The 57,671-nt window shown below is 66.5% G+C and carries 51 protein-coding genes and 1 pseudogene (1 of these 52 running past the window's edge); 13 read left to right on the top strand and 39 right to left on the bottom strand.

What is annotated here, in order from left to right:
- Window positions 1-564 carry the 3' portion of an amidohydrolase family protein gene (locus tag AAFP35_RS05230; protein ID WP_419220506.1) on the top strand. 363 nt of this gene lie to the left of the window's left edge, so the window shows 564 of its 927 coding nt (coding positions 364-927); the start codon falls outside the window, past its left edge; its stop codon occupies window positions 562-564.
- Between the two features lie 182 nt (window positions 565-746).
- Here AAFP35_RS05230 and AAFP35_RS05225 read toward each other — a convergent pair whose 3' ends face one another.
- The 4 genes from AAFP35_RS05225 to AAFP35_RS05210 all read right to left on the bottom strand — a co-directional run bounded on the left by AAFP35_RS05225 (window position 747) and on the right by AAFP35_RS05210 (window position 4,842).
- Window positions 747-1,496, bottom strand: coding sequence for an amino acid ABC transporter ATP-binding protein (locus tag AAFP35_RS05225; protein WP_419220505.1), 750 nt, complete (start codon window positions 1,494-1,496; stop codon window positions 747-749).
- 3 nt (window positions 1,497-1,499) lie between these two features.
- Window positions 1,500-3,230 carry an ABC transporter substrate-binding protein/permease gene (locus AAFP35_RS05220; protein ID WP_419220773.1) on the bottom strand — a complete coding sequence of 577 codons (1,731 nt, stop codon included), beginning with the start codon at window positions 3,228-3,230 and terminating at the stop codon, window positions 1,500-1,502.
- 282 nt (window positions 3,231-3,512) lie between these two features.
- Window positions 3,513-3,785 carry a DUF2277 domain-containing protein gene (locus tag AAFP35_RS05215; RefSeq protein ID WP_419220504.1) on the bottom strand — a complete coding sequence of 91 codons (273 nt, stop codon included), beginning with the start codon at window positions 3,783-3,785 and terminating at the stop codon, window positions 3,513-3,515.
- An 88-nt stretch (window positions 3,786-3,873) separates the two neighbouring features.
- Window positions 3,874-4,842 carry an NADPH:quinone oxidoreductase family protein gene (locus tag AAFP35_RS05210; RefSeq protein ID WP_419220503.1) on the bottom strand — a complete coding sequence of 323 codons (969 nt, stop codon included), beginning with the start codon at window positions 4,840-4,842 and terminating at the stop codon, window positions 3,874-3,876.
- Between the two features lie 51 nt (window positions 4,843-4,893).
- Here AAFP35_RS05210 and AAFP35_RS05205 point away from each other — a divergent pair, with 51 nt between their 5' ends.
- A complete protein-coding gene (locus tag AAFP35_RS05205; RefSeq protein ID WP_419220502.1) occupies window positions 4,894-5,589 on the top strand; it encodes a class I SAM-dependent methyltransferase in 696 nt (231 codons plus the stop codon).
- A gap of 79 nt (window positions 5,590-5,668) precedes the next feature.
- On the opposite strand, the gene AAFP35_RS05200 is transcribed toward AAFP35_RS05205, so the two are convergent.
- The 4 genes from AAFP35_RS05200 to AAFP35_RS05185 all read right to left on the bottom strand — a co-directional run bounded on the left by AAFP35_RS05200 (window position 5,669) and on the right by AAFP35_RS05185 (window position 9,861).
- Complete coding sequence (locus AAFP35_RS05200; RefSeq protein WP_419220501.1) at window positions 5,669-6,628, bottom strand: hypothetical protein; 960 nt, start codon at window positions 6,626-6,628, stop codon at window positions 5,669-5,671.
- Window positions 6,629-6,764: 136 nt separating this feature from the next.
- On the bottom strand, window positions 6,765-7,520 hold the full coding sequence (locus tag AAFP35_RS05195; protein ID WP_419220500.1) for an SDR family NAD(P)-dependent oxidoreductase: 756 nt from the start codon (window positions 7,518-7,520) through the stop codon (window positions 6,765-6,767).
- The gene (locus AAFP35_RS05190) at window positions 7,517-8,458 is read right to left on the bottom strand and encodes an alpha/beta hydrolase (protein ID WP_419220499.1); all 942 of its coding nucleotides are present in this window, start codon (window positions 8,456-8,458) and stop codon (window positions 7,517-7,519) included. The genes AAFP35_RS05195 and AAFP35_RS05190 overlap by 4 nt, the downstream gene beginning before the upstream one ends.
- On the bottom strand, window positions 8,458-9,861 hold the full coding sequence (locus AAFP35_RS05185) for a flavin-containing monooxygenase (protein ID WP_419220498.1): 1,404 nt from the start codon (window positions 9,859-9,861) through the stop codon (window positions 8,458-8,460). The genes AAFP35_RS05190 and AAFP35_RS05185 overlap by 1 nt, the downstream gene beginning before the upstream one ends.
- 183 nt (window positions 9,862-10,044) lie before the next feature.
- On the opposite strand from AAFP35_RS05185, the gene AAFP35_RS05180 reads away from it, so the two are divergent.
- Window positions 10,045-10,656 carry a TetR/AcrR family transcriptional regulator gene (locus AAFP35_RS05180; protein WP_419220497.1) on the top strand — a complete coding sequence of 204 codons (612 nt, stop codon included), beginning with the start codon at window positions 10,045-10,047 and terminating at the stop codon, window positions 10,654-10,656.
- 180 nt (window positions 10,657-10,836) lie between these two features.
- Here AAFP35_RS05180 and AAFP35_RS05175 read toward each other — a convergent pair whose 3' ends face one another.
- From AAFP35_RS05175 to AAFP35_RS05155, 5 genes are all read right to left on the bottom strand, one after another.
- Window positions 10,837-11,694: an LLM class F420-dependent oxidoreductase gene (locus AAFP35_RS05175; protein ID WP_419220496.1), complete on the bottom strand. Its 858-nt coding sequence runs from the start codon at window positions 11,692-11,694 to the stop codon at window positions 10,837-10,839.
- A gap of 87 nt (window positions 11,695-11,781) precedes the next feature.
- Entirely contained in the window at window positions 11,782-12,819 is a 1,038-nt protein-coding gene (locus AAFP35_RS05170) for a prenyltransferase (protein ID WP_419220495.1), read from the bottom strand.
- Entirely contained in the window at window positions 12,816-13,556 is a 741-nt protein-coding gene (locus AAFP35_RS05165; protein WP_419220494.1) for a class I SAM-dependent methyltransferase, read from the bottom strand. Before AAFP35_RS05165 ends, AAFP35_RS05170 begins: the two co-directional genes overlap by 4 nt.
- A gap of 34 nt (window positions 13,557-13,590) precedes the next feature.
- Window positions 13,591-14,856, bottom strand: a complete 1,266-nt coding sequence (locus AAFP35_RS05160; protein ID WP_419220493.1) for a glycosyltransferase family 4 protein — start codon at window positions 14,854-14,856, stop codon at window positions 13,591-13,593.
- The gene (locus AAFP35_RS05155) at window positions 14,857-16,536 is read right to left on the bottom strand and encodes an FAD-dependent oxidoreductase (protein ID WP_419220492.1); all 1,680 of its coding nucleotides are present in this window, start codon (window positions 16,534-16,536) and stop codon (window positions 14,857-14,859) included.
- A 169-nt stretch (window positions 16,537-16,705) separates the two neighbouring features.
- Here AAFP35_RS05155 and AAFP35_RS05150 point away from each other — a divergent pair, with 169 nt between their 5' ends.
- A complete protein-coding gene (locus AAFP35_RS05150) occupies window positions 16,706-17,533 on the top strand; it encodes an acyl-[acyl-carrier-protein] thioesterase (protein WP_419220772.1) in 828 nt (275 codons plus the stop codon).
- Window positions 17,534-17,597: 64 nt separating this feature from the next.
- Here AAFP35_RS05150 and AAFP35_RS05145 read toward each other — a convergent pair whose 3' ends face one another.
- From AAFP35_RS05145 to AAFP35_RS05110, 8 genes are all read right to left on the bottom strand, one after another.
- Complete coding sequence (locus AAFP35_RS05145; RefSeq protein WP_419220491.1) at window positions 17,598-18,146, bottom strand: DUF3558 domain-containing protein; 549 nt, start codon at window positions 18,144-18,146, stop codon at window positions 17,598-17,600.
- A complete protein-coding gene (locus tag AAFP35_RS05140) occupies window positions 18,143-19,036 on the bottom strand; it encodes a DUF3558 family protein (RefSeq protein WP_419220490.1) in 894 nt (297 codons plus the stop codon). The genes AAFP35_RS05145 and AAFP35_RS05140 overlap by 4 nt, the downstream gene beginning before the upstream one ends.
- Window positions 19,037-19,047: 11 nt before the next feature.
- The gene (locus AAFP35_RS05135) at window positions 19,048-19,242 is read right to left on the bottom strand and encodes a hypothetical protein (RefSeq protein ID WP_419220489.1); all 195 of its coding nucleotides are present in this window, start codon (window positions 19,240-19,242) and stop codon (window positions 19,048-19,050) included.
- A gap of 187 nt (window positions 19,243-19,429) precedes the next feature.
- A complete protein-coding gene (gene atzF / locus AAFP35_RS05130) occupies window positions 19,430-21,106 on the bottom strand; it encodes an allophanate hydrolase (RefSeq protein ID WP_419220488.1) in 1,677 nt (558 codons plus the stop codon).
- Window positions 21,103-23,136 carry a 5-oxoprolinase/urea amidolyase family protein gene (locus AAFP35_RS05125; RefSeq protein ID WP_419220487.1) on the bottom strand — a complete coding sequence of 678 codons (2,034 nt, stop codon included), beginning with the start codon at window positions 23,134-23,136 and terminating at the stop codon, window positions 21,103-21,105. The genes atzF and AAFP35_RS05125 overlap by 4 nt, the downstream gene beginning before the upstream one ends.
- Window positions 23,137-23,164: 28 nt before the next feature.
- Window positions 23,165-23,833 carry an urea amidolyase associated protein UAAP2 gene (locus AAFP35_RS05120; RefSeq protein ID WP_419220486.1) on the bottom strand — a complete coding sequence of 223 codons (669 nt, stop codon included), beginning with the start codon at window positions 23,831-23,833 and terminating at the stop codon, window positions 23,165-23,167.
- 69 nt (window positions 23,834-23,902) lie between these two features.
- On the bottom strand, window positions 23,903-24,754 hold the full coding sequence (locus AAFP35_RS05115; RefSeq protein WP_419220485.1) for an urea amidolyase associated protein UAAP1: 852 nt from the start codon (window positions 24,752-24,754) through the stop codon (window positions 23,903-23,905).
- A 111-nt stretch (window positions 24,755-24,865) separates the two neighbouring features.
- Window positions 24,866-26,407: an amino acid permease gene (locus AAFP35_RS05110; protein ID WP_419220484.1), complete on the bottom strand. Its 1,542-nt coding sequence runs from the start codon at window positions 26,405-26,407 to the stop codon at window positions 24,866-24,868.
- A 228-nt stretch (window positions 26,408-26,635) separates the two neighbouring features.
- On the opposite strand from AAFP35_RS05110, the gene AAFP35_RS05105 reads away from it, so the two are divergent.
- Window positions 26,636-27,283, top strand: coding sequence for a TetR/AcrR family transcriptional regulator (locus tag AAFP35_RS05105; RefSeq protein ID WP_419220483.1), 648 nt, complete (start codon window positions 26,636-26,638; stop codon window positions 27,281-27,283).
- 29 nt (window positions 27,284-27,312) lie between these two features.
- Here the strand turns inward: AAFP35_RS05105 and AAFP35_RS05100 are convergent, their stop codons facing one another.
- Window positions 27,313-28,035 (bottom strand): hypothetical protein, encoded by a 723-nt coding sequence (locus AAFP35_RS05100; protein WP_419220482.1) that lies wholly within the window; start codon window positions 28,033-28,035, stop codon window positions 27,313-27,315.
- Window positions 28,036-28,344: 309 nt separating this feature from the next.
- Window positions 28,345-28,848: a DUF4188 domain-containing protein gene (locus tag AAFP35_RS05095; protein WP_419220481.1), complete on the bottom strand. Its 504-nt coding sequence runs from the start codon at window positions 28,846-28,848 to the stop codon at window positions 28,345-28,347.
- A 52-nt stretch (window positions 28,849-28,900) separates the two neighbouring features.
- On the opposite strand from AAFP35_RS05095, the gene AAFP35_RS05090 reads away from it, so the two are divergent.
- Both AAFP35_RS05090 and AAFP35_RS05085 read left to right on the top strand, forming a co-directional pair.
- Window positions 28,901-29,494, top strand: coding sequence for a TetR/AcrR family transcriptional regulator (locus AAFP35_RS05090; RefSeq protein WP_419220771.1), 594 nt, complete (start codon window positions 28,901-28,903; stop codon window positions 29,492-29,494).
- Window positions 29,495-29,503: 9 nt separating this feature from the next.
- A complete protein-coding gene (locus AAFP35_RS05085; protein WP_419220480.1) occupies window positions 29,504-30,007 on the top strand; it encodes a MarR family winged helix-turn-helix transcriptional regulator in 504 nt (167 codons plus the stop codon).
- Between the two features lie 38 nt (window positions 30,008-30,045).
- Here AAFP35_RS05085 and mmsB read toward each other — a convergent pair whose 3' ends face one another.
- The 3 genes from mmsB to AAFP35_RS05070 all read right to left on the bottom strand — a co-directional run bounded on the left by mmsB (window position 30,046) and on the right by AAFP35_RS05070 (window position 33,768).
- The gene (gene mmsB, locus AAFP35_RS05080) at window positions 30,046-30,915 is read right to left on the bottom strand and encodes a 3-hydroxyisobutyrate dehydrogenase (protein WP_419220479.1); all 870 of its coding nucleotides are present in this window, start codon (window positions 30,913-30,915) and stop codon (window positions 30,046-30,048) included.
- Window positions 30,916-31,015: 100 nt separating this feature from the next.
- Window positions 31,016-32,182: an acyl-CoA dehydrogenase family protein gene (locus tag AAFP35_RS05075; protein WP_419220478.1), complete on the bottom strand. Its 1,167-nt coding sequence runs from the start codon at window positions 32,180-32,182 to the stop codon at window positions 31,016-31,018.
- Window positions 32,183-32,223: 41 nt separating this feature from the next.
- On the bottom strand, window positions 32,224-33,768 hold the full coding sequence (locus AAFP35_RS05070) for a CoA-acylating methylmalonate-semialdehyde dehydrogenase (RefSeq protein ID WP_419220477.1): 1,545 nt from the start codon (window positions 33,766-33,768) through the stop codon (window positions 32,224-32,226).
- Window positions 33,769-33,961: 193 nt separating this feature from the next.
- Between AAFP35_RS05070 and AAFP35_RS05065 the strand changes: the two genes are divergently transcribed.
- Window positions 33,962-34,423: a flavodoxin domain-containing protein gene (locus tag AAFP35_RS05065; RefSeq protein WP_419220476.1), complete on the top strand. Its 462-nt coding sequence runs from the start codon at window positions 33,962-33,964 to the stop codon at window positions 34,421-34,423.
- On the opposite strand, the gene AAFP35_RS05060 is transcribed toward AAFP35_RS05065, so the two are convergent.
- On the bottom strand, window positions 34,410-35,327 hold the full coding sequence (locus AAFP35_RS05060) for a DMT family transporter (protein ID WP_419220475.1): 918 nt from the start codon (window positions 35,325-35,327) through the stop codon (window positions 34,410-34,412). The two genes, AAFP35_RS05065 and AAFP35_RS05060, sit on opposite strands and share 14 nt — an antisense overlap.
- Before the next feature lie 119 nt (window positions 35,328-35,446).
- Here AAFP35_RS05060 and AAFP35_RS05055 point away from each other — a divergent pair, with 119 nt between their 5' ends.
- The 3 genes from AAFP35_RS05055 to AAFP35_RS05045 all read left to right on the top strand — a co-directional run bounded on the left by AAFP35_RS05055 (window position 35,447) and on the right by AAFP35_RS05045 (window position 37,765).
- Window positions 35,447-35,725: a hypothetical protein gene (locus AAFP35_RS05055; RefSeq protein ID WP_419220474.1), complete on the top strand. Its 279-nt coding sequence runs from the start codon at window positions 35,447-35,449 to the stop codon at window positions 35,723-35,725.
- Entirely contained in the window at window positions 35,722-36,222 is a 501-nt protein-coding gene (locus AAFP35_RS05050; protein WP_419220473.1) for a SixA phosphatase family protein, read from the top strand. The genes AAFP35_RS05055 and AAFP35_RS05050 overlap by 4 nt, the downstream gene beginning before the upstream one ends.
- 244 nt (window positions 36,223-36,466) lie before the next feature.
- Window positions 36,467-37,765 carry a DUF222 domain-containing protein gene (locus AAFP35_RS05045; RefSeq protein ID WP_419220472.1) on the top strand — a complete coding sequence of 433 codons (1,299 nt, stop codon included), beginning with the start codon at window positions 36,467-36,469 and terminating at the stop codon, window positions 37,763-37,765.
- A gap of 9 nt (window positions 37,766-37,774) precedes the next feature.
- Here the strand turns inward: AAFP35_RS05045 and AAFP35_RS05040 are convergent, their stop codons facing one another.
- The 6 genes from AAFP35_RS05040 to AAFP35_RS05015 form a co-directional block, all read right to left on the bottom strand.
- Window positions 37,775-38,725: an esterase/lipase family protein gene (locus AAFP35_RS05040; protein WP_419220770.1), complete on the bottom strand. Its 951-nt coding sequence runs from the start codon at window positions 38,723-38,725 to the stop codon at window positions 37,775-37,777.
- An 11-nt stretch (window positions 38,726-38,736) separates the two neighbouring features.
- On the bottom strand, window positions 38,737-39,873 hold the full coding sequence (locus AAFP35_RS05035) for a DNA polymerase IV (RefSeq protein WP_419220471.1): 1,137 nt from the start codon (window positions 39,871-39,873) through the stop codon (window positions 38,737-38,739).
- Between the two features lie 141 nt (window positions 39,874-40,014).
- Window positions 40,015-41,190, bottom strand: a complete 1,176-nt coding sequence (locus AAFP35_RS05030; protein ID WP_419220470.1) for an esterase/lipase family protein — start codon at window positions 41,188-41,190, stop codon at window positions 40,015-40,017.
- A 178-nt stretch (window positions 41,191-41,368) separates the two neighbouring features.
- The gene (locus AAFP35_RS05025) at window positions 41,369-42,097 is read right to left on the bottom strand and encodes a hypothetical protein (RefSeq protein ID WP_419220469.1); all 729 of its coding nucleotides are present in this window, start codon (window positions 42,095-42,097) and stop codon (window positions 41,369-41,371) included.
- A 304-nt stretch (window positions 42,098-42,401) separates the two neighbouring features.
- Window positions 42,402-43,199 (bottom strand): carbon-nitrogen hydrolase family protein, encoded by a 798-nt coding sequence (locus AAFP35_RS05020; RefSeq protein ID WP_419220468.1) that lies wholly within the window; start codon window positions 43,197-43,199, stop codon window positions 42,402-42,404.
- Window positions 43,200-43,204: 5 nt separating this feature from the next.
- A complete protein-coding gene (locus tag AAFP35_RS05015) occupies window positions 43,205-44,896 on the bottom strand; it encodes a flavin monoamine oxidase family protein (protein WP_419220467.1) in 1,692 nt (563 codons plus the stop codon).
- 144 nt (window positions 44,897-45,040) lie between these two features.
- On the opposite strand from AAFP35_RS05015, the gene AAFP35_RS05010 reads away from it, so the two are divergent.
- Window positions 45,041-45,415: a VOC family protein gene (locus AAFP35_RS05010; protein ID WP_419220466.1), complete on the top strand. Its 375-nt coding sequence runs from the start codon at window positions 45,041-45,043 to the stop codon at window positions 45,413-45,415.
- Between the two features lie 55 nt (window positions 45,416-45,470).
- The gene (locus AAFP35_RS05005; protein WP_419220465.1) at window positions 45,471-46,370 is read left to right on the top strand and encodes a helix-turn-helix domain-containing protein; all 900 of its coding nucleotides are present in this window, start codon (window positions 45,471-45,473) and stop codon (window positions 46,368-46,370) included.
- Window positions 46,371-46,374: 4 nt separating this feature from the next.
- Here AAFP35_RS05005 and AAFP35_RS05000 read toward each other — a convergent pair whose 3' ends face one another.
- From AAFP35_RS05000 to AAFP35_RS04975, 6 genes and pseudogenes are all read right to left on the bottom strand, one after another.
- On the bottom strand, window positions 46,375-47,178 hold the full coding sequence (locus AAFP35_RS05000; protein WP_419220464.1) for a hypothetical protein: 804 nt from the start codon (window positions 47,176-47,178) through the stop codon (window positions 46,375-46,377).
- Between the two features lie 199 nt (window positions 47,179-47,377).
- A complete protein-coding gene (locus tag AAFP35_RS04995) occupies window positions 47,378-51,334 on the bottom strand; it encodes a DNA-directed RNA polymerase subunit beta' (protein WP_419220463.1) in 3,957 nt (1,318 codons plus the stop codon).
- A 73-nt stretch (window positions 51,335-51,407) separates the two neighbouring features.
- Complete coding sequence (locus AAFP35_RS04990; RefSeq protein WP_419220462.1) at window positions 51,408-54,902, bottom strand: DNA-directed RNA polymerase subunit beta; 3,495 nt, start codon at window positions 54,900-54,902, stop codon at window positions 51,408-51,410.
- Window positions 54,903-55,428: 526 nt separating this feature from the next.
- Window positions 55,429-56,472 carry a hypothetical protein gene (locus AAFP35_RS04985; protein ID WP_419220461.1) on the bottom strand — a complete coding sequence of 348 codons (1,044 nt, stop codon included), beginning with the start codon at window positions 56,470-56,472 and terminating at the stop codon, window positions 55,429-55,431.
- Window positions 56,472-57,101 (bottom strand): hypothetical protein, encoded by a 630-nt coding sequence (locus AAFP35_RS04980; protein WP_419220460.1) that lies wholly within the window; start codon window positions 57,099-57,101, stop codon window positions 56,472-56,474. The genes AAFP35_RS04985 and AAFP35_RS04980 overlap by 1 nt, the downstream gene beginning before the upstream one ends.
- A 73-nt stretch (window positions 57,102-57,174) precedes the next feature.
- Window positions 57,175-57,671, bottom strand: a pseudogene (locus tag AAFP35_RS04975) (mammalian cell entry protein); the annotation flags it as partial.

Below are 57,671 nucleotides of genomic sequence, written 5' to 3'. Positions count from 1 at the left end.
ACCGCCACGTTCTATCCGGAGGAGTCAGCGCCCGGCTACGTGTCGCGGGCCATCCAGCGTGGCGTCGCGGTGTTCAAGTGTCACATCCAGGTCGGTGATTTCTCCCCGATCGATTCACTTCTGGACGGGGTGTGGTCGCAGATCGCAGACAGTCAGGTGCCGGTCATCATCCACTGCGGCTCGGGTCCTGCGCCCGGTCGGCACACCGGTCCGGAGCCGATTCGAACTCTGCTGCACCGGTTTCCGTCATTGCCCTTGATCGTGGCCCACATGGGCACCCCCGAGTATCTCGACTTCCTCGACCTCGCCGAGCGCTACCCGAACGTCCGGCTCGACACCACGATGTCGTTCACCGACTTCTCCGAGGCAGACGCTCCGTATCCGAAAGACGCCCGAGCGCGACTGCAGGGAATCGGTGACAAGATCCTGTTCGGCAGCGACTTCCCCAACATCCCGTACTCCTACACTCATGCATTGGACGCCCTCGTGCGGTTGGACCTCGGCGACGAGTGGCTGGGCGGCGTGCTCTACCGCAACGCGGCCGGATTGTTCGGGATCGGTTAGGGTGTGTGTCCCAATTCCACTGCGAGGGATTGGTGGAATCGATTGTGCCCTGGCAAGGCGGAGGAGAGAGCGATAGCGGCGCTATCGTGATCGACGACAACGCAGCCAGGGTGCAATCGAGCCGCCAAGACCCGCAAAGGGAATTGGGAGACACACCCTGAACGGCACGTGGCCGACCGACCTCAGAGGACCTGGGAGAGGAATGCGCGCAAGCGTTCCGACGATGCGTCCTCGAAGAGCTGTTCCGGTTTGCCCGTCTCCACCACCGCACCGTGGTCCATGAACAGCACGTTGTCGGAAACGTTTCGGGCATAGCCCATCTCGTGGGTGACGACCACCATCGTCATCCCCTCCGCGGAGAGCTCCGCCATCAGCGCCAACACGCCCTTGACGAGTTCGGGGTCGAGCGCCGATGTCGCCTCGTCGAAGAACATGACCTGCGGTTCCATCGCCAGGGCTCGCGCGATCGCCACGCGTTGTTGTTGTCCGCCGGACAGGTTGCTCGGACGGACATCGGCCTTGTTCGTCAGCCCGACGATCTCCAGTTGCCGCATCGCGACGGCCTGCGCATCGTCACGGCTCAAACCCCGCAGCTTGCGGGGCCCCAGCGCGATGTTCTGCACGACGGTCTTGTGCGGGAACAGATTGAAGTGCTGGAAGACCATCCCGATGCGTCGGCGCAGCTCGTCGGGGTTGTCCTGCAGCACCGACCTCCCGTCGAGCAGGATGTCGCCCTCGTCGGGCTCGTGGAGCCGGTTGAGCACCCGCAGCAGCGTGGACTTACCGGACCCGGACGGGCCGATGACCGTCGTCGTGGTGCCTGCGTCCACCTGGATGTCGACGCCGCGCAACACATGATTCCTGCCGAACGACAGATGTAGGCCGGTGCCGGTCAGGGACACCGCGTCCCGGGCGGTGATGGTGTCGGACACGACTCATCCCTTCTCGACGGCGGTCGGGGGCAGCGGGTCGGCCTCGGCCTCGGCGGGGCGACCGGTCCGAAGGCGCGCATCGATGTAGTTGACCAGATGGGTCAGCGGGATGGTGAGCACCAGGTAGACGATGCCCGCGGCGACCAGTGGGGACAGGTTCCCAGTCTGCGCGTTGAGGTCGCGCCCCACCGCGAACAACTCACGCTGACTGGCCAGCAGCCCCAGGAAGTAGACGAGCGAGCTGTCCTTGATCAATGCGATGAACTGATTCATCAACGCGGGCAGAACCCGGCGCACGCCCTGGGGGATCACCACCAGTCGCATCGATTGCCGATAACTGAAGCCGATCGCGCGAGATGCCTCGAGTTGTCCGTCGTCGACACTCTGAATGCCGGAACGGAAGATCTCGCCGATGTAGGCGGCGGCCAGCAGAGCCAACGCGACCGCGCCGAGCCAGTACGGGTTGTTGCCGGTGAGACCCTTGACCACCGGCCCGACGCCGAGCCCGACGAGCAGGATCACCACCACCGCGGGCAGGCCGCGGAAGATGTCGGTGTAGATGCGCGCAGGCCACCGCAGCCACCGGGATCGGGAGATCCCGGCCACGGCGAGCAACATGCCGAGAATGGTGCCCAGCACGCCGGACACCAACGACAGGATCAACGTGTTGACCAGGCCGGTCTTGATGAGGTCGGGGAACGACTCCTTGTAGAGACCCCAGTCGAAGAAGGTGGAGCCGAGCTGTTCGAGGGTGCTCTTCGGCGCGGTGTCGGTCTCGTCGGACTCGTTCTTCTCGGCGTTCTCCCGGGCGACCGCGGCGAAGTCGGGCATCTCCGGTGCCGGCGCGGCCTTGCTGCCGGGCTTCCAGCCCTCCGGCAACTCCCGCGGCACCCAGTCTGTGTAGAGCTTCGAGTACGTGCCGTCGGCGATGACGGCGTCGAGACCCGAGTTGAGCGCCGCCACCAGGCGCGGTTTGCCCTTGCCGACCGCCCACGCGACGAAGTTGTTGACGCTGAAGGTGTTCTCCACGATCGCGGTACCGTCGCCGTCCTTGACGGCGCCTTCGGCCTGCTGCGACGGCGCCACCCACACATCGATCTGGCCGGTCTTCAGGTTGGCGTAGGCAGTTGCGTAGTCGGGGAACTTCACCGGGTCGAGGTGCAGGGTGTTGACGACGTAGTCGTCCTGGACGGTGCCCTGGACGACGCCGATGCGGGTGGACGAGTTCAGGTCGTCGAAACTGCGGATCGACCCGCTCTTGGGCGCGACGAGGGAGAAGTAGCCGAAGTCGTAGCCGTTGGTGAAGTCGACGGTCCGACGTCGTTCGTCGGTGGTGGTGATCGACGACGAGCCGACGTCGAAACGGTTGTTCGCCACCTGCGACAGCAGCCCGGCGAACTCGGTGCCTGCGAACGTGATGTCGAGACCGAGTTTGGTCGCGATCGCCTTGAGCAGCTCGTTGTCGAAACCGGTGAACACGCCCTGACCGTTGACACAGATGCTCGGTCCGGCGTCGGACAAGGTGCCGACCGAGATGGTTCCCGGGGTGATCAGCTCCAGAGACTCCGTGTCGATCTGGTCGACCGGCGTCGTCGTGGGTGTGGTGTAGCGGTCCTCCCCGCCGCGGTCGGCCGCAGCGAGGTTCACCGGCGCGGCCGACGCCGAGGCGATGCCGGGCGGGGAACAACTGTCGGCGGGCGCTGCGGACGCCGCGGGCGCCCCCACGATGCTCATGGCACCGACCAACGCCGCGACGACAACCAGGACGGCGCAACGGACTGCGCGGGGTGCGGTCACCTCTGCACAGTAGCGACGGTGCACATCGATTTCCCAAGACTTCGGCCCAGCGTGGCGGGAAATACGACGCCGACAGCCGCGTCCGAGGCAATGCCGCGCAGGTGTCGTCCGACGCCATCGCAGCAGCCCGGGATCCGATCGCGCACGGCGACCGCCTGGTCATCCGCGCACACGGGGGTTCACCTGCGTGAGCGCCCGGTCACCCGTGTTCCCGCAGGTTCAGGCCGAGCTACGCGCCATCCGCGCCCGCACCTCCGGGCGCCGCAGCGGCGGCACCGTCTTGGGTGGTTGCCGACGATCCGGCAGGGCGTCGAGCAGGGTGTGGGTGGCCTCGGTGACCTGCTGCACCGCCGACTCGAAGGCCTCGACGTTGGCCGCAGACGGGTGTCGGATCCCGCTCACCTTGCGGATGTACTGACGAGCGGCGGCCTCGATCTCCTCGTCGGTGGCGGCGGGTTCGAGCCCACGCAATTCGGTGATGTTGCGGCACATGTCGGCCTCCTCGTGGGTGCGTACACGCTCGGGTCCCGACCGTCGGACGGACACGACCCGGGGATCGCGCCGCCCCGAGGCCGCGACCTCAGTCGGCGATCTTGACGACTGCTTTACCCAGGATTCGCCCTTCGGCGAGATCGGTCAACGCCTTGGGCAGCTCCTCGAGCGAATAGGTCACGTTGACCTGCGGGCGCAGACCGTCCGCGATCATCTCGGCGAGCTCGTCGTGGAGCAGTTCGGGGACGCCCGGATGGGTGCGTACATACTCTCCCCAGGCAGCGCCGACGACCGCGATGTTGCGGAACAGCACCCGGTTGAGCTTGACCGACGGGATACCGCCCGCAGCGAACCCGACGACCACATAGCGGCCGTCCGGCGCGACCTGACGCAGGGCTTCGTCGAACACGTCACCGCCGGAGGGGTCGATCATGACGTCGACACCCTCGGGGGCGACCTCGCGCAACTTGGCACCCCAACCGTCCTCGAGTTGGACGACCTCGTCGGCACCGGCGCCGCGCAGCAACTCTTCGGCACCCTTGCGATGCACGATGGCGATCACCTTCGCGCCCATGGCCTTTGCCACCATGATCGACGCCGTTCCGACACCGCCTGCCGCGCCGAGGACACCCACGACCTCGCCCGGCGCCGTCTGCGCGCGGACCTTCAGCGCGAACAGCGCGGTCTGATAGTTGATGCCCATCGCGGCACCCTCGTCGAAGCCCAATCCCTCCGGGAGAGGAAGGAGCTGCTCCGGCGCCACCGCGATCTGTTCGGCGAACCCGCCGACGACCGACGCCACCAGCACCTTGTCGCCCGCCTGGAACGGCGAGCCCTCGGGAGCCTCACGCACCACGCCGGCCACCTCGGTGCCCGGGGTGAACGGCGTGGGCACCTTGAGCTGATACTTGCCCTGGCTCATCAGCAGGTCGGGGAAACAGATGCCACACGACTTGATGTCGACCAGAACCTGCCCGGCGGCGGCTTGCGGGTCCGGAACGTCGGTCAGTTCCAGTCCGGCGGGACCGGTCTCGGCGGTGAGCACTTGAGCTTTCATAGCGCTCACCCTACGCGTGACGCAGATCGCATCGGGGATAGGATCGGCGACATGACTGCATCCTCGGCACGGACGCCGAACGCGCCATCCCCGGATCGTCTCCGCGTGGCCGACGAAGCACCCGGATTCATGCCGGTCGATGAGGCGCTCACCCTGTTCGACATCGCCGGAGACTATCTGGCGCAACCTGATTCGACGCGGGTCGGCGTCGAGATCGGGACGTACTGCGGCAAGTCGACGGTCTTTCTGGGCGCGGCGGCCGAACCCCACGGTGCGACCATCGTGACGATCGATCACCATCGGGGGTCCGAAGAGCACCAGCCGGGCTGGGAGTACCACGACACCTCCCTCGTCGATCCGCACACCGGAACTCTCGACACGTCGGCGCGGTTCCGCCGCACCATGTACGACGCAGGCCTCGAGGACACGGTGATCGGGCTGCTGGCCACGTCGACGACGGCGGCCAAGGTGTGGGGCAAACCGGCCGATTTCGTCTTCATCGACGGTGGCCACAGCATGGAGGCCGCGCAGAACGACCTCGACAGTTGGGCACCGTGGGTCCGCATCGGTGGCGCGCTGCTCATCCACGACGTGTTCCCCAACCCCGAGGACGGCGGCCGACCTCCCTACGAGATCTACCGTCAGGCCCTGGCCACCGGCCAATTCACCGAGGTACGCGCCGAAGGTTCGCTGCGCGTCCTGCGCCGTGACTCCGGCGAGGTGGGCGCGGCGTTGCCGAAGCCGTAGTCGTTGTTCGTTCTTCCCCCTGGTTTGCGTTCCTCCCCCGACTGTTTGCAGGGGACGAACACAAACCAGGGGGAAGAACTCACGCGATGATGCCGGCTGTCGTCAGCACCGCGATCACCTTGGGGTGCAGGACCTTCGGACGCATGGTCTCCGACCACGTCCACCGGACCACCAGCGGACCCGTGGCACGGATCGCATCCTCTCTCAACTTCTCCTGATAGATCACGTCCTCGGGCAACCGGTCACCGAACGGACTGGACCGGTGATACTTGAATCGGCCGTCGAACTCGCCGACGACCCGGAGAACTCCGTCGGCATCACGCCAACCGAAGTCCGCACGCACCTTTCTGCGGCCGTTCATCTCGACACATATCTCGACCTGGCATTCGGGCATCGGGATGAGCGGGTGTTCGGCGAGGACGAGTCTGCTCACGCTCTCCCCGACGCTCTCCGACAATCCGTTCGCCAGCGGCACCGCCGTGCGCAGCAGCACCGACCCGTGGTGGCGTCGCAGTCGTAGCACTTGCTCGTCGAGTTCGTCCACGGTGACGCCAAGGTGCAGCCCCGAATCGAGGACGCAGACCGCTTGGTGGAGGGTGCCGGTCCGCGCCACGTCGCAGACGGTTCGCGCCAAGGAGGTGACCGGGATGTCGTCGATGATCACGACATCCGACTCCGAGAGCCGTGCCTGATGGATCACGCCCCTGGCGACGGTCTTGCCCGTCGTCGCGGAGGTGAAGTGCACCTTCGACAGGTCGGGTTCGAACATCGGGATGCGGTGCATGGCTGCACCGGACACATGACTGGCCACACGGCCCGGCCCACCGCTGCGCGCGGCCGCGATCACGGTGGCCCGATGGCGCTCCACCGTTTCGGCATGGTCGGCCAGACCGTCGGCAGCGGGCAGGTACGCGCCCTGCCAGACACGTTCGACGACGCCGGTCCGGACGTCACGGCGCAGGTCCGCGTCCGAGCGGCCCGCACCGATGACGTCGGCCCGGAAGAGCAGATGATCAGCACCGATCTCGATGTCGCCCACACTCGGTGATCTTGCCCTTGATCGAACACAGCGCACCGATTCCATCCACAGGCGCGACCAGCCACTCTTCTTCCGCCTGGTTTGTGTTCTTCCCCCGGATGCGTCCGGGGGAAGAACACAAACCAGGTGGAAGAACTCAGGTGAGCATGGCGCGGACCTTGGCGAGAACATCCGGGTAGCGCTGCAGGTGTGCGCCGCCGTTGACATCGAAGGCCGCTCCGGTGACCCACGCGGCCTTCGACGACGCGAGGAACGCCACCATGTCGGCGATCTCGTCGGGCTGTCCACCACGTCCGAGCGGGGTGTTCTCCACGTACTCGTCCAGCAGACCCGGCACGAGACCGAGTCCCGCCGTCAGCGGGGTGTCGACGACACCGGGCTGCACGGCGTTGACCCGGACCCCGCGCGGGGCCAATTCGAGTGCGGCCACCTCGACGAGCATGGTCACGCCCGCCTTCGACGCGCAGTAGGCACCCATCGCGGTACCCGGCTGACGAGCGTTGAGCGACGAGATCACCACGATCGACCCGCCGTCGACGATGCGTTGGCCGGCGTGCTTGAGCACCAGGAACGAGCCGGTCAGACACACGTCGATGGTGGTCTGCCAGTGTTCGAGAGCGAGTTCGGTGAGTGCGCCGGGCATGGTGAGCCCCGCGCAACTGACCACCACCTGCAGGTCGTCGAGGTCTGCGAAGCCATTGGCGACCGACTCCTCGTCGGTGACGTCCATGACGATCGCCTGTGTGGCGCCGCCGATCTCGTCGACAGCGACGCGGGCAGCCTCACCGTTCACGTCGGCAATGGTGACGGCGTAGCCCTCGGCCGAGAGCGCACGGGCACTCGCCAACCCGATGCCGGACGCGCCGCCGACGACGACCGCGCTCCCGGTCATCGAGGATCCGCCGCGACGGCCCGCTCCCGGTCCCCGGTGAGATGCCGGGTGAGGAACGAGAGCTGGTGGGCGACCGCCGGTTCGAACCAGTCGCTGCCGGCGAAGATGTCGAAATGATCGCACGGGTAGTGGCGGACCTCGGCGCGCGCGGCGAAAGCGGCCTTGGCCGCGGGATGCGGTGGCGCGGCCCGATCGAAGTCGGCGATCTGGACGAGTGCGGGCACGGTGATGTCGGCGGCGTGTTTGTCGGCACGCATGCGGCCGATCTCCAGCCCCACCGACGCATCGACCTCGTTACGCCACGACGGACCCGCCACCGCGGTGTAGCTCTCCAGGTAGCCCGGCGAGGTGAGAGCGGCCCGCTCCCCCGGGCGTCCGACCACGGGCATCATCGTCGGCCCGCGCCCCATGCGCGCCCCGACCGCGCTGCCGATGCCGCTCAGTGTCGACGACACGATGCCTGCCGCGCCGACCTCGGCGTAGGCGAGTCTGCCTGCCGCAGGACCGTTCACCAGCGGCACCGCGGCGATCACAGCGCAGACGTCGTCGCGTTCGGCGGCGACGATCATCGCGAACCCGGCCGACATGGACACTCCCCAGACGACGACCCGGTTCGGGTCCACCCCGGGCTGACGGCCCGCCGCGGTGATCGCGGCGCGGTAGTCGTCGAGCTGACCCGACAGCGAGATACGTTGTCGCGGTTCACCGTCGGAGAGCCCGAACCCGCGGTAGTCGAAGGCGAGCACGGCCAGCCCGGCGTCGGCGAATCGTTGCGCGAACGGTTCGAGGCCGGAGTCCTTGGTACCGGCGAATCCGTGCGCCATCACCACCACCGGACGTCCGGACGGTCCGTCGAAGCCGGAGATGTCGGGACCGGGGAAGAACCATGCCGCACAGGAGGTTCCGTGCGATTCGAAGGTGATCGTCTGGTAGGTCATCATGCCTCCTGGGCCGATTGCGGAGCTGCCGACGCCACCGCGGGCTCGGTCTCGCCGACCCTCGACCAGGTCGGCGGCCCGAAACGCTGGGCACGCACCGCACCGTCGGGGATCTCCTTGGTGCGCATGTTGTGTTCGTAGAGGTAATGATCGAGCTGCTGGGTGTGGCGCGGACGGTCCAGCATGTGTCCGGTGTAGAACTGCTGGTCGTCGACGATCACCTGATGCATCTCGGATTCCGACGGCAGCCGGTAGCGGCCCACCGCGTAGGCACCGATGAGTCGTGCCTGACATTCGACGAACGGGAACAACGTCGGGGTGGCCTGGGCGAACCCGTGGAACACCAGATCGTCGACACCCGGGTGGAACATCCGTTTGTAGAGGTCGATCCGGTTGTCCGGGGCGCTGATGAACTCGGGGTCGAAGAACGGGAAGGTGATGTTGTAACCCGTTGCGTAGATGATGATGTCGAAGTCGTCGCAGGTGCCGTCCTCGAAGTGGACCGTCGATCCGTCGAGGCGACTGATGTTGGGCTTGGGGATGACGTCGCCCGATCCCAGGCGCAACGGCAGTTCCACGGATTGTGTCGGATGCGCCTCGAAGAACTTGTGATTCGGGGTCGGGAGGCCGAAGTCCTCCGGACGGCCAGCGGTCATCGGCTGCATGATCTGCACGAACTTGCGTTGCCACGCAAAGGGGATGTGCGGCGACGTCCGGTAGTACTTGTCGGCCGGTTTCCCCGCGAAGTACTTGGGCACGATCCACGCGCCCGATCGGGTGGACAGGGTCAGCTTGTTGTCGAGGGCCTTGGACGAGAGTTCGACCGCGATGTCGGCTGCGCTGTTGCCCAGACCCACCACCAGGATTCGCTTGCCGGAGAAGTCATGCGGCGTCTTCGGGTCGATGTAGTGATGCGCGTGCATCTCGACGCCGTCGAACCGGCCGGGGAAGTCCGGGAAGCGCGGATCCCAGTGATGTCCGTTGGCCACGACCAACAGATCGAATCGACGCACCTCACCATGCTGCGTCTCCAGTTCCCAACCGCCACCGTCGAGGCGGCGTGCATGGGTCACGGCGTTGGTGAACTCGATGTTGTCGAGCAGGTCGAACGCCTCGGCATAGGAGTCGAGATACGACTTGATCTGGGTGTGGTGAGGGAAATCCGGGTACTCCGGCGGCATCGGAAAGTCCCGGAACGACAGCTGGTGTTTGGACGTGTCGATGTGCAGCGACCGGTAGGCGCTGCTGTGACCGTTGGGATTCCCGAACGCCCAGTTGCCGCCGATGCGGTCGGACGACTCGAAACAGGTGTACGGGACTCCGTAATCGGTCAGCATCTTGCCCGCGGTGAGCCCGCTGATGCCTGCGCCGATGATCGCGGTCCGCGGTAGGTAAGCGCTCATGGGATCCTCACCCGTGTGGCCCGCCGGTGCACTCCCGTGGCGAGCGAGTAGACAGATTGTTCATTCTGTCTACCGCATTTCGACCCCGGGGTAAACCCTCGATCCGCCCCGACGAGGTGCTCCACCACGCTGGCGGGCCATCGCATTCGGCGACGTGTTCCGCCGATTTGTTAGGTTGGCAGCGTGACCGAGGCATCGACGACACCGCAGGTGGCCCCCACGGCTGCCTCGCGATTGCTCGATGCCACCGAGAAGCTGCTCGCCGACAAGGGCATTCGCGCGACGACGATGCAGGAGGTCGCCGAGACCGCCGGTCTGTCTCGGGCGTGGTTGTATCGGCACTTCCCCGACAAACCGAGCCTCATCGGAGCGGCGATCGTCCGGCTGAACGAGACCTTCTGGTCCGACGCCCAGGCGCAACTCGACCAGATCGAGGATTTCGACCGGCAACTCGCGGTCGGCGTCCGAATCGGGCGTGGCGCTTACGACGACCCCGGCGCGCTGTTGATCCGGTTGCGTACCACCGAGCCCGAGGAGTTCGCCGCATGTGCCGGAGCGGGAGTGGCCGGCCTCGTGCCCGATCTCGCGACGTTCTGGCGCCCCTACGTCGACGCCGCCGCCGCACGCGGTGAGATCCACCCCGGACACGACCTCGCCGAGGTCGCGGAATGGGTTGCGCGCCTGTTGATCAGCCTGGGTACCGTGCCCGGTGACACGGTGAATCCCGACGACCACGATGCCGTGCTCACCCAGATCCGTCGCTACCTGATGCCTGCGCTGCGAACCGAACCTTAACGACCCCCGGTTCGTCGTGGCCGACCGGCGCCTCACTCGCACCGAACAGCACGGCTCCCTCTATCGACCTCAGCGGACGCCGAGGACATGACGTGAACCCACCACCGTCGCCGACGAACCGCGAACGAGCCTCACGAAGGGGCCCTTCGTGAGGCTCGCCGGGCACCGAGCAGTGGCGACTCAGGCGGGAGCCGGGGCGAGATCGAGCTTGCCCGCCAGCTTGGCGAGGTAGCCACGCGCCTTGTCGACGTCGTCGTCGGGCAGACCGTAGAGCACCTGGGTCACCCCGATCTCACGCCACTTCGCGAGCTTTTCGGGCACCGGCCGGAAGTCGAGGACGACGATCTGCGGGTCGCCCTCGCGTCCCGCGTCCGACCAGATGGTCTTCAGCAGGCTCACCGATCCCTCGATGTCCTCCTCACCCGGCGTGGTGATCCAGCCGTCCGCACTGCGGCTGATCCACTTGAAGTTCTTCTCGTTGCCCGCTGCGCCGACGAGGGTCGGGATGTGCGACTGGGGCGGCTTCGGCCACGCCCAGCTCGGACCGAAATCGACGAACTCGCCGTGGTATTCGGCCTCTTCGTCGGTCCACAGCGCGCGCATCGCCTCGAGGTACTCGCGCAGCATGGTGCGCCGCCGCTTCGGCGGGACGTTGTGATCGCTGAGTTCGTCGAGGTTCCAACCGAATCCGACGCCCAGGGTGAGTCGGCCACCGGAGATGTGGTCGAGGGTCGCGAGGGTCTTCGCGAGGGTGATCGGATCGGACTGCACCGGCAGTGCCACCGCGGTGGCCAAACGAATCCGCTCCGTCACGGCCGCGGCGGCGGCCAGCGACGTCCACGGATCGAGCGTTCGCATGTAGCGATCGTCGGGCAACGACGAGTCACCTGTCCCGGGGTGTGCGGCGTCGCGGCGAGTCGGGATGTGTCCGTGCTCGGGAACGAAGTACGACGCGAAACCGGCCTCCTCGATCAGCGGGGCCAACACGTGTGGCTTGAGCCCACGGTCGCTGGTGAACTGCACGATTCCGAATTCCATGAATCCTCCACTGCTGATTCCGGCCGGGGGCACGGCCACCCGGACCGTCCGACTCTGGACGGATGACTGGACACCAGTCTAGGTGATTCAGGCCCCGGCGACCAGGGTCTGACGCACATCCCGGAAGATTCCGTTGCCCGCACTGGTGCGGCTGACGGCATCGGCCGCGAGAACAACCGCGGCCGAGGTCCAACAGCTCTTCTCCACAGGCCAACGTTTTCCGTCGGCGTAGACGAGCCCGGTCCAATACGACCCGTCCGGGTCGCGCAGATGCTGGATCGATGCGATGAGCGTGACCGCGTCGTCGGTGTCACCGAGAGCGTCGAGGGCCAGGGCGAGTTCGCAGGTCTCGGCGCCGGTCACCCACGGCCGGTGGTCGACGCATCGGATCCCTTTGCCTGCGACGACGAACTCGTCCCAGCGTCGGGCGATGTGCTCCTGACCGGCTCGACCGCGCACCGCGCCACCCAGGATCGGGTAGTACCAGTCCATCGAGTGATCCGACGGCGGCTCGAAGATCTCCGGCCGGTCCCGGATCGCGTCACCGAGCGCCGTGTGCGCGCGGTCCCAGTCGTGGTCGGGTTGCCCGACCACCTCGGCGATCCGCACCGCACAGTCCAGGGCCTGAAAGATGCTGGCATTACCGGTGATCTGAGCCTGATCGAACATCGCACCGGTGCGATGATCTGCGCCCCAACGAAATGCGCCGTCCGGCCGTCGGAATCGCATCACCAGATTCATCGCCGACCACACCGTGGGCCACATCCGCTCCAGGAAGCGGTCGTCGCCGGTGATCAGGTAGTGGTGCCAGACCCCGACGGCGATGTACGCGCAGAAGTTGCTGTCCACGTTGGCGTCTTCGACATGCCCGACGACGGTGCGGATCGGCCACGAACCGTCGTCACGTTGATGCCGGCGCGACCAGTCGTAGGCGGCCTCCGCCTCGGCGGTCCGCCCGGTCACCGTCAGTGCCATGGCGGACTCGACGTGATCCCACGGATCGGTCTGCCCACCGGGAAACCACGGCAGGGCTCCCGAATCCTCTTGCATGGCAGCGATCGCCGCGCCGGTCGCATCGATCTGCGCAGCGGTGAGCACCCCGACGATCGCCGGAAGTCGCGTCACAAGGACTCGGCGGGAGCCGAGGAATCGGCAGGCTTACGCAGATAGAGCGCCACCGACTTGCCGATGAACGGATTGAGGACCTGCTCGCCGACCCGGGTGAGCCACGGCTTGCTCATCATGTCCCAGACCAGGAGCTGGTGGTAACCCTTGACCAGCAGGTTGTCGTTGTTCTCGGTTCCCACAGCACATTTCAGCCACCAGTACGGTGCGTGCAGCGCGTGCGCGTGGTCGGTGCCGGTCACCTCCAGGCCGGCGCGGCCCAGTTTGCCGGCCAGCTCGGACGCCTTGTAGATACGGACGTGACCGCCCTCGACCTCGTGGTACTCGTCAGAGAGCGCCCAGCAGACTTTCTCCGGCCAGTACCGAGGGACGGTGACCGCCGCCAGCCCGCCCGGCTTGAGAATCCTGGCCATCTCCGCGATGGCGGCCTCGTCGCCGGGGATGTGCTCGAGGATCTCCGACATCAACACCACGTCGAAGCTGTTGTCGGCGTAGGGAAGACGAAGGGCGTCACCGACCTCGGCGCGTGCCTTGGCCTCGGAGGGGACATCCCCCTGCGCCATCATCGCGTCGAACATCTCGGCCACATCGGCCATGTCCTGTTCGGACTGGTCGAAGGCGATGACGTCGGCACCCCGACGGAACATCTCGAACGAGTGCCTGCCCTGCCCCGCCCCGATGTCGATCGCCTTGGTCTGCGGACCCACCCCCAGGCGGTCGAAATCCACTGTCAGCACGCGTTTCCCCTTCGTCGGATCTACTGTTGATCGATCATCCGGCGGCGACGGTGGGCTCACTGCCCACCCGCTGCAACACCGTTTCGTAGTGCGCGGCCGTCTTGGCCGCCACGGCCGCCCAGCTGTAGCGGTCCTCCACGCGGCGACGTCCGCCCTCCCCGAGGCGACCACGCAGCTCGGCGTCGTCGAGCAGCGTGCCGATCGACTGGGCCAGCCGTTCGGAATCGCGTGGCGGCACCAGCAGTGCCGCCTCCTCGTCGGTGCCGACGACCTCCGGGATGGCCCCCGCGCGGGTGGCCACCAGCGGCGTGCCACAACTCATCGCCTCTACCGCGGGCAGCGAGAAACCTTCGTACAGCGAAGGGACACAAGCCACCTCGGCCGAGGCCAACAGATCGGCCATCTCCTCGTCGGCCAGCCCGGAGACCACTCGCACCCGGTCAGCGATGGCGAGGTCTTCGATCATCCGCGCCGACGGACCGTTCGGGTCGAGTTTGGAGACGAGCACCAGCTCGACGTCGCGCTCGGCACTGAGCTTGGCGACCGCTTCGAGCAGATAGGAGACGCCCTTGAGCGGAGCGTCGGCACTCGCGACACACACCACTCGTCCGGCGACCCGCTCGGCGGACGGACGGAAGACCTCGGTGTCGACGCCGAGAGGGATGGTGGTGATCCGACCGGACGGGATGTCGAAGGCCTTGCGGATGTCGACTTCGCTGCTCCGGGACACCGTGAGAAGCTCCGGGATTCGCCGCGAGACACGACCCTGCATGCGCAGGAACGAATGCCACCGCCACGCGGTGATCTTGCGCCATCCCTTGGCCGCCTTGACCGCGAGGGTGCGGTCACGGGTGATCGGATGGTGGATCGTCGCGATGAGGGGGAACCCGGCCTTCTGGATGTCCAGCAGACCGTAGCCGAGGCACTGGTTGTCGTGCACGATGTCGAAATCGGCACGCCGCTTCTTGAGAAGCCGCGCCACCCGCAGGCTGAAGGTCAGTGGCTCGCCGAAGCTCGCGGTCCACATCGCGCCCACCTCGAGCAGGTCGATCCAATCGCGGTACTCCCCCGGGCGCGGCGTCCGGAACGGCTCCGGCTCGTCGTACAGCCCGAGGCTGGGCACCTTGGTGAGCTTCACGCCGGCATCGATCGCAACCTGGTCGAGGTCCGGATACGGCTGGCCCGAGAAGATCTCGACGTCGTGGCCGAGGAGTGCGAGTTCGCGGCTCAGATGGCGCACGTAGACGCCCTGACCACCACAATGCGGTTTGCTGCGGTACGACAGCAATGCGACGCGCATCTACTGCACCGATTCCATGCCGGCGGCCGCTTCGAACTCGGTGAGCGAGGTGATCTTCACCCGGCGGCGCCCGGCCTCTTTACCTGCACCCTTCTCGGCTGCGTCGATGGCCTTCCAACCGTCGAGGTCGATACGCCGCGCGCCCCTCGTGGAGACGATGTCCGCGACGTCGTCACGCGACGTGGTCGGCGCCGAGAGTGCCTCGGCGACAAAGTCCTTCAGCACCGCCTCGGCTGTCTGCTGGCCACACATGCGATTCATTCCGATCCCCCCGGTCGCTCCCCGCTTGATCCAGCCGGTGACGTAGAGCCCCGACACCACATCACCGTCGGCGGTTGCCTGGACACGTCCCTCCGTGTTCGGCACGACGCCCTTGGACTCGTCGAACGGCAGATCGAGTACCGGCACACCGCGGTAGCCGATGGCACGCAGGACCAGTCCGGTCTCGATCTCGAAGCGTTCCTCGGTCGGTGTGACCGCCACCCGCGCACCGCCTTCGGCGTACACGTTGCGGACACAGACCAGTCGCTCGACCTGACCGTCGCCGGTCAGCTCCAGCGGCGACACCAGATACCGGAACACGATGCGCCGGTTGCCCTCGGTGGTGCTGCGCTCGGAGAACTCGCGGGCCAGCCGGATCTTGGTGGCGACCGTCGAGTCGAGTGTGTCGTCGTCGAGCGCTGCCTGGGTCTGCGGATCGAGGACGAGCTCGTCGGGATCGACGACCACGTCCACGCCCTCGACGTCGCCGAGCGCCAGGAACTCGCTGTTGGTGTACGCGGCCTGCGCGACGCCGCGACGTGCCAGCAACACCACCTCGGTGACATTCGATTCGCGCAGCTTGGCGAGCGCGTGATCGGCGATGTCGGTCTTGGCCAGATCGTCCGGATCGGTGACCAGGATGCGCGCGACGTCGAGTGCGACGTTGCCGTTGCCGACGACGACCGCCCGCTCACCCGAGAGGTCGACGTCGAAGCCCGCGTAGTCGGGGTGCCCGTTGTACCAGGCGACGAACTCGGTGGCCGGAATCGAACCCGCGAGATCCTCCCCCTCGATACCCAGCCGCTTGTCGGTGGCCGCGCCGACGGCGTAGATCACCGCGTGATACCGCTCGGCGAGTTCGTCGTGCGAAATGTGCTTGCCCACCTCGACATTGAGGAAGTACTGGAAGTTCCGCTTGGCCGCGGTGGCCGCGAACGTCTTCTCCACACCCTTGGTCGCGGCATGGTCGGGGGCGACACCGGCACGCACCAGCCCGTACGGGGTGGGCAGCCGATCGAACATGTCGACCTTCACCTGCGGCTTGCGCACCAGGTCCTCGGCGGCGTAGAAGGCGGCCGGGCCGGCGCCCACGATGGCGACGTGCAGCTCACCGTCACCCAGCTGTGGCGCCTTCTTGGGCGGCACCAGGCCACCCTCGACGTCGTGGTCTTTGTAGTAGTCGGCGTTGATCTGCAGATAGGGCTCGTCACGCGCCTCGAGCTGATCGTCGGGCAGGATCGCCTCGACGGGACATTCGTCGATGCACGCGCCGCAGTCGATACACGTCTCCGGATCGATGAACAGCATCTCCGCGGTGAAGAACTCCGGCTCGTCGGGAGTCGGGTGAATACAGTTCACCGGACAGACGCTGACACAACTGGCATCGTTGCAACATGGTCTGGTGATCACATGCGCCATCTGCGGTTTCCTCGTAATCCAACACGTGGAACGTGTTCTAGTTTTGCCGTCATCTGTATCTTAACTGCAAAGATACCGGTGACCGAAAGCAGGGACCTGAGTGAACCCCTCACCAAGCACCACTGAGACACCAAAAACCACTGGGACACCAAGAACCACTGGGACGCCGATCGGGCCACTGCCCGACCGCAAGGACGGCGCCCGATTCTTCGAGATCGGCTACCGGGTACGCACCGGTGATGTCGATCAACAGATGCGGGTTCGTCTCGACGCCGTCGCACGCTATCTGCAGGACGTGGCCAACGACAACATCGAGGCCACCGAATACGGTGACACCGACCCGTTCTGGATCGTCCGCCGAACCGTCATCGACGTGATCCGACCCATCTCGTGGCCGGCCGGTGTCACCGCACAGCGCTGGTGTGGCGCGCTGTCCACCCGCTGGACGAACATGCGGGTGCGGCTGACCGCCGACCACGAGGTCAACAGGTTCAACACCGACGCCCGCGACCCCGGTCTGATCGAGACCGAGGCGTTCTGGATCAACGTCAACGACCAGGGCATGCCGTCGCGGATCACCGACAGCATGCTGGAGATGCTCTCGGAGATGACCGACGAACACCGCCTGCGGTGGAAGTCGATGAACCCGGACAAGGCACCCGACCCCGCCGACGTCGAGCTGCCGGACCGGGTGCATGTGCTGCGCAGCACCGACTTCGACCCGTTCAAGCACCTCAACAATGCCGCCTACCTCGAAGCGGTGGAGGACGAGCTCGTCGACCACGCCGATCTCGTCGACGTCCCGCACCGGGCGGTGATCGAATACCTGCGTCCGATCGTGCCGGGGGTGCCGATCACGCTGCGTCGGGTGCGTGAGGACGATCGGCTGCTGATGTGGATGCTGATCCCGGGACCCGACGACGAGCTCGTCGTCGCGGCCACGGTGTCGGTGTCGGTGCTGCCGCCGGAGGCGCTCGGCCAGGTCACGTCGGCGTGACCGCGGGCGGCCGGGATGATCGCTGACCGAATCATCACTGACCGAATGATCGCTGACCGAATGATCACTGACCGCCGCTGAGCAGCAGCTCCATCAGCTTGGTCGGTGCCGCGCACGGGTCGCCGGGCACGGCGTTGCTCGCGGGTTCCACCCACCAGGTGTAGACACCGCGGCTGGGGGCCCGCGCGGTGACGCCGCAGACCGCGGGTCGCTTGGGATCGCGTTGGGTGAACGCCGCCTGGCTTGCGATCTTGACGTTCTCGGTCTCGTACCCGAGCCGCTTGGCGGTGTCCTTCTCCACGTTCGGGTTACCCCACTCGAACCAGTTGAAGGTGACGTTGGTCAGGGTGGACCCCTCGACCAGCCATCGGCAGATGGCCCCGTTGAAGGTGCCGCGGGCCACGGTTCCGCCCACGACCTCGGCGATCTGCGCCGACGACAGCACCTCGCATTCGAGGAGCAGCTTGTCGAACTGGTCGGTGTCGACGTGACCTTCCTGTTCGTTGTCGGCGGCCCCGACGGACACGGCCTGACCGTCCACCGTGCGCGAACATGCCGACACGGCGCCCACCACCAGCAGGAGGGCGGCCACCACCGCCAGCACGCGCCTCATGAGGACCGCTCGATCGACATGCCCGCGAGCTCACGGGTGGCGTCACAGATGCGTTCGGTGGCCGGCGGGGGGTCGTCGAGGGACGTCTGGACTCCGGCACTCACCGACCATTCGAAGAAGTCCGCGCCGAACGCGATGCCGATCTCACAGATGCCGGAGTCGGAGGCGATGAATCCCTTGTGGCCGTCGATCTCGATGTCTTTGGTCGATTGCCGCGACAGTTGCTCGGTCGCGCGTTCTCGCCCGATGGGTGAGCCGCGGTACCAGTTGAAGGAGGCGACCGGCCCGGTGCGGTCGGAGCTGCTGCCCCACTCGCAGACCGACGCGTTGTTGACCGTGTTGCTCAGACCGGAGAACGAGGTGATGCGGGTGACCTCCTCGGTGGTGACACCGCCGCACGCGCCGAAGAACGGGCCGTCGCCCGCCTTGGCGGGTGCGGCCGGGGTGTTCGGGGTGGCCGGATCATCGGAGTCGTCGGAGCAGCCGGCCAGGGCGATCGCCATCAGCGCCACCATCGCGACGAGGAACCCACCGCGCATGCGCAACCGGTCCAGCTCACGGCGGTCACGTTTGGTCGGCCGCCCGGCGCCCGGATCGCGGCGCGGGATACTTGCGAGCACCTCGCGCGGCGGTGGAGGCGGACTGTGGTCGATGTAGCATTCGGCGGCCGCCGGAGCGGACACCCGTTTGCTGATCAGCTTGGTCACCTCGACGACGCGTTCGTGGCCGTGCAGGCGCACACGCACCTCGTCACCGACGACGACGGGTTGGGCCGGCTTGGCGGTCACGCCGTTGACTCGGACATGGCCGCCACGACAGGCCGCACCGGCAGCGGACCGGGTCTTGGTCAGCCGGATCGCCCAGATCCAGCTGTCGACACGGGTGGTCATCGGGCGCGGGACTACTTCTGCCTGGTGATGAAGTAGTAGCCGGCCCCTCCCGCCACCAGACCGATGATCAGTGCCGGCCAGAAGCCCATCACCAACCACAGCACGGCGAACACGATCAATCCCGGCGACACCGCGGCGAGAGTCATGCCGGGATGTTCACGGACCACCTCGGTGACCGCTTTGCGCTTGGCCGGATCTACCGCCATGTCGCTGCCTCCTCCTCCGATGACGCGGGATGTGACATCCACTCTATCGAAGACAACCGGCGGATCCCCCGGTCCGCGCTGCGCGGTGGTCGACGTCGAGGCTGCGACGTCGTTCACCGCCCTGCCCTGACATCGATTCGGCGGCCCGTTGCCTCCGAGTCAGCTCCTCCGCGTCAGCTCCTCCGGCTCACCACCGTCGACGCTCCAATGGCTCGCCGCGAGCGGCGGCATCGGCCGCACAACCGAATCCGACCACCCACCGGCCGTCGGAGAGTTCCACGTCGCCCAGCATCATCGGTGCTGGCAGATCGGCGAGGAAGGAGCCGAGCGCGGCGATCGAGACGATCCACCGCTCGCCCTCGATGGATCGGCCGTCGGGGTCGCGCACCAGGCCGGGTTTGGGTGGTGTGGTGTCCAACGCGACCAGCCGGTAGCTCGCCGCGGTCTCGAGCGGCCCCGCCCAGCGCGCGCCCCGGTCGGCGAGTTCGTGCGCCAGCACACCGCCACGCATGTGCGCGCCGAACACGGCCACGTCCACGACATCGCGCCCGGCAACCGATTCGGGCCCCACAATTGATTCGGGCCAGGTCATCAACGAGTCGCCCGCACCCGCGAGCCGTCGGGCGAGATCGACGAGCACGGCGTCGCGATGCCCAGGTGCCAGCAGAGTGATCCCGAATTGCGCTCGGTCACCGTCCTTCTCGCGTACGGTCCCGGCCGGCACGGCCAGTCCGCACAGGTCGAAGAGGTTGCAGAAGTTGGTGTAGGTACCGAGCCGGGCGTTGACCCCGATCGGATCGGCGGCGACGTCGGCGATCGTCGGATGACAGGGCGCGGTGGGCACCATCAGCGCATCGGCCTCGGCGAACTCGGCCATCGCCTCGGTGCGCAGATCGGCGAGCTTGCGCCGCGCACGCAGCAGCTCGGCCGCGGTGTATTCCCCTGCCGCCCCGATGATCCCGGCCACCACCGGATCGACGCCGGCGGCATCGTCTGCGCGGTCGATGAACTCGCCAACGGCGTCGTATCGTTCGGCGACGAGTGCGTCCTCGTAGAGGAGTCGGGCCGCGGCCAGGAACGCGGAGAGGTCGATGGGCTTGACCCGCCACCCGGCGTCTTCGGCGCGGGCGACCGCCGCGGCGAATGCGGCGCGCCACGCGTCGTCGAGTTCGGGGAGTTCCGCCGGGATGGCGAGGGTGGGATGCTCGGGCGCCGCGAGGTGCAGGTCCGAGCCGAACGGTCGAGGCCCCCGCGCCTGCGCCATCGCGGTCATCGCCGCGTTGGCCGTCTCGAGGTCGCCGGCGAAGATCGTGACCGCGTCATAGCTGGCGCAGGCGGGCAGCACCCCCTCGGTGGACACCACTCCGACGGTGGGCTTCACGCCGACGACACCCTGGAATCCGGCCGGGACCCGGCCGGAGCCCGCGGTGTCGGTGCCGATCGCGATGTCGGCGAACCCCAACGCCACGGCGACCGCCGAACCGGAACTCGAACCGCCCGAGACGTGGTCGGGGCGACGCGCATCACGCACCGCCCCATAGGGACTGCGGGTGCCGACGAGGCCGGTCGCGAACTGGTCGAGGTTGGTCTTGCCGATCACCACGGCACCGGCGTCACGCAGTGCCCGCACCGCTGCCGCGTCGGTGGTCGGCGTGTAGGCGTAACCGGGGCACGCGGCGGTGGTGGGCAGTCCGGCGACATCGACGTTGTCCTTGACGGCCAGGACGACACCCGCCAATGGGCCACCGGCGCTCACGGATTCCCGATGGTCGGCCTCCACATCGGCCTGCGGGCGCAGGGTGATGAAGACCTCGGGACGGTCGGCCTCCGCGATGCGCTGGTAGATCTCGTCGATCCGGTTCATGCGACCTTCTCTCGTTCTGCCGGACTCATTGCTGTGTCGGTCACCCGGGCGGCGAATTCGCCACCGCGCGACCAACGTTCCCGTTCCTCGGCGCGCGCCTCCTCCATGCTCGAGCGGGTGGCGGCAATGTCGTCGGCATTGTCTGCCAGAAACCGTTCGTGCTCGGCGAGCGAGAAGGTGCCGTCGGTGATCCGGACGCTGTCACCGCGGCCGACCGCCACATCGGCGCGCATGTCGAGCAATTCCTCGGCGCTCACCGGATACCACCGTATCCGATCGAAGAACCGCAACAGCCACGGATGTTGCGGGTCGAAACCGGGTGCCGGCAGCGGATGCCGATGGTTCCAGACCTGGGTGGTGCGGCCGACGAACTGATACCCGCCGGGGCCTTCCATCCCGTAGATGCACAGGTAGGCGCCGCCGATACCGACCGCGTTCTCCGGTGTCCAGGTGCGCGCCGGGTTGTATTTCGTGGTGACCAGACGATGCCGCGGATCGAGCGGGACCGCCACCGGCGCACCGAGATACACGTCGCCCAGACCGAGGACCAGATAGCTCGCATCGAACACCGCGCGGTACACGTCGTCGACCGAGTTCAGACCGTTCATCCGGCGGATGAACTCGATGTTCCACGGGCACCACGGTGCGTCCGAGCGCACCCCCAGCATGTACCGTTCGATCGCCTCGCGAGTGGCCGGGTCGTCCCAGGACAGCGGCAGGTGCACCGTGCGACTGGGTACGACGAGGTCCTCGGCCGCGGGCAGTTGTGCCTCACATTCGGTGAGCCAGTCCAGCATCCGCCGCTGCGACCACACGTCAGGGTCGGCCTTCACCTGCAGTGACCGGATACCGGGGGTCAGGTCGGCGAGTCCGGCCGGTTGCTCGGCCTCGATCCGTTGCGCCAGCGCGTGCACTCGGGCGCGCAGGGCCAGATCCAAACGCATGTCACCGTATTCGACGAGAATGTTGTCGTCGCCGCTGCGGCGGTAGGTCACCGCGGTGGTGCCGTCGGCGGTCGTCGTGGTCCCCAGTATCCCGTCGTCGGTGTCGCCCCCGCGGGAGAGCACCTCGACGAAGCAGGCCCGCCGACCCAGTCCGAGTTCCGACGGCGATGCGGTGTCCTCGCTGCGCACCGCGACGAAACGTACGGTGTCGCCGGGTGCCAGCTGCCCGAGTTTCCAGCGCTGCGCCGTCACCACGGTGACCGGGCAGACGAACCCGCCGAGGCTCGGTCCGTCCGGGCCGAGCAGGATCGGGGTGTCGCCGGTGAAGTCGAGAGCACCGACCGAGTAGGCGTTGTCGTGGATGTTCGACGGATGTAGGCCCGCCTCGCCGCCGTCGGTGCGCGCCCAGCGCGGCTGTGGACCCGTCAGTCGGATACCGGTGCGGTCGGAGTTGAAGTGCACCTCGTAGTCGGCGGCGAACAGGTCGTCGATGTCGTCGGCGGTGAAGAACTCCGGGGCGCCGTGCGGACCCACCGTCACCCCGAGTTGCCATGCGCGTGTCAGGGCGGGCTGCTCGTCGCCCAGGATGCGCCGCGTCGGCCCCGTGGCCTCACCGGCCACCGACAGTTCGTTGCCGTCGCGCAGGATGCGTCCGTCGAGTCCGCCGAAACGTCCCATCGTGAAGGTGGCCCGGCTCCCGAGATAGACCTCGGCGTCGATGCCGCCTGCGACCGCGATGTAGACCCGCAACCCGAGCTCGGTCGCGGCGCCCACGTCGAGGACGTCGCCGGCTTCGATCCTGATCGGAACCCATTGCGGCACGGTATTTCCCGACACGGTCACGGTCACCGGAGCGCCGGTGACCGCGATCGTCGTCGGTGCGTCGAAGCGCAACGCGGGTCCCATCAGGGTGGCTTCCAGGCCGGCGGCGTCGGACGGGTTGCCGACGGCCTCGTTGGCCAGGCGGAAGGAGAGGTCGTCCATCGGCCCCGACGGTGGCACTCCGACCTTCCAGTGCCCGACACGGCCGGGCCAGTCCTGGATCGTGGTGAGCGGCCCGGCGCGTAGGACGGTGATGGTGGCCATGGTCTGGTCTCTCCTCGGGTTGGCGGGCTCAGGCGCCGGGGCGCGTCACGATGATCCGGATCGCGGTCGGGTCGAATCCGTTGCAGGGGTTGTTGATCTGCGGGCAGTTGGAGACGAGCACCAGGGTGTCGACCTCGGCCCGCAACGCCAGCCGCTTGCCGGGCGCGGAGAGCCCGTCGACGATCCCGAGCGCTCCGTCCGGATCGACCGGCACGTTCATGAAGAAGTTGACGTTGCCGACCAGATCACGTTTGCCGAGCCCGTGGCGTGCCCCCTCGATGAGGAAGTTCTCCACGCACGCGTGCTGGTGTTTGGTGTGGTGGCCGTAGCGCAGGGTGTTGGACTCCTGAGAGCAGGCGCCGCCGAGGGTGTCGTGGTTGCCCACCTCGTCGTCGACGATCGTCATCAACGCGCTCGACTCCTGGTCGCGGATGACGCTGCCGGTGGTGAGGAAGATGCTGCCCTGCGCGGCGATGGTGGCCTGGGCCGAGTAGCGGATGCGATGGTCGTGTGCGCCGTAGAACAGCGTGTCGACCGCCTGGTTGCCGTACAGGTCGACGATGGTGAGGACGTCGCCGGCGTCGACGACGCCGGACCAGGGCGCGCGCGCTCCGACGACGGCGTCGTCGATGATCTCGCCCGGGACGAGGGCGAGGTGGTCGGCGGGTGTGGTGGTGAGATCGGTGGTGGTGATCATGGTTTCCCTCGTGGGTCGGGTCGGCTCCGTGCTCGACAGATCGCCGATGGTGCAGATATCCGCGATTGTTCAGAAATGCCTTGCTGCCCACACGTCTTCGCTGTTGGCGACCGCACGCTGATACTCCGGATCGCGATCGGCCGACGCGGCGATCAGGTCGTCGAGTTCGTCTGCCGCACGCCAGGCGAGGACCTCGAGCGGGCCGGTCGTGAAGCTCGGTGCTGGGTCCAGCGGATGTGCGGTGTTGGCGATCGCGACCACGCACGGCAGGTGCAGGATGAGGTCGACGGATTTGTCCAGACCGGCCGAACCCTTCGAGGTGAGCGTGCCGTCGGCCTCCACCACGACGCCGTGGAAGAACGAGAGCGAGGGCGCCACGTCGGTCGGGGTCAGTCCGTGTTTGGCAGCGGCGAGGGTGAACAGCTCACGACCGGCGGGGCTGTCCGAATGTGCTGTTCCAGCACCGTATTTGGTGGCGTTGTCGGCAAGTGTGGTGGTTCCGCACAGCGCGTCGTGGTGCGCGCTGTCGTCGGCGACGACGGTGGCCAGGACCCGCCCCTGGTCACTGAGCAGCGGATGCCCGGTGCCCAGGTATGCCTGCCAGGGCACCTTGACGGTGTCGGCGACATTCATTCGCTCCCAGGGGCATTCGGCCCGCCACAGCAACAGGTGGGCACACGCCCGACCGTCGATGTCCCGCAGCCGCAGCCGGGTGCCGCGGGCCAGCACCTTGGTGGTGTACCGACCTCCGGGCACGGTCTCGGCCCAGGTCAGCAGAGAGGCGTCGAGGTCGGCAGGCGGGTCGGGCCAGCCCGTGGCGGGCACGACGGGCATCGCATCGGTGATGGTGCCTGCCTGTGCGCGAGCGTGGTCGCGGGCGCCCGCAGTGGTCCCGGTCGCGGCAACCGTGGTGCTACTCATGACGATGGATCTCCTTGGTGTGGTGGTTGTCTCGCCGCCCTCGGGCATGCCGGGGCGACATGCGGCGCGAAGGGCGCGGTGGTCGGCGAGCGAGGGCGGGGATGGGAGGGGTCAGCGGGTGAGTTCGACGGGTTTGGGGTGCGCTCTGCCGCGGGGGAAACACGCGATGCCGACGACGACGGTGATCGCGATGCAGATGGGCCCGGCCCAGCGCAGGATCGGCATCTCACCCGCCGGGTCGAAGACCTCGGCGCGCGGCCAGGACAGGTTGGCCACCATGAGCGCCCCGTAGAGGACGGCCAACAGGTTCACGACGACCCCGAATCGTCCGAGCGTGAACAGTTTTCGCCCCTCCGAATCGACGGCCACCTCGCCGCGCGGCCAGCCGCGTAGTCGGCGGTAGAGCATCGGTCCGGTCACCGCCAGGTACGCGAGGTAGATCAGGATGATGCACACGCTGGCCAGGGTCGCGAAGATCGCCGAGTTGCCCACGTTGACAACGAGGATCGCGATACACAGCACGCCGATGAGAATGGCGGGGGCGATCGGCGTCCCGGTGCGCTTGTTGACGTGGGACAGCGCGCGGGAGAACGGCAGTCGACCGTCCCGCGCCATCGAGAACATGAGGCGCGAACACGCGGTCTGGATGGCCAGGGTGCAGATCAGGATCGCTACCGCGACGTCGCAGAGCAGGACCTTGCCCCAGAAGCTGCCGAGTACCGAGTCGAGCACGTAGGGCAGACCGCCGGTGGCGAGTTCCTCGTCGAGGGTGGGGGCGGCCATGAGGGCACCGAGCAGCATGAGTCCACCACCGACAGCGGAGACGGTCAACGCCATCCGAATGGTGCGCGGCGCCACGCGACGCGGGTTGCGGGTCTCCTCGGCCAACTCGCCCGCCGAGCCGAAGCCGACCATCACATAGGCGGCCATCAACCCGGAGACGATGAATGCCCAGATGTAGCCGGGCTGTTGACCCGGGATGCCGGTGTCGAAGACCACGTCGGGCCCGCGCTTGGCATGGGTGAACAGGGCCAACACCACCGCCACCACACCGACCAGTTCGCAGGTGACGCCGATGCTGTTCACCCGACTCATCCAGGCGACGCCGACGCAGTTGATGGCGGTGACGATCACCACCAGGATCGAGCCGAGCAGCACCGCATTGGCGGCACCGCTGGTACTGGTGAGCGTCGGGTCGTCACCGATGATCTGGAAGCCGGTCCACACCGACGGCAGTACCACCTGTAGTGCGATGGCTGCCGCGGCTGCGGTGACGACCTGCGCGATCATCATGAACCAGCCGCCGAACCACCCGATCACCTCTCCACCCATCCGCCGCGACCACTGGTAGATCGCTCCCGAGATCGGATAGCGCGCAGCGATTTCCGCGAAGCAGAGCGCGACCAGGAACTGGCCCGCGTAGACCAACGGCCAGGTCCAGAAGAACGCCGGCCCGCCGAAGCCGAATCCGAGGCCGAACAACTGGAAGATGGTGGTGAGGATGGAGACGAACGAGAATCCGGCGGCGAACGACGCGAACTTGCCGAGCGACCGGTGCAGTTGCTGGTCGTAACCGAACGCGGACAGATCATCGGCGTCGCCGCCGCGCGAGGCGGGCGGCTCGGCCGGTGGATCGATGGTGGTGGAGGTCATGGCTGGATCTCTCTGCTCAGGGTCGTCGAGGGCTCCACGATGAGCTTTACCTGTCGACTGACAGATAACCGTCCAGCGATTTCTGTCGAATGACAGAAATGTTTCCGATGCGGAAACCTCCGCTACGAGTGTGTTACATGGCGCAGGTCGGGCGCACGGCGGTCCCGCCTCGGCGCGACTAGGGTGAAATCTGTCAGCAGACCGGCGCGAGGAGAACGGGGATCGGAGATGACGGCTCAATCGACATCGTCGCGGGCCGGCGCGAGCCCCGGCCGACCCCGACTGGTCAAGCCCAAGCGCATCGGCAACACCGCGCGCGACGAGATCCTCGACGCCGCAGCCGAACTGTTCACCCGCCACGGATACACCGGCACATCGACCCGCATGATCGCCGATGCCGTCGGCATGCGCCAGGCGTCGCTGTACCACTATTTCGCGACCAAGAACGACATCCTCGCGGCATTGTTGGCCACGACCGTGGATCCCTCCCTCGAGCGGGCACGCGAGTTGATGGCCGAGGATCGCAGTGCGACGCAGCGACTCCTCGACCTCGCCCGCTTCGACGTGTCCGGGCTCGCGGCCGCGCGCTGGAACCTGGGCGCGCTCTATCTGCTGCCCGAGGTCGCCGACGACAGGTTCGCCGAGTTCCGCGCGGCGCGAACGGAACTCGCACAGATCTACGAGACGCTCGCCTGCGCCGCACTCGGCAATGCCGACGACTCCCGCAGTATGCTCCCCTTCCGCCTCGTCGAGTCGGTGATCATGATGCGTTCCGACGAGGAACGCGGTGACCTCGACGACCACACAACCGCCGGTCTCGTCGAGGTCATCGTCGGCGCGATCGAGGTGCTCACACGCAACGGGCCGGCCGACTGACGTCGACCGGCCCGCGTCCGGGGATTAGATCAGGAGCCCGCGTCCGGTTCGAAATCCCACTTCGAACATCCGTAGACGATGTTGTCGGCGTAGGAGTTTTCGTTGTCGAGCGTGCCGTTCCGCACGCCGTATTCGCTGACCCACGCCCGCGGATTGTTCTCGGCGATCTGGGTCAGATTCAGCAACGTGGTCCGGTCGGTCTGCCCGTTGATCTTCTGGGTGCTCCACCATTTCCCGCGGGCGAGATCGTTGGCCGTCACGAAGCCGTTTGCGCCGCGATTGCCGTTGTGTTGCGGCTGCCAGACGAGTGTGGTGAATCCCGACAGCACGCTGTCGACGCGGCTGGCCCCGCGGATGCGGATCTGGAAGGTGGTCGCGGTGCCCTTGTACATGAAGCCGAGAGCATTGCGCTGCTTGGCCAACTGGTCGAGCGGCGTGCTCAATCCCGGGTGGAACAGGCTCGCGTACTGCGACGATCCCGGCCGGAACAAGTGCAGGTAACCGTTGCCCGACGCACCCTGGCCAACGGCGAAGGCGGGTTCGGCACCGTCGAGGCGCGTCCATCCCCACGTGGCGATCGGCGGGTACACGTTGGTGTGAATACAGGGGAAGCCCGGCGGCAGGATCTGGTCGAGACTGCCGTTGGGCCCGGCACCGGCGCTGGAGACACCGGGTATGAGCGACAAGGCGGTCGCGGAGACCGCGACGGCAGAGATGCGCGCGAACATGGGCAGACGACGAAGAGAGAACATGGGCATCCTCGGGGAAGTGGGATCGAGCTCGGTCTACAAGATGACCCGTTCTCACCTCAACGCGCAGAAGGCCGTTCGACTCGGACCTCCGGCACCGAGGCACTCGGGTCACGTCATGAAGTGATCCACCACAACACGTGGTCACCTGGTTCGGGTCGCTCGGCGATCGCTCGCCGGCACCCACATGCTGAACGTACCGAAGTTCTCTGAATTGATCAGCACATTAGCAATACTAAATATCGCAAATATGCGTTGCCGCACCGCGAATCCCCTTCGGCCCCAACGATCGAGGCGTCGCTGCCGTGCCTGTCAGGCCGAAGCCTCACCGTGGGGGACGGGACAGGACGTGGCCGCGAGTCGCTGCGCGGCACTCCCCTCACCCGAACCGATCGGCTTGACCCCGACCGCCTCGGCCAGCCCCCACGGCGGCATCCCGGACGCACTCGTCTCGTGTTCGCCGATCACGTACGTCTCGTGCCAGATGCCCACCGAATTCGTGCCGGCGAAGCGCTTGGCGAAGCCTCGCCACGCCGGGAGATGCGGTGCGCCCGGATCGGCGGCGAAGCGTCGTAGATCGTCGGCCGATCGCCAATACGACACCACCATCAGCGAGGCACCGAGATAGAGGCGGCAGGTGAGCATCCCCGCGTCCCGGTGTCGTCGCAGGTGGATCAGCATGCGAGGCATCGCGAAGAACGGGTACAGCCAGGCATACAACCGGAGCGGGTGGGTGACCCGCATGCCGATGAGAAACAACGTGGTGCCCGGCGGGGGCGTGACGTTGGTGGTGCGACGAGCATCCGTACTGACCACGACGACCTCCGATGAGTTTAGTAACAACGTTACAAAACAACGTTATGAAATGATGGCCCGTATGGCAAGACCCAAAGTGCACACCGACGAATTGCGCGACCGGCTCCTCGACGAGGCGGTCCGGGTGGTCGGCGCGCACGGCATCACCGCGTTGTCGGTGCGTGACGTCGCGCGCAGCGCCGGAACCTCGACGACGGCGGTCTACTCGTTGTTCGGCAACAAGGACGGACTCGTCCGCGGCGTGCTGGTTCGCGCCTTCGACTCCTTCAGCGCCGCCCAGGAGTCGAACGCACCCGACGGCGGCCCCGCCGACCTCGCCGGGCTGGGAGTGCAGTACGTCGGCTGGGCGATGGAGAACCCGCGACTGTACGAAGTGATGTTCGGTGAGGCGATGACCGGCATCGCACCCACGCCGGAAACCGATGCCGCGTCGGCACGGGCAATCGCACCGCTGCGCCGCGGCGTGACCCAGGCGATCGAGTCGGGGCTGTTCCGCTCCGCCGACGTGGACACGGTCGTCGCGTCGCTGTGGTCGCAGGTACACGGCATGGCACTGCTGTTGCTGTCCGGCCATTTCCCGGCCGGCGCGGATCCCGTCGCGGCGGCAACCGCCATCATCGACGGGTGGCGCAGCCAACCTGGCTAAGGTGATCACATGGCAGGCCGCAGCATGGACTTCGACCCGATAGCGCAGGCGCGACAGAACTGGGCAGAGGCCGGATGGAATGACGTCGCCGACGGCATGGTCGCGGTGACCTCGGTGATGCGTGCGCACCAGATCCTACTGGCGCGGGTCGAAAATGCCTTGCGCCCCTACGATCTGAGCTTCTCGCGTTTCGAACTGCTTCGCCTGCTGGCCTTCTCGCGGCAGGGCGCGCTGCCCATCACCAAGGCCAGCGACCGGCTACAGGTGCACGTGACCAGCGTGACCCACGCCATCCGGCGCCTGGAGGAGGCGAAACTCGTACGGCGCGTTCCACATCCCACCGATGGACGGACCACACTGGTCGAGATCACCGATCTCGGTATCTCGACGGTGGAGGATGCGACCGCAACGCTCAACCGTCAGGTTTTCGGGGACGTGGGCATGAGCCGCACCGAGATCGACGGACTCGTCTCGGCGATCGAGTCGTTACGCCACCACGCCGGGGACTTCTGAGGTTCGGGTGCGGCCGACGGGCCGCACCCGAACACCGGTCAGTGCAGCGACCCGATGATCGCGCTGAAGTCGAGATCGCCGTGCTGCTCGGCGAATGCGCGGTAGATCTGGGCGGCGTGGGTGCCGAGTGGGGCACGCGCCCCGGTGTCGGCGACGGCGTCCATGGCCAGCCCCAGGTCCTTGTTCATCAGGGCGGTCGCGAACCCGGGCCGGAAGTCGTTGTTGGCCGGCGACGTCGGCACCGGGCCGGGAACCGGGCAGTTGGTCTGCACGGCCCAGCAGTTGCCGGTGGCCCCGGTGATCACGTCGTAGAGCGCCTGATCGGACAGTCCGAGCTTCTCCGCGAGCACGAAGGCCTCGCCGACCGCGATCTGCTGTACCGCCAGAACCATGTTGTTGCACACCTTGGCAGCCTGTCCGGCGCCTGCCGCTCCGCAGTGGATGACCTTGCCCGCCATGGGCTCCAGGGTCGCGCGTGCCGCGGTGAATGCCTCGTCGTCACCGCCGACCATGAAGGCCAGGGTGCCCGCCGTGGCCCCCTTCACCCCGCCGGAGACCGGAGCGTCGAGTTGGGCGAAACCGTGTTCGGCCGCCTGCTCGTGAATCAACCGGGCGTCGGCGACGGAGATCGTCGAACTGTCGATGAACAGCGCTCCGGTCGGAGCCGCGGGCAGGACGTCGTCGTAGACCTTCTTCACGATGGCCCCGCTGGGCAGCATGGTGATGACGACCTCGGCAGCGGCCACTGCCTCCACCGCACTCGGGAACGTGGCGATCCCCCGCGCCTGCGCGGCCTGTACCGCTTCGGGGACCGGGTCGAACCCGTGGACCGTGTGGCCTGCTGTCACGAGGTTGACGGCCATCGGGCCACCCATGTTGCCCAGGCCCAGAAAGGCGATCGTCGTCATTGTCGAATCTCCCAGGATCTCTTCGGTTTCGGTGTTGTTGACGCGTTGTCGTTGCGCGTTGTCGTTGACGCAGTGCTGCGAACTCGGCCGACGGATGCGGTCAGCCGTCGCGGTGACGCCCGGCGATGGATCGGCCGACGACCACCCGCATGATCTCGTTGGTGCCCTCCAGTATCCGGTGCACACGCAGATCGCGGACGATCTTCTCCAAACCGTATTCGTTCAGATACCCATAGCCACCGTGCAATTGCAGCGCCTGGTCGGCGACGGTGAAGCAGCTGTCGGTGACAAAGCGTTTGGCCATCGCGCACTGCTCGACCTTGTCGGGGGCATTCGTGTCGAGCGCCGACGCGGCGTGCCAGAGCATCAGGCGCGACGCCTGCAGCGCCGTCGCCATGTCGGCCAGCGTGAATCTGATGGTCGGCTCGTCGATGAGCGCGTTGCCGAATGCCCGCCGCGACGCCACGTACTCGGCGGCGCGGTCGAAGGCCGCCTGCGCGCCGCCGAGCGAGGACGCCGCGATGTTGAGCCGGCCACCGTTGAGCCCGTTCATCGCGATGCCGAAGCCGATGCCCTCCGACGCGCCGAGCAGGTTGGCCGAGGGCACTCGCACCTCGTCGAGGATGACCTGCGCGGTGGGCTGGGCATGCCACCCCATCTTGCGTTCCTGCGCCCCGAAACTCAGTCCGGGACTGTCCTTCTCGACCAAGAACGTGGAGATGCCGCGGGCGCCGGCGGCGCCGGTGCGGGCCATCAGCACGTACACGTCGCTCGCCCCCGCGCCGGAGATGAACTGCTTGACCCCGGTGAGCACGTAGTCGTCGCCCGAGCGCACGGCCCGCGTCGACAGGGCGGCCGCGTCCGAGCCGGCCCCCGGTTCGGTGAGGCAATAGCTCGCGATCGCGTCCATCGTCGCCAGTCGCGGCACCCACGTCGCTCGCTGTTCGTCGGTGCCGTACTGATCGACCATCCACGTGCACATGTTGTGGATGGACAGGAACGCCGCGACGGCCGGGTCGGCGTAGGCGAGTTGCTCGAAGATGCGCACACCGTCGAGGCGGCGTAACCCACTGCCGCCGACGTCTTCGGCGCAGTAGATGGCCGCCATCCCCAATGCCGCGGCCTCCCGCAACTCCGCGACCGGGAAATGATGGGTCTCATCCCATTCCAGCGCGTAGGGCGCCAACTTCTTGGCCGCGAACCCGGCCGCGGTCTCGACGATGACGCGCTCGTCCGCGTCGAGACCGCCGTCGGTACTGATGGTCATCGGATTCTGTTCTCCCGCTGCCTGTATCCCTGCAATCCCGGTCAGTCCATGGTGGGGATGACGAACTCCGCGCCATCCTTGATGCCGGACGGCCAACGCGTGGTGACCGTCTTGGTCTTGGTGTAGAACTGGATCGATGCCGGGCCGTGCTGGTTGAGATCGCCGAAGCCGGACCGCTTCCAGCCGCCGAAGGTGTAGTAGGCCACCGGGACCGGGATCGGGACGTTGACGCCGACCATGCCCACGTCGACCCGGGCGGTGAAGTCGCGCGCGGCGTCACCGTCCTGGGTGAAGATGGCCACCCCGTTGCCGTACTGATGGTCGCTGGCGAGGGCGAGCGCCTCCTCGTAATCGTGGGCACGCACGATCTGCAGCACCGGTCCGAAGATCTCGTCGACGTAGGAGGTCATGTCCTTGGTGACGTGGTCGAAAAGTGTTGGCCCGATGAAGAATCCGTTGGACAGGTCCTCGTCGCCGTACTGCTGTTCGTCGCTGGCACGCTCGCGGCCGTCGATGACGAGTTCGGCGCCCTCCTCGACCCCCTTGGCGATGTAGCCCTTGACCCGCTCGAGTGCGGCCGCGGTGACCAACGGCCCGTAATCGGCCTTGGGATCGAGACTGTGGCCCACACGCAGTGCGTTGACCTTGTCGATCAGCTTGGCACGCAACCGTTCCGCGGTCTGCTCCCCCACCGGCACCGCGACGCTGATGGCCATGCACCGTTCGCCCGCACTGCCGTATCCGGCGCCGATCAGCGCATCGACCGCCTGATCGAGGTTGGCGTCGGGCATGATGATCATGTGGTTCTTCGCGCCACCGAAGCACTGTGCGCGCTTGCCGTTGGCAGCCGCGGTGGCATAGATGTACTGCGCGATGTCGGAGCTACCCACGAATCCGAGCGCCCGCACCTCCGGGTGACCAAGGAGCGCATCAACTGCCTCCTTGTCGCCGTGCACCACCTGAAAGACCCCGTCGGGTAGGCCAGCCTGGGTGAACAGCTCGGCCAGTTTCACCGGGACCGACGGGTCGCGCTCGCTGGGCTTGAGGATGAAGGCGTTGCCGCACGCCAACGCCGGGCCCGCCTTCCACAGCGGGATCATCGCCGGGAAGTTGAACGGGGTGATCCCGGCGACCACACCGAGCGGCTGACGAATGGAGTGCACGTCGATGCCGCCACCCGCCCCCTCGGTGAACTCACCCTTGAGCAGGTGCGGGATGCCGATCGCGAACTCGATGACCTCGATGCCGCGCTGGATGTCGCCCTTCGCGTCGGCATGGGTCTTGCCGTGCTCGAGCGAGAGCAGGGTGGCCAGCTCGTCGGCATTCGCGTTGACCAGCTCGACGAACTTCATCAGCACGCGAGCGCGGCGTTGCGGGTTCCAGGCCGCCCACTCCTTCTGCGCCGCCACCGCGGTGGCCACCGCGGCGTCGACATCGGACGTACTCGCGAGCGGCACCTGGGCCGCGACGGCACCGGTGCTCGGATTGAACACGTCAGCGAAGCGGCCGTCGGTGGCGGTCACCGCAGCGCCGTTCAGGTAGTGCGGGACGGAGCGGACAGCGTTGGCTGCGTCGGGTGTGGACACGGGAGATCACCTTGATTCACGGTCGGGGCAGAGCCGGGCATGTGGCTTACATCTCCATATAGTAGGACATCCAAGTATTTTTGCAACCCCCTCTGAACTGGGGATTGGCGCCGAAAAGTCGAGTTAGGGTAGCCTCTGTCGGAGCTATACGGTCGCGACCGTCAGAGAGTCGCGTCGAGAGGAGTTGTCACACATGTCGGTCGTCATCCTGTACGGCACCGAGACCGGTACCGGCGAGCTCGTCGCCGACGCGATCTCCGATGTCCTCGCGGTCGATCACGATCCGTCGATCTACGACATGAGCGAGTACGCGGTGGAGGATCTGACTGCCGACGACTTCCTCGTCGTGGTGTGCTCGACCTATGGCGAGGGTGAGCTGCCCACCGGCGCCGAGCCGTTCGCCGAGGAACTCGACTCCGTGAACCCCGACCTGAGCGGCCTGCGCTTCGCCGTGTTCGGACTCGGCGACACCGTCTACGGCGAGACCTTCAACCGCGGCGGCGAGATCATGGCCGAGATGTTGACCAAGCGCGGCGCAGTCCAGGTCGGCGAGCACGCCCGCCATGACGCTTCGTCAACGATCAAACCTGCCAAGCAGGCCGCCGAGTGGGCCGAAGGCATCGCCTCGGTCGTCGACCCGGTCACTGCCAGCTGACGCTCGACGACCTCGCATTCGACGGCTCCGGCGCCAGCAGCGCCGGGTCGATCTGACCTGAAACGCACGACTCTGGGCGGCCGTGCACCTCTTCGGCGCGCACGGCCGCGAGCTTCGCGAGCTCCAGAACCGCTCGCACCATCACCGCGAGCACCACACCGAGGAACAGGGCCGTGGGCACCGACACCTTGAGGTTCTCCCCGAGCAGCAGAACGCCGAGCGCCATCGACACGGCCAGTTCCATCACAGTGAGGGCGGGAAACGACGTCTGGAGCTCGCCGGCACCGAACGCGCGTTGCTGCGCAACGATCGCTCCACCGACGACTGCGAGGAACAGGTACAACTCCGGCTGCACGAACATGAGTAGCGGATCATCGAAGAGCTGTCCGGCCACGGCCTTCACCAAGAGCGCAGACATCCCGAACAGCGCACCTGCGGTCACTCCGTAACACAGGGCGCGGTAGTGGGGGGTCGATCGTTCCGCAGCGATCACGCAGGCGGCCAGAGCGAGGATGACTGCGCCGATCGTCACGGTCATGACCAGATTGTCGGGCCTGCGCAGCGACGGCTCGGGTCGCGAGATCGACAAGAACACGGTCACACAGATCACCAGGACCCCGCCCCACACCCATTCGGGGCGTAGCGGGCGCCGATGTTCTGCCCACGCCTCCATCGGCAGCGCGAACAGGATGGCCAGCACCACCAGCGGCTGCACGAGCAACAACGAGCCAAGGCCCAGCGCTGCCGCCTGGCACAGAAAGCCACACACCGCGACGACTGCCCCGGTCCACCACCCCCGGCCGATCGCCCCGCTGGCATACGATGCGCGCTGTCGCATCACGGTGCCGCCGGCGATCAGCAACGCCGCCAGCACCGCCAGCAACGCGGGAACCCAGGAATGCACATCGCCCAGGCTAACGACTGATGCAAATCGTTCAAGGCGGACGACCACCTGGGCGCATCCGCGACGCGTGCCCGGTGTGGGTCCGACAGGGTGTCGGACAGGAGTCGTAAATTGAGGGCATGCGCTTCCAGCCCGAACTCGAACGTCTCGCAACCCTGGACGCCGACACGATCGACCGCGCGTGCTCGACGCCGGAATGTCTGCCAGATCTGATCGGCACGGCCGTGGACGAATATCTCGCGTTCGACGAGTACGCCGACGCCCATTTCGCGGCCGGCGACATCGATGAGGCGACACTCTGTCGGCAGGAGGCGGCGGCGTGGCGGGCCACAGTGGCGGTCTTGCGATCGATGTCGCGAATGCCTGGCCATGCGAACGGCGAGGTCGGTGCCGCATGACACGCACACTTGTGCTGATGCGCCACGGCAAGTCCGGATATCCGCCCGGGGTCGCCGACCACGAACGGCCGCTCGCCGATCGCGGCCGCCGAGAGGCGGCCCTCGCCGGGCTCTGGATGGTCGATGAGGGACTGCACGTGGACGCGGTGCTGTGTTCCACTGCGACTCGCACGCGGGAGACACTGGACCGGACCGGGATCGTGGCGCCGACCACCTACCTCGATGACATCTATGGTGCAGCGCCCGACGAGATCCTCGAGGTGCTGCGGGTGCACGCCCCGGCCGACGCGACCACGGTGCTCGTCGTCGGGCATTCGCCGGGTATGCCTGCCACCGCTCTCACCGTGGATGACTCGGGCAACATCGACCGCTTCCCGACCTCCGCGTACGCCGTCCTGTCGGTGGGGTCGGCATGGCATCGGATCGGACTCGATGCGGATCCGGACGCGCGGTTGACGGGTGTTCGGGTACCGCGAGAAGCCCCGAACGAGCCGTAGCACGGGGCCGCGTCGCGACCGTCCACGCGTGTGAGGAACCGGCGTGAGTCGCCCGTCGAGCATGCGCTGCCCTCCCCAACTGAATCTGCTTCTCATGTTCAGACGGTGCCCAGACGGATCCGGTTCCATGGCAACTCGGGGTTCCGGTCACCGACTTGTCCAGATTCCCACCGGCCAACCGCAACCATCCACAGATCTCTCCGAGCGCGAATCGACGCCGTCTCAGGCCACTAGCTTCGCGATCATGAACGATCTCGATGCCGTCACCACGGCTCTTCTCGACCTGCTCGGCGACTGGGATGTGAGTTCCGTCGACGATGCCACCTTGGTTTCCGCGGCCACTCGAATGGTCAAGATACGCAACGCAACTGATGGCGTGCTGCTCCGATTGGCAGCCGAGATCGACCGCCGGGGCGCAGCGCGGCGCCTCGGAGCAGCATCCACCGGCCAATGGTTCACCAGTCTCGGCATCTCCCCGTTTCTCGCCTACCGATGGGTTCGCGACGGCGCAGCCTTGCGAGAACTCCCCACTGTCAGTCGCGATGCCGCTGACGGCGGGCTGTCCGGAGAACACGTGCATGCCGTCATCGACGGTCTCGCACACGTGGCGGGTCGCGCCCACCTGAACGAGGAACAACGCGCCCACGTGGTGCGCCAACTCCTGGCGCACGCGCACACCACTTCGCCGCCCCAGGTTTCCGCCAGAGCTCGGGCCATCGCCATCGAGCTGGCACCCTCCGTTGAGCGGAAAATCCCAGTAGCAGAGGATCGTTCGTTGAACATGGCTGACGCCGCGCTGGGTGCGGACGGCCGGGTCCACGGGCGCTTCGACCTCGACTGTGTGATCGGAGAGAAACTGCTCGCGACCGTGAACGCTCTGTCGCGGCCCGCCCCACAGCACGACGGGTCACCAGACCCGCGCAACGACGGGCAGCGTCGCGCCGACGCCATCGAGATCATCCTCGACAACTATCTACAGGGCGACAACACCATCTCGCACGCCGGTGGTCACCGCCCCCACGTGACGCTGACACTTCCGGCCGGACAGGCACCGCGGGCGAACATCTCCGACGGGACGAGTACGGTCGACGGCTCGACCGTTGCAACTCTTGCCTGGACCGGGCCGGTGTCTGCCGCGACGGCCGAGCTCATCAGTTGCGACAGCGAAATCACGACGATCCTCCTCGACTCGGAGTCAGTGCCACTGGATGTGAAGCGCAAACACCGAATCGTCACGCCGGCCATTCGCCAGGCACTGATCGTCCGTGACAAAGGCTGCGCGTTCCCGGGCTGCACGGCCCCGCCCGCGTGGGCAGAAGCCCATCACATCGTCCACTGGGAACACATGGGTGACACCAGCCTCGACAACTGCGTGCTCCTGTGCCGCCGGCACCACACCGCGATTCACCACACAGGCTGGGATGTGGTCATGGGTGATGATCGACATCCGTGGTTCGTCCCGCCGGAGTCACTCGACGCGACGCGTACCCCGGTCCGGTCGCAGGCACGCCGCACACTGACGAACCTGACGACGGCCGCATAGGCAAGAGAGTCAGCCTCCGGTGAACGGAGACACGGAAACACACGGCACCGGCCGGCGATGCGCAGGATCCAGCGCATTGAGCACCATCGCGGCGGACCTCCGATTGGCGACGATGGACAGATGATCGGAATGATCCGACGTGCACCCTTGCTGCACAACGATATTCGTCACGACAGACCCCTCGGGGCCGTGGAGGAGACCGTTACTGTAGGGGGTCACGATCTCGTCGTCGCGGGTGGTGATGTTCGTATAGCGCACGCCGGGTAGATACGGAGTGGGCTGCCGTACCGCACGATTGAAATCAGTATCCGCCGGTGGCGCACTACATCCCGGACACGATGACTGCACAAGCGGAGCAATCCCCAGTCCTCGCTGGACCGCGCCGACCATGTCACTGCGCGCGTCATCCTCATCCGGTCCCTGCCGCCAGTAAGGGGCCAATGACACGTAATGGGCCACCTTTCCTCTGCCGCCGAGGTACTTCATCCAGTACGTGGGGATCTCAGTGCCGAGAGAGTGTCCGACGATGTCGACTTGCCGAGCCCCAGTCGCCTCGAGCACGCGGTGGGCGAACACCTTGATCTGCCATGCACTATCCGTCTTCACACCGAGGCCGCCGAGCGCCGACAGCGGCCACACCGACCCGAGCGTCCCGTACGTGGGCGCAAAGACGCAGTACCCGTTGTTGACCAACACCGGAGCGAGTGTCGCCCAATTGGTTTGGCGTCCCCCACCGCTGCCGTGCACGAGAATGACAGGACGCGGATGCTCACGAGAAGGCTTGCAGCGGAAGTCGTTGGTGCCGGGCAACGAGCCTCCCGGGTCGCGCAGCTCCGCGGTGATGCCTGCGAGGAAGTCGTAGGTCACCGGCAGCCGGTCCGGTCGCGCCCCGGCGTCACCGGGCGCGACGGCCGCCCAGGTCGCGAGTACCGCGACGACAGCCCCGATCACCCACCGCATTCGTACTGTCCTCATGCTTCTCCACTCACGCCATCCGCGCTTTCCTCGTCGGTCACCAAGTCCAGACGCACACCGAGCAGCCGAACCGGGCGACCTCGCTCGAAATCGTCGAGCAACTCCGACACCACCGGTTCGATGTCGTCATACACAGTTGTCGCCGACGAGAGCTTCCGAGACTTGGTGCGGGTGAAGAAGGTGGAGGTGCGCAGTGTGACCGCCACCCGAAACACGACACGTCCCTCATCGAGCACCTGGTCGAGCACCTCGCGCGTCAATGCGCGTGCCGCCACGTGCATCTCGTCGATATCGGTGAGGTCGACGGGAAAGGTCCGCGACTTGGAATGCGACCGCGCCAACCATGGCTCCTCTGTGATGGTCGAATCGCCACCACCGCGGCAGAGCACGTACAACCAGTTGCCCTGGTGAGGACCGAAGATCTCGATCAGGTCGTCGCGTGGGGTGTCGATGAGCTGGCGCACCGTGTCGACATCGCGCGCGGCCAGTTTGGCGGCGGTCTTCGGCCCGACACTCCACAGGTCACGGCACGGCCGGTCCCCCATCAGGTCGAGCCAGTTACGTCCGTCCAGGACGAACACCTTGTCTTGGACGGACTTCTTGGCGAATGAGGTCGCCATCTTGGCCCGTTGCTTGTTGTCGCTGATGCCGATCGAGCAGGACAAGCCGTTTGAGGCGGCGATCGCCGAGCGGATCTCGCGAGCGATGTTTTGCACGTCGGCGTCGCTGACGGTGGGCACATCGGCGGTGGCCGAGTCGGGCACGTCGACTCGCTGAACGCCCAGATATGCCTCGTCCCAACCCCACACCTCGACCGGATGACCGAAGCTGCCCAGCACCGTCATGACCTCGGCAGACGCTGCATCGTAGGCCGGGATGTCGAGCGGCAGATAGACGGCGTCGGGCATCTTGCGGTAGGCACTGCGCAGCGGCATCCCGGCATGTACGCCCTCGTCGCGGGCCTCGTAGGAGGCGCAGGTCACGACCTTGCGGGCTTCGGTCGGGTCACCGTTGCCCCCGACGATGACCGCGACGTCGACGAGTTCGGGACTACGGAGCCGCTCTACCGAGACCTGGAACTGGTCGAGGTCCACATGGAGCAGCCACCGGTACCGAGGTGGTGAGTCGGCCACCCACTCAGCCTACTGCCGGGGCCCGCCGGATCGGGGCCGAAGACGTCTCCGGGTCGGGCCGGCCGAGGCGGCACTGCACCTGGCCGACCCGACCCGACCCCGCAGCGACGCCCTCCCCTGCGTCGACGTGGTCTATCGCGATCAGAAGCTGAAGAACCATGGGTTCGGTCCGCACGCCAAGGTGCTGAACCGTTGCGGATCGAGCGCACGTAATGCGATCGACATTGCGCGCGGCGAGTAGGACATCGATATGTGGTCGGATGTGTCCTGGGGACAACCATCCTGCAGCACAATGTTGTTCACACCTGGTCGATGGATGAAGGTGAGGTCGAACGGGGTGGTAACTTCGTCGTACCGAGAGCCGACGATCGTGTAGTCCACGCCGGGGAACACGAGTTTCGACCGGTTCAGGTTCTTGATGAAGGGCGAGTCAACGGTCTGTTGGATTCCGGACCGACCGACGAGCAGTTCGACCACACCGAGCACGTTGAACGCGGGACCCACATTGTTGATGCCGCGTCCGAGCGCGCCGATACCGAGGAGGGTGGTGCCCTTGTGGGTGGCGCCGTAGGTGATGAGTTTGCCGATCTTGGAGCGCTCCGGGTGGTCGTAGTCGGCACCACCGCCGAACTTCATCCATTGGCGAACCATCAAGCCGCCCTGTGAATGCCCGATGACGTCAACCTTCGTGGCACCGGTGGCCTGCCGGACGCGATCGATGTACTCGCCGAGTTGCGCCGCCGAGTATTCGATGGCGATCTCACCGTTGGTGCCGGGCAGTACGGTTCCGAGCCCACCACCGTTGAGCAGATCGGTGCGGCCGTAGTTGGGGGCGAACACGCAGTAGCCGGCCTTCTTGAGCACGGGCGCGAATGCCGCCCAGTTGTTGTAGGCGTTCTCCCACGTTCCGTGCACGAGCACGATGGGCCGCTGCCCGGGCCGGGGTTTGCAGTTCCAGTCGTTGGCTCCGGGTGGGGCGACGTTCGGGTGAAATTGCGAGTAGGCGAACGCAGGCCAGAATCCGCGCTGCGCCGGACCGACGCCCTGCGTGTTCGCGATGGGTCCGAGCGGACGGCTCGACGTGTCGTGCCGCAGGCCGTTCACCGCTCGCGGCGACCCGGGTTTCGCGGTCGCGTTGATGTAGTCGGTGAGTGTCTGCGCTTGCGCGATCTCGGCGTCGGTCGGAGCAGACACCGACGGTGCCGTGATCGCCGGGGCAGCCGTGGCGGCTCCCGGCATCGCGGTGGCGGTCAGTGCGGCCGCGATGGTCAGTGCGCCGGCCATCACCCGGCCCCATCGACCCCGCGGCCCCCTCATGTATCCCCCTTGACGTGCAGAAACCTGACGCTTCGCCGCAACCTACCGGACAGTAGCTTACCGATGCGTAAGCTACCGTAGAGTACGAATCAAGCGATGTCCAGTGGCGGGCACCACAATTCTCAACTCCTATGACCTGTCACACGTGCAGGGATGCCGAACGATCCGCCGCTCCAGGTCAGGGCCGTTGCGCGAGCCGCATCGTCGTCGTGTCCAGACCGACAAGACGACACCCGGCGGTCAAGGCGTCCGGGTTGTAATCGAGCAACGACGAGTCGCGGACATCGCCGTCACCGGCACAGAACGGCAGGCCCCACCGCTCGAGATCGGGATCGGCGAAGAAGGCACTGGCCTTGCCGATGTAGAGCGACAACAACTGCGTGTCCACCGCGCCCAGACTCGGCAACGCCGCCGACAACACCCTCTGCAGCAGCGCCCGGTCGTCGTGCAGCGGCCTCGGCCTCAGGTTCAGCGCCCGCGAAGCGGTGCCGCAATCGGTGGGGTCGGTCAGCGCGTGGACCGCGACGAACGCGAATGCCACCGACACCACCGCCCGCCCGCGCGGTGCGGCCGCCCAACGCCCATCGGCGAGGACCGACCGCACCGCACGAACCGGCAGCGCCGCGGGAATGTGCTTCAGATCCTCAGGCGGACAGGGCATCTCCCCTAATGCATCAAGAATCATCGTGCGCAGCACGCCAACCCGCTTGACGTGCGCGCGCAGCACCCCGGACAACGCGATCGACGAATCGAAACTCAGTCCGAACAGGTGCGGCGAGTCGAGAATCGCATCGAGACCGGGGATCACGATGATCTCCTCGACCTCGATCGCCTCGAGCAACGCCATCGGTCGCCGATACCCCTGGTCGACAGATCTCCTCAATCCCATGGTGAGTGTTTCACTCATCCGGGCCCCCTCGTGTTCCTTGACATGGCGTCGTCACACCAGCCCCCGAACCGTGACGTGCTGACCGATGAACCGACCGATCGTCTCGCGAATCGGCAGACCATCCCTGGATATTCGTGAAAATTCTTGCCGGAGATGCCACTTCACGTCGCGGACGTCGCTTCTGACGCCTGCGCGGTGAGTGAGGACCGACCCCAGCGCCCTTACCGATCAGTAACCTTCGGACGCGTAACGCTACCGTAGGGTATGGACGGTCAGGTGTCCAGAGCCAATCGCCGACGGGAAGTGCGAGATCGGGCGACGGTCAGTACAACTCGGGTCGCCGGTCGCGCAGATAGGTGTACTCGGCACGCGATCGCAGCAGGTCGTCGCGCACCGCGTCGACCACTGTCAGCTGCGGTGACCGACCGGCCGAACCGACCATGCGCCCCGTCGGAGACACCATCTCGCTGAGCCCTCCGTAGGTCAGATCGGCTTCTGCGCCACAGTAATTGGCGTATGCCACGTACACCTGGTTCTCCAGCGCCCGCGCCGGCAGCAGCACCGACTGCACGGCGTCGAACTCGATCATGTTGGCCGTCGGCACGCACACCACCTCCGCGCCGCGCACCGCGAGCGAGCGCACGAGTTCGGGGAATTCCACCTCGTAGCAGGTCATCAGACCGAGTTGCCATCCGTCGAGCGCGACCACCGGAGGCGGCACGCTTCCCGCTTCGACCATGCGCCGGTCAAGCTCCCCGTACAGGTGCGTTTTGTGATGCGTCGCAAGCATTTTTCCATCGTTAGCCACGAGGTGGATGGCGTTGTACACCGCGCCGTCCGACCCACGCTGCGGGCAGCCGTAGAGGATCGCGATCCGCTCCGTGCGCGCAATCGCACCGACAGCGTCGGCGATCGGCCCACTCACCGGGTCGGCCAGCCGCCGGGCATCTGCGCCGATCGCGTACCCGGTCACGTACATCTCCGGTGTGATCAACAGATCCGCCGACCGCGCGGCCGCAGCGGCCGCGGTCGCCGCGAGCCGACCGAGGTTGTGAGTGACCGAACCAGGCCGAGATTCGCACTGCCAGAGCGCGATTCGAAGCTGAGAGGAATCGGTCATTTCGGTCACAGCCCGATGTCGATCGGTCCGAGTTCCGCATAGCGGTCCCCCGGTCCGGGATTGTCGGGATGGCAGCTCCCACCGAAGTGTGCGAGGACACCCCACACCGCGTTCAGCGCGGTCTGCACCGCGCCCTCCACCCAGGCCGGCATGAACGACACGTCGTCGCCGGCGATGAAGATGCCGCGCTCGGCATCCGGGAGCCGTTCCTGACCGTGGAAGTGGCCATACATGCGGGTGTTGTACCGATAGTGTCCGGGCAGCGCCCCCTTGAAGGCGCCGAGAAAATGCGGTTCGTCCTCCCACGACACGGTCAGGGGTCGCCCGACGATGTGCTCGGCGATGTCGACGTCGGGGTAGATCTTGCGTAAGGCGTCCAGCGCCAACCGGACCCGACGTTCCACGGGATGCGGCAGCACCTTGAGCGCGTCACTCATCCACGTGTACGACAGGCAGATCACCCCGGGCCGGTCCGGCCCGTTGTCGAAGAGATAGGTGCCGCGGGTGAGCCTGTCGGTGAGCGTCATGCTCATCACGTCGCGACCGGTGCTCGGGTCCCGATCGGTCCAGAACGGCCTGTCGACCATCACGAACGTCTTCGACGACTGCATGTAGCGGGTGCGGTCCAACGCCATCCACAGGTCCTGACTGAACAGGCTCTCGTCGCAATCGATCTCGGTCGACAGCAGCCACGCCTGACACGTCGCGACCACCGCCGGAAAGACCCGCGCGTCCCCCCACTGGTCCACCACCTCGATCCGGTCCGGCCCGAGCCGTCTGATCGCCGCGGCCCCGGCCCGCGGGACCCCGCTGTGCAGCGACGACAAGCTCGTGCCCACCGGCCAGTACCGGATGGACGCGGGACTGTCCGACCAGAGCCGACGCGGCACCTGCTCCACCCCGCCGACGATCAGATGCTGATCGGTGTCGCAGTTGGTGACCACCACCCGCAGGATCTCGAGCATCGAGTTGGCGAAGTCCGAATCCCAGCCGCCCGTACCGAAGCCGACCTGACCGAACAGTTCGCGATGCCGGAAGGTCAGCTCTCCGAACTCGTCGGAGGTGGCGAGGAAATCGTAGAAACTGCGATCGTCCCAGGCCACGACGAGTTGGTTCCACAACGTCTTGAGTTCGGTGCTGTTGCGAGCGCGGATCGCGTCCTGCAGAGCAGAGAACCCGGCGACCCGTTCCAGCGCACTCTCCCATGCACTCTCGATCTCGGTGTAGATCGGCGGCAGGTCCTCGAGCCGCCGCGCGTAGAGGGTCTCACCGCCCAGATCGATGACCGTGCTGCCCGCGGCCTCCGTCAGCGGATTGGGAAACGGCTGTGATCGCAGACCGAATGCATCGACGTAGTGGAAGAACGTCGACGACGACGCCGGGAACCGCATACCACCGAGTTCGGCGACCTCCGGTTCACCGGGGACAAAATGCTCGGACCGCAGCCGACCGCCGATGCGTTCGGGTTCGTAGACCACGGGACGTAGGCCGATCTTCATCAGCTCGTAGGCCGCGACCATGCCGGCCATGCCTGCACCGATCACCGCGACCTCGGCGCCGAGTGCGTCGGCCGGCACCGTCCCGATCCCGGCCGGGTGCGCGACCCAGTCGTCATAGGCGAACGGGAAGTCGGGACCGAAGATCGTCACCGGCCGGTCGGGCTGCACACATCGAGCGTATGGCCCCGGCACGGGCATCGCCGGACAACACACGCTGCCCACCACGCCGGGAGGAAAAAGAACGCTGCTCGATCATTGCGGACCGAATATGTCCTCAATGATCGGAAGAATGGTCATCAACGGCGCCCGACGAGCCGGGCTCCACACAGAAAGGTGAACGTCATGGATTGGACTCTCGAGGTCGCGTTCCTCCCGGTGACCGATGTCGACCGGGCCAAAGAGTTCTACACTCGCATCGGATTCAACCCCGACCACGACCAATCCCCTAGCGACGACATCCGGTTCGTGCAGATGACTCCGCCGGGGTCGGGCTGTTCGATCGCGTTCGGCAAGGGCATCGTCGAGGCCGCACCGCCCAACGCGGGCACCCTGATGCTGTGCGTCTCCGACATCGAGGCGGCTCGGCAGCATCTGGTCGACGCCGGGGTCGACGTCAGTCCCGTCGACATCCAGGCGTGGGGCCACTTCGTCTATTTCGACGACCCGGACGGCAACCATTGGAACGTCCAGTACCTTCCGTACCGATACGGCAACTGACGTCGCGGTGGGTGCCGGGGATACAGCGTGACGGTGCGTCGCCATACTGGTCGGTGTGCACGAATCCGTATCCCCGGTGAGCGCCGGCCCCGTCGAGATCACTCATCCGTTGTGGGCGGTCGCCGCCGCGCTGGTGATCGTCCTGGCGATCTCGGTGGTGTTCGGTACCGTCGCCCGCACTGCTCTGCGTCGGCGCGCCCGACTGGACCTGACGACCTCGATGGTCCTGTCCATCTTGGGATCCGCGGTCGGACTGTTCCTCGCCGGTGTCATCGACCCTGATCTGAAGGCGACACGCGCGCTGACGGTGGTGCTCGCCTTGCTGTGTTCGGTGGCCGCCGTCGCGGTCTACGGGGCGGTCGTCGCCCGTCTGCAACACAAGGATCATGCGTCCGTCACCGACCTGCTCGCAGCGGGCGAATCCGACCGGGTCGAGTTCAAGTCGACCGCGCGGGTCAATCTCCGCACCGGCGACAAGGATCCGCGCATGGAGCATGTGATCGCCAAGACCGTGTCGGCGTTTCTCAACACCAACGGCGGTACATTGCTGATCGGGGTCGACGATGCGGGTACGCCGCTCGGCCTCGACCCCGACTACGCGACGCTCAAGGTGCCCGATGCCGACCGGTTCGAACTGTGGCTCCGGGACCTGCTGGGAAGCGTGCTCGGTCAGAACGCTGCCGCCGAGGTGTCGGTTCTCGTCGAGGAGGTCCCCACCGCGGACGGGGCGGCGAAACCGGTCTGCCGGGTCGGCATTCGTCCGTCGGCGCGCCCGGTGTACCTGCGGGCGGGCAAGAACGCGGCAACCGAGTTCTGGGTGCGCAGCGGCAACTCCACGCGTCAGCTGACCATCGACCAGGCAGCCGAGTACATCATGTACCGGTGGCCGCTGAGCGCCGGCGCAGCCACCGCCGCCCAGATCCGCGCCGCGGTGCGGTTCTCGATCGATCGGTGACAGGTCAGCGCGCGTTGGCCCGCACGCTGTTGACGATCTTCAGCATCGTGTCCCGCATCTCCGGATCACCGGTCATCACGACAAAGGCGATCGTGGTGGCCTCGCCCCGACCACCCTGCGCGTAGACGAAGCGCATACCGATGCGCTCCTTGGGTTCGCCGGCATCGTTGGTGCCGTGCACGTCCGAGAACGTGGTCGACGGGTCGACCGGACGCCAACTGCCCGCGTCGACGTGCATGTGCTCGCCGAGCGCGCTCAGATCGTCCGCCGTGCACGCCGCAGCGCACCGCTGGTATCCGACGACCCCACCGACCCGACTGTCGCCGCCGCGACTCTCGAAACAGGTGTAGCCACCCGACGTCGGCACCGCATGTGATCCGTACATACAATCCCAGCCGTCGGGGAACGCGAACGCGAACGGCAGCCTCTGGGCCGCGATCCGGTACGGATTGTCGGTGTCGGCGAAGTTCGGGCCGGCGACCAAGCCCGGCCCTCCGTCGATCCCGGAGACCGCGGGTGCAGGGGTCGACGTCGGCGTCGTCGCGCCCACCGTCGTGGACGGCGTCGCGACCGCTGGTTCATCGGACCGGTCACGGTCGACCGACCGTGCCAGCAGCACGATCAGACCTGCGAGGACGATGATGACCACCAGCATCGCCCCGATGAACAGCAGAGCGGGACGCGATCCGCGGTCGCTGCGCACCGGGGCGATATCGCCGGTGGCGTACATCCTGGACCAGCCCGGCGGCAGCTCTTCGTCGGCGCCGACGGGTTCGTCGGAACCTCGATCACCGCTGTCTCGAACCATCCGGATTCCTTCCCCGACACCGGGACACAGCTTATCGGCGAGGGCACCACGCCGCCGGATTGTGTCGGTCGGGAGGACGAATGCCAACCCCGAAATGCCGAACGGCCCCCACCCACCCGGGCAGGGGCCGTTCGTCATGCACTTACGGATTTCGTAGTCACAATGCGTGCTGTGCGCGCATTGTGACTACCACATCGCGTCAGCGGTAATCGTTGGAGAATCCGTAGTCGTCCAGCGGCACCGCAGCGCCGGCGGGGGCACCGAAGGTACCGTCCGGGCTGTAGTAGGTGTCGTCGTAGGACGGCACCGCGTAGGCCGCGGCACGTGCTTCCTCGGTCGGCTGCACCTGGATGTTGCGGTACCGGTTGATGCCGGTACCGGCCGGGATCAGCTTACCGATGATCACGTTCTCCTTCAGACCGATCAGCTTGTCGCTGCGGCTGTTGATGGCCGCATCGGTCAGGACACGCGTGGTCTCCTGGAACGACGCCGCCGACAGCCAGGACTCGGTCGCCAGCGAGGCCTTGGTGATACCCATGAGGACCGGACGTCCGGCCGCGGGCTCGCCACCCTCGGTGACCACGCGACGGTTCTCCGACTCGAACTCGGAACGCTCGGTGAGCGAACCGGGCAGGAACTCCGTGGCACCCGAGTCGATGATCGTCACGCGACGCAGCATCTGCCGCACGATGGTCTCGATGTGCTTGTCGTGGATCGACACACCCTGGCTGCGGTAGACCTCCTGGACCTCGTTGACCAGGTGGATCTGCACCTGGCGCGGGCCCATGACGCGCAGCACCTCGTGCGGATCGGCAGCACCCTCCATGAGCTGCTGACCGACCTCGACGTGGTCGCCGTCGGCGAGCAGACGCTCGGAGCCGTCGTCGTGCTTGAACACACGCAGACGCTGGCGCTTCGAGATCTTGTCGTAGACAACCTCTTCCGAACCGTCGTCGGGGACGATGGTGATCTTGTAGAAGCGGTCGTCGTCTTCCAGACGCACGCGACCCGAGACCTCCGCGATCGGGGCCTTGCCCTTGGGGACGCGGGCCTCGAACAGCTCCTGCACACGCGGCAGACCGCCGGTGATGTCCTCACCGACGCCACCCTGGTGGAAGGTACGCATCGTCAGCTGCGTACCGGGCTCACCGATCGACTGGGCGGCGATGATGCCGACCGCTTCGCCGATGTCGACGAGCTTGCCGGTGGCCATCGACCGTCCGTAGCAGTGCGCGCACACACCGGTGCCGGTGGCACAGGTGAGCACCGAGCGGACCTTGACCTCGGTGATGCCGGCCGCCAGCAGTGCTTCGATGGCCGGGTCGCCCAGGTCGTGGCCGCGCTCGACGATGACGTTGCCGTTCTCGTCGACCGCGTCGGTGGCCAGCGTCCGCGCATAGGTGGAGGTCTCCACGTGCGCATCACGGATCAGCGTGCCGTCGGGCTGCTTCTCGGCGATGGTCGTGGTGATGCCACGCTCGGTCTGGCAATCGGTCTCACGCACGATGACGTCCTGGCTGACGTCCACCAGACGACGGGTCAGGTAACCCGAGTCGGCGGTACGCAGAGCCGTGTCGGCCAGACCCTTACGGGCACCGTGGGTGTTGATGAAGTACTCGGCCACGGTCAGGCCCTCACGGAACGAGGACTTGATCGGACGCGGGATGAACTCACCCTTCGGGTTGGTCACCAGACCCTTCATGCCCGCCAGCGAGCGGATCTGGGTCATGTTGCCCGCCGCGCCCGACTTCACGATCATCGGGATCGGGTTGTTGTCCGGGTAGTGGGCCTCCATCGCCTGACCGACCTCTTCGGTGGCCTGCTTCCAGATCTCCACGAGAGCGTCACGACGCTCGTCCGGGGTGAGGGCACCACGCTGGAACTTGCGCTCCAGACCGTCGGCCCGCTCCTCGTACTTGTCGAGGATCTCCTTCTTCTGCGGCGGCACCAGCACGTCGGCCATCGACACGGTCACGCCCGAGCGGGTGGCCCAGTAGAAACCGACGTCCTTGAGCTTGTCGACGGTCTGCGCGACCACGATCATCGGATACCGCTCGGCGAGATCGTTGATGATCACGGCCTGACGCTTCTTCGGCATCTGCTCGTTGACGAACGCGTACTCGACCGGCAGCAGCTCGTTGAAGAGCACACGACCCAGCGTGGTCTTGAGTTCCCACGCCTGCCCGTACTTCCAGCCGTCAGGGAACTGCTCGGCCTCGACGTCGGCGGGCGGACGCTGATCGGTGAGGCGCACCTTGATCTCCGACTGCACGGTCAGCGCACCGCGGTCGACGGCCATGATGGCCTCGGCCGGGCTCGCGTACACACCGCGCTCGACGTCGTCGGCGGTGGCCGCGCTGTACTCGCCGACCGCACCCTCGGTGAGGGTGGTCAGGTAGTACAGACCGGTCACCATGTCCAGACGCGGCATGGCGAGCGGACGGCCCGACGCCGGCGACAGGATGTTGTTGCTCGACAGCATCAGGATGCGTGCCTCGGCCTGCGCCTCCGCCGACAGCGGCAGGTGCACGGCCATCTGGTCACCGTCGAAGTCGGCGTTGAAGGCCTCACACACCAGCGGGTGCAGCTGAATTGCCTTGCCCTCCACCAGCTGCGGCTCGAAGGCCTGGATGCCGAGGCGGTGCAGCGTCGGAGCACGGTTCAGCAGCACCGGGTGCTCGGCGATGACCTCTTCGAGGACGTCCCACACCGCGGGGCGCTGACGCTCGACCATGCGCTTGGCCGACTTGATGTTCTGCGCCTGGTTCAGGTCGACGAGACGCTTCATCACGAACGGCTTGAACAGCTCGAGAGCCATCAGCTTCGGCAGACCGCACTGGTGCAGCTTGAGCTGCGGACCGACGACGATGACCGAACGGCCCGAGTAGTCGACGCGCTTACCGAGCAGGTTCTGACGGAAACGACCCTGCTTGCCCTTGAGCAGATCGCTCAGGGACTTCAGCGGGCGGTTGCCCGGTCCGGTGACCGGACGGCCGCGACGGCCGTTGTCGAACAGGGCGTCGACCGACTCCTGCAGCATCCGCTTCTCGTTGTTCACGATGATCTCGGGCGCACCGAGGTCGATCAGACGCTTGAGACGGTTGTTGCGGTTGATGACCCGGCGATACAGATCGTTGAGGTCCGAGGTGGCAAAGCGGCCACCGTCGAGCTGCACCATCGGACGCAGTTCCGGCGGGATCACCGGCACGGCGTCGAGCACCATGCCCAGCGGCGAGTTGCCCGACTGCTGGAACGCGGCGACGACCTTGAGTCGCTTGAGCGCACGCAGCTTCTTCTGGCCCTTGCCGCTGCGGATGGTCTCGCGCAGCGACTCGGCCTCGGCGTCGATGTCGAAGTTCTCGAGCAGCTTCTTGATCGCCTCGGCACCCATCGCACCAGCGAAGTACTCACCGAAACGCTCGTCGAGCTGACGGTAGAGCTTCTCGTCGATGATCAGCTCGCCGGGAGCCAGCTTGGTGAAGCGGTCCCAGATCTCCTCGAGATCGTCGAGCTGACGCTGCGCCTGATCACGCATCCGGCGCATCTCACGCTCGGCACCGTCGCGCACCTTGCGGCGCACATCGGCCTTGGCACCCTCGGCCTCGAGCTCGGCCAGATCCTGCTCGAGCTTCTGCTGACGCTCGTTGAGGTCCACATCGCGCTGATCGGCGACGGCCTTCTTCTCGACCTCCATCTCGGCCTCACGGGTCGACAGCTCCGCATGGCGCAGCTCGTCGTCGACCGACGTGATGACGTAGGCGGCGAAGTAGATGATCTTCTCGAGATCCTTCGGCGCCAGGTCGAGCAGGTAGCCCAGACGCGACGGAACGCCCTTGAAGTACCAGATGTGGGTGACCGGGGCGGCCAGCTCGATGTGGCCCATCCGCTCACGACGCACCTTGGCGCGGGTCACCTCGACGCCGCAGCGCTCGCAGATGATGCCCTTGAAGCGCACACGCTTGTACTTGCCGCAGTAGCACTCCCAGTCGCGAGTCGGTCCGAAGATCTTCTCGCAGAACAGGCCGTCCTTCTCCGGCTTGAGCGTGCGGTAGTTGATGGTCTCCGGCTTCTTGACCTCACCGAATGACCAATTGTGGATGTCGTCGGCCGTGGCGAGACCGATCTTCAGTTCATCGAAGTAGTTGACGTCGAGCACTTGTTACCTTTCGTGGCTCTGTCAGATGGTGTCGGTGAGGGTCAGTTGGCCCATGCAGGAGCTTGCGACTGCATCAGTTCGCCAGGTCGTCGACGGTCGCGGATTCGTTTCGCGACAAGTTGATACCCAGGTTGGCCGCAGCCCGCTCGAGGTCCTCGTCGTCGGAGTCCTGCATCGCGATGGCTGCACCGTCCGACGACAACACCTCCACGTTCAGGCACAGCGACTGCAACTCCTTGAGCAGCACCTTGAACGACTCCGGGATACCCGGCTCGGGGATGTTCTCGCCCTTGACGATGGCCTCGTAGACCTTCACGCGGCCGACCACGTCGTCCGACTTGATGGTCAACAACTCCTGCAGCGTGTAGGCCGCGCCGTAGGCCTGCATGGCCCAGCACTCCATCTCACCGAATCGCTGGCCACCGAACTGCGCCTTACCACCGAGCGGCTGCTGCGTGATCATCGAGTACGGACCGGTCGAGCGAGCGTGGATCTTGTCGTCGACCAGGTGGTGCAGCTTGATGATGTACATGTAGCCGACCGAGACCGGGTACGGGAACGGCTCGCCGGAGCGTCCGTCGAACAAGGTGGCCTTGCCGTCGCCCTGGACCATCACCTCGCCGTCGCGGTTGGGCAGCGTCGAGGACAGCAGTCCGGTCAGCTCCTCCTCACGCGCGCCGTCGAACACCGGGGTGGCGGTGTTGGTGTTGGGCTCGGCCGAGTACAGCTCCTCCGGCAGCTTCGACGCCCAGTCCGGGACACCGCTGGCGACGTCGATGTTCCAGCCTGCCTTGGCAACCCACCCGAGGTGGGTTTCCAGGATCTGGCCGATGTTCATACGACGCGGCACACCGTGGGTGTTCAGGATGATGTCGACGGGAGTGCCGTCGGGCAGGAACGGCATGTCCTCGGCGGGGAGGATCTTGCCGATGACACCCTTGTTGCCGTGGCGGCCGGCCAGCTTGTCGCCGTCCTGGATCTTGCGCTTCTGCGCCACGTAGACACGGACCAACTCGTTGACGCCCGGGGCGAGATCGTCGTCGTCGTCGCGGCTGAAGACGCGGACGCCGATGACCTTGCCGGTCTCGCCGTGCGGAACCTTCAGCGAGGTGTCGCGCACCTCGCGGGCCTTCTCACCGAAGATCGCACGCAGCAGACGCTCTTCCGGGGTCAGCTCGGTCTCGCCCTTCGGGGTCACCTTGCCGACGAGGATGTCGCCGTCGCGGACCTCGGCACCGATACGCACGATGCCGCGCTCGTCGAGGTCGGCGAGGACCTCGTCGGAGACGTTCGGGATGTCCCGGGTGATCTCCTCGGCACCGAGCTTGGTGTCGCGGGCGTCGATCTCGTGCTCCTCGATGTGGATCGAGGTGAGCACGTCCTCCTCCACGAGCCGCTGGCTCAGGATGATGGCGTCCTCGTAGTTGTGGCCCTCCCACGGCATGATCGCCACGAGCAGGTTCTTGCCCAGCGCCATCTCACCGTTCTCGGTGCACGGACCGTCGGCCAGGACCTGGCCGGTCTCGACGCGCTGACCCTCGTCCACGATCGGACGCTGGTTGGCACAGGTGCCGTGGTTGGAGCGGGCGAACTTGCGCATCCGGTAGGTCTCGCGGCTGCCGTCGTCGGCCATCACCGTGATGTAGTCGGCGGAGACCTCCTCGACCACACCGGTCGCCGACGACACGATCACGTCGCCTGCGTCGACCGCGGCACGCAGTTCCATACCGGTGCCGACCAGCGGCGACTCGTTACGGACCAGCGGCACGGCCTGACGCTGCATGTTGGCACCCATCAGGGCACGGTTGGCGTCGTCGTGCTCGAGGAACGGGATCATCGCGGTCGCGACCGACACCATCTGGCGAGGCGAGACGTCGAGGTACTCCACCTCGCCCGCGCCGACGAACTCCACCTCGGAGCCCTTCTTGCGGACCAGGACACGCTCGTCGGTGATCAGGCCGGTGCCGTCGAAGTTCGTGTTGGCCTGGCCGATGAGGTAGCGATCTTCCTCGTCGGCGGTCAGGTACTCGATCTGATCGGTGACCACGCCGTCGTTGACCTTGCGGTACGGGGTCTCGATGAAGCCGAACGGGTTGACCCGTGCGTACACCGAGAGCGAACCGATGAGGCCGATGTTCGGACCCTCAGGGGTCTCGATCGGGCACATGCGGCCGTAGTGCGAGGGGTGCACGTCACGGACCTCGAGGCCGGCACGCTCACGGCTCAGACCGCCCGGGCCCAGCGCCGACAGGCGGCGCTTGTGGGTCAGACCCGACAGCGGGTTGTTCTGGTCCATGAACTGCGACAGCTGGCTGGTGCCGAAGAACTCCTTGATCGCCGCCACGACGGGACGGATGTTGATCAGGGTCTGCGGGGTGATCGCCTCCACGTCCTGGGTGGTCATGCGCTCGCGCACGACACGCTCCATACGGGACAGACCCACGCGGATCTGGTTCTGGATCAGCTCGCCGACGGTACGCAGACGACGGTTGCCGAAGTGGTCGATGTCGTCGACCTCGATCGGCACCTCGAGGCCACCGGGACCTGCGACGGTGGCGAATCCGACGGTGTGCGGATCGGCCTCGTGCAGACGCACCAGGTACTCGACGGTCGCGGCGATGTCCTCACGGGTGAGCACCGACTCGCCGACCATCGGGTTGGCGGTCAGACCGAGCTTCTTGTTGATCTTGTAACGACCGACGCGAGCCAGGTCGTAGCGCTTCTCCTTGAAGAACAGGTTCTCCAGCAGGTTCTCCGCCGACTCACGGGTCGGGGGCTCACCCGGGCGCAGCTTGCGGTAGACCTCGAGCAGAGCCTCGTCCTGGTTGGCGGTGTTGTCCTTCTCCAGGGTGGACATCATGATCTCGGAGAACCCGAAACGCTCGGTGATCTCCTCGCTGGTCCAACCGAGTGCCTTGAGCAGCACGGTGACCGGCTGACGACGCTTGCGGTCGATACGCACACCGACGGTGTCGCGCTTGTCCACGTCGAACTCGAGCCAGGCGCCACGACCGGGGATGACCTTGACGGTGTGCAGCGTCTTCTCGGTGGTCTTGTCGATCGACGAATCGAAGTAGACGCCGGGGCTACGAACCAGCTGCGACACGACGACACGCTCGGTGCCGTTGATGATGAAGCTGCCCTTGTCGGTCATGATCGGGAAGTCGCCCATGAAGACGGTCTGCGACTTGATCTCGCCGGTGTTGTTGTTGATGAACTCGGCGGTGACGAACAGCGGCGCCGCGTAGGTCATGTCCTTGTCTTTGCACTCCTCGACCGAGGCCTTGACCTCGTCGAAGTGCGGATCGGTGAAGGACAGCGACATCGAGCCGGAGAAGTCCTCGATCGGGGACAGTTCGTGCAGGATGTCCTCGAGACCACCGGTCGGGCCCTCCTCACCGCGGGCGATGGCCTTCGCGCGCCACTCGGGGGAACCGACGAGCCACTCGAACGAATCGAGCTGCAGGTCGAGAAGACCGGGGACCTCCAGAGGCTCACTGATCTTTGCAAAAGATGCGCGCTTCGGCGCGCCGGGGATGGTTGAGGTGGACTGGCGGTCGAGTGCCAAGATGCGTCCTTCCAACACGAAGTGTTCTACCTAGCTCGGTGCTTGGCTTGATGGGCCGTTCGCTGGTGACACCTGATTTTTCGGCGATCACCACGAGCACACACTTCGAGAGGTGGCCAGAGGAAGGATCGAGAGACGGACAGGAGGCAGCCAGCGCAACGTCCAACTGTAGCAGAAAATAGACGCACTTTGTCAAGTGGCGTCTGGAAGCGACTCCGCGCTGATGGCTGCCTGCACGTCATTCACTGGTGACAGACTGGCCCCACAACGTCCGTACGTCAAGCGCTACGCGCGAAATTGACGAAGAAAATCGGCGCTTCACCTGCGCAAGGACGAAATCACCACGACACGCCGGGGCTGGATCCTCGCGATTCGGACCGGTCGGTCATCGGCCCCGACGACACCCACCCGACAGACACGCCACGGCGCCTGCACCGGGCAGGAACACCGTGGCGGGACATGGCTGGGACACGCGGCCGGGGGCGAGCGGAGACGTTCGCGTCGCCCGCCGATCACGCTGCTGCGACTAGAAGGCCTCGACCTTGGAGATCAGCCACTCATCACCGTGCTTGGCCATCGAGAACTGGTAGCGCGGGGCCGCGCTCTGTCCGGCCACGCCTGCCTGCTGCTGGCTGACGATCAGATTGACCACCACGCGACCGGTCGCCCCGTCGCCACCGCCGGTGAGGTCGTTGACGCCGACCGACTCGACCCGACAATCCGCCACGGCCTTGGTCTGGCCCAGGATCTGACGCTGCTGCGGGAGGTACTTGTCGAACTCGGTCAGCGCCTCACCGGTGAGCGCGGACCGCGCCTTGGCGGCCCACTTGTCGACGTCGACGGTGTCCACCGTGAGCGAGCAGGCCTTGCTCTTCACCTGCGAGGTGAGCTCGGTGGTGGCCGCCTGGTCGACGAACGCCTTGTTGGAGCCGATGTCGGCACCGGGATGCAGGCCTGCGATCACGGCGAACACACCCAGCACCGCGGCCACCGCGAGCAACACCCCGATCGTGGTGTTGCCGAAGCCGCGACCACTCGAGGTCGACGCAGCCGACTTCGCGGCGGGTGCCGCGGTGTCTCGGGTGGCCGCGGTCTCGGTCGGTCGCAACGTGGACACGCGTGACACCGGGCGGGTCTTCGCGGTCGGCGCACTGGTGTCGGCCGACTCCCCGTCGTCAGATGCGTTGTCGACATCGTCGGCCTCGTTCTCGGGTGCAGCGGCCGCGTCGGATGCCTGCCCGACTGCTGTCTCCTCGGCGGCACTGTCGGCGTCTGCGGCTGCCTCTCCCCCGGCCCTGTCGTCGGCAACGCCGGTGTCGGTACCGGCCTGTCGCCCGGCGTCCGCGTCACTGTCGGCGCCGTCTTCGTCCCGGGTGGGAGTCGTCGAGTCGACGACCGGATCGTCACCACCGGTCTCGACTGGCGGTCGGCTCGACTCGGCGGCCTCGACCGGGGTCTTCTGTTCGTTCTCGGAGTCGCGCGTGACGTCGGGACGTCCGGAACCGGTGTGTTGCCGTCCGGCCACCCGGGGCGTCGGCTTACGACGTGGGGGGCGTGGATTCGACGCCATCAGTTCCCACCTCCCTGCGGTGCGGGTGCGCTGCCACCGGCACCCGGCACGGCGGCCGCGGTACCCGGATCCTCATAGGCGAGGGAGTCCAGCGGCACGATGTTCTCGGCCTTCCACGAGTCGTCGGACTTCGTCATCGAGACGGAGAAGCCCATCGTCTGCGTGACGCCTGCCTCGTTCTCGCGCTTCGACGTCGCGGCCACATAGACCAGCACCTGCGCCTTGCCGTCGTCGGCGTCGACCTCGGTCGGCGCGCTGCGCACCAGGCGCGACGAGAGAGCGGCGGCCTGTGGCCCGGCCTGGGTGATCATCGAGTTCAGGTTGCTCACGTCCTGACCACTGATCTGCTCTTTGGCCTTGCCGGTCAGCGAGGAGTCGACGCGTCGCTTCCAGTCGGCGGTGTCCTTCGGGTCCACGGTCGTCACATTGAGGATGGCCTGTTCGGCACCATCGACCGCGCCGTCGCGCGCATCTTGGATCGGCTTCTGCACGAAATAGGCCTGATAGCCCTGATAGCCGAACCACGCGGCACATCCGGCTGCCGCGATCACCGCCAGCACCGCCACCACGCTCACGATCACGCGAGCGGCCCCCTGGCGTGCCGGGGTCGGAAGAGTATTGCTTGTCATCGGCCGTCACCTTAGTGGTTGGCGCCTGAGAGGAGCCCAAGCGAGATGTCGCCGGGCTCCTCGACGCAGGCGGTCACCGCGGATGCACTCCCATCAACGTCGCCAACTGCTGTGCCAGCGGGTTGAGGTTGAGCTTGTCCGGGTCTTTCTTCGGAGTCTTGTCCCACGGCTGCACGTTGTCGGGGTTGGCGAACACCGAGCGGTTGGCGCTGCGCACGCCGGTCGGGTTGCCCACCGGCACCGAACACTGTGCCTTGGTGTTGAACGGGAAGTCGTCGTAGCGGATGTCGAACGACGGATCCTTACGCTTCATCTCCTGCACCATCGCCTGGGTGCTCTCGTAGCCACGTGAACACGCGGGCGGATTGTTGGTCTCGAGCACGATGCCGAAATGGATCTGACCGTCACCGGGTGCAGGGCTGTGGCTGCCCGCCGACAACGCGGACAGCATGGCGAACGTCGTCGACGTCGCGAAGCCGGTCGGCGCGATGGTCCGCACCGTACTCCCCAGCTGCTTCACCACGGTCGACAGATCATCGCCGTTCTCCTGCAACAACTTCGAGATCTGCG

The organism is Gordonia sp. CPCC 206044, from assembly GCF_048537895.1.
GTDB lineage: Bacteria > Actinomycetota > Actinomycetes > Mycobacteriales > Mycobacteriaceae > Gordonia.
The sequence above is the reverse complement of the archived record's forward strand: the minus strand, read 5'-3'. Positions and strand labels throughout refer to the sequence as shown.

Coding starts and splice junctions, on each gene's coding strand:
- AAFP35_RS05140 (WP_419220490.1), bottom strand. CDS start 19,036: ATGACCACCCGTGTCGACAGCTGGATCTGGGCGATCCGGCTGACCAAG.
- AAFP35_RS05145 (WP_419220491.1), bottom strand. CDS start 18,146: ATGAGGCGCGTGCTGGCGGTGGTGGCCGCCCTCCTGCTGGTGGTGGGC.
- AAFP35_RS05125 (WP_419220487.1), bottom strand. CDS start 23,136: ATGGCCACCATCACCGTCCTACGCGCCGGGCCGCTCACCACGATCCAG.
- atzF (WP_419220488.1), bottom strand. CDS start 21,106: ATGAACCGGATCGACGAGATCTACCAGCGCATCGCGGAGGCCGACCGT.
- AAFP35_RS05105 (WP_419220483.1), top strand. CDS start 26,636: ATGACGGCTCAATCGACATCGTCGCGGGCCGGCGCGAGCCCCGGCCGA.
- AAFP35_RS05135 (WP_419220489.1), bottom strand. CDS start 19,242: ATGGCGGTAGATCCGGCCAAGCGCAAAGCGGTCACCGAGGTGGTCCGT.
- AAFP35_RS05025 (WP_419220469.1), bottom strand. CDS start 42,097: ATGAGTGAAACACTCACCATGGGATTGAGGAGATCTGTCGACCAGGGG.
- AAFP35_RS05220 (WP_419220773.1), bottom strand. CDS start 3,230: ATGAGCATCGTGGGGGCGCCCGCGGCGTCCGCAGCGCCCGCCGACAGT.
- AAFP35_RS05010 (WP_419220466.1), top strand. CDS start 45,041: ATGGATTGGACTCTCGAGGTCGCGTTCCTCCCGGTGACCGATGTCGAC.
- AAFP35_RS05155 (WP_419220492.1), bottom strand. CDS start 16,536: ATGGCGCATGTGATCACCAGACCATGTTGCAACGATGCCAGTTGTGTC.
- AAFP35_RS05195 (WP_419220500.1), bottom strand. CDS start 7,520: ATGACCGGGAGCGCGGTCGTCGTCGGCGGCGCGTCCGGCATCGGGTTG.
- AAFP35_RS05050 (WP_419220473.1), top strand. CDS start 35,722: ATGACACGCACACTTGTGCTGATGCGCCACGGCAAGTCCGGATATCCG.
- AAFP35_RS05000 (WP_419220464.1), bottom strand. CDS start 47,178: ATGGTTCGAGACAGCGGTGATCGAGGTTCCGACGAACCCGTCGGCGCC.
- AAFP35_RS05030 (WP_419220470.1), bottom strand. CDS start 41,190: ATGAGGGGGCCGCGGGGTCGATGGGGCCGGGTGATGGCCGGCGCACTG.
- AAFP35_RS05055 (WP_419220474.1), top strand. CDS start 35,447: ATGCGCTTCCAGCCCGAACTCGAACGTCTCGCAACCCTGGACGCCGAC.
- AAFP35_RS05045 (WP_419220472.1), top strand. CDS start 36,467: ATGAACGATCTCGATGCCGTCACCACGGCTCTTCTCGACCTGCTCGGC.
- AAFP35_RS05190 (WP_419220499.1), bottom strand. CDS start 8,458: ATGACCTACCAGACGATCACCTTCGAATCGCACGGAACCTCCTGTGCG.
- AAFP35_RS05115 (WP_419220485.1), bottom strand. CDS start 24,754: ATGAGTAGCACCACGGTTGCCGCGACCGGGACCACTGCGGGCGCCCGC.
- AAFP35_RS05040 (WP_419220770.1), bottom strand. CDS start 38,725: ATGCGGTGGGTGATCGGGGCTGTCGTCGCGGTACTCGCGACCTGGGCG.
- AAFP35_RS04980 (WP_419220460.1), bottom strand. CDS start 57,101: ATGACAAGCAATACTCTTCCGACCCCGGCACGCCAGGGGGCCGCTCGC.
- AAFP35_RS05085 (WP_419220480.1), top strand. CDS start 29,504: ATGGCAGGCCGCAGCATGGACTTCGACCCGATAGCGCAGGCGCGACAG.
- AAFP35_RS05075 (WP_419220478.1), bottom strand. CDS start 32,182: ATGACCATCAGTACCGACGGCGGTCTCGACGCGGACGAGCGCGTCATC.
- AAFP35_RS05020 (WP_419220468.1), bottom strand. CDS start 43,199: ATGACCGATTCCTCTCAGCTTCGAATCGCGCTCTGGCAGTGCGAATCT.
- AAFP35_RS05110 (WP_419220484.1), bottom strand. CDS start 26,407: ATGACCTCCACCACCATCGATCCACCGGCCGAGCCGCCCGCCTCGCGC.
- AAFP35_RS05015 (WP_419220467.1), bottom strand. CDS start 44,896: ATGCCCGTGCCGGGGCCATACGCTCGATGTGTGCAGCCCGACCGGCCG.
- AAFP35_RS05160 (WP_419220493.1), bottom strand. CDS start 14,856: ATGCGCGTCGCATTGCTGTCGTACCGCAGCAAACCGCATTGTGGTGGT.
- AAFP35_RS05185 (WP_419220498.1), bottom strand. CDS start 9,861: ATGAGCGCTTACCTACCGCGGACCGCGATCATCGGCGCAGGCATCAGC.
- AAFP35_RS05100 (WP_419220482.1), bottom strand. CDS start 28,035: ATGTTCTCTCTTCGTCGTCTGCCCATGTTCGCGCGCATCTCTGCCGTC.
- mmsB (WP_419220479.1), bottom strand. CDS start 30,915: ATGACGACGATCGCCTTTCTGGGCCTGGGCAACATGGGTGGCCCGATG.
- AAFP35_RS05090 (WP_419220771.1), top strand. CDS start 28,901: ATGGCCCGTATGGCAAGACCCAAAGTGCACACCGACGAATTGCGCGAC.
- AAFP35_RS05120 (WP_419220486.1), bottom strand. CDS start 23,833: ATGATCACCACCACCGATCTCACCACCACACCCGCCGACCACCTCGCC.
- AAFP35_RS05175 (WP_419220496.1), bottom strand. CDS start 11,694: ATGGAATTCGGAATCGTGCAGTTCACCAGCGACCGTGGGCTCAAGCCA.
- AAFP35_RS05065 (WP_419220476.1), top strand. CDS start 33,962: ATGTCGGTCGTCATCCTGTACGGCACCGAGACCGGTACCGGCGAGCTC.
- AAFP35_RS04985 (WP_419220461.1), bottom strand. CDS start 56,472: ATGGCGTCGAATCCACGCCCCCCACGTCGTAAGCCGACGCCCCGGGTG.
- AAFP35_RS05205 (WP_419220502.1), top strand. CDS start 4,894: ATGACTGCATCCTCGGCACGGACGCCGAACGCGCCATCCCCGGATCGT.
- AAFP35_RS05210 (WP_419220503.1), bottom strand. CDS start 4,842: ATGAAAGCTCAAGTGCTCACCGCCGAGACCGGTCCCGCCGGACTGGAA.
- AAFP35_RS05215 (WP_419220504.1), bottom strand. CDS start 3,785: ATGTGCCGCAACATCACCGAATTGCGTGGGCTCGAACCCGCCGCCACC.